This is a genomic window from Prauserella sp. PE36 (assembly GCF_003311655.1).
In the GTDB taxonomy this organism is placed as follows: Bacteria; Actinomycetota; Actinomycetes; order Mycobacteriales; family Pseudonocardiaceae; genus Prauserella_A; species Prauserella_A endophytica.
Map to the genome: position 1 here is coordinate 1 of NZ_QEQT01000061.1, position 49,346 is coordinate 49,346.

54 protein-coding genes are annotated in these 49,346 nt (G+C 71.4%); 26 read left to right on the forward strand and 28 right to left on the reverse strand.

Annotated elements, in window-relative coordinates; all coding sequences use genetic code 11:
• Window positions 1-59: 59 nt before the first annotated feature.
• The 3 genes from DI005_RS15135 to DI005_RS15145 all read right to left on the reverse strand — a co-directional run bounded on the left by DI005_RS15135 (window position 60) and on the right by DI005_RS15145 (window position 3,487).
• Window positions 60-2,474 carry an excinuclease ABC subunit UvrA gene (locus DI005_RS15135; protein WP_113642550.1) on the reverse strand — a complete coding sequence of 805 codons (2,415 nt, stop codon included), beginning with the start codon at window positions 2,472-2,474 and terminating at the stop codon, window positions 60-62.
• Window positions 2,475-2,545: 71 nt separating this feature from the next.
• Entirely contained in the window at window positions 2,546-2,956 is a 411-nt protein-coding gene (locus tag DI005_RS15140) for a VOC family protein (protein WP_112270436.1), read from the reverse strand.
• A gap of 150 nt (window positions 2,957-3,106) precedes the next feature.
• Complete coding sequence (locus DI005_RS15145; protein ID WP_199542812.1) at window positions 3,107-3,487, reverse strand: hypothetical protein; 381 nt, start codon at window positions 3,485-3,487, stop codon at window positions 3,107-3,109.
• Between the two features lie 66 nt (window positions 3,488-3,553).
• Between DI005_RS15145 and DI005_RS15150 the strand changes: the two genes are divergently transcribed.
• Window positions 3,554-4,354: a glycerophosphodiester phosphodiesterase gene (locus DI005_RS15150; RefSeq protein ID WP_113642551.1), complete on the forward strand. Its 801-nt coding sequence runs from the start codon at window positions 3,554-3,556 to the stop codon at window positions 4,352-4,354.
• On the opposite strand, the gene DI005_RS15155 is transcribed toward DI005_RS15150, so the two are convergent.
• Window positions 4,351-5,019: a transglycosylase family protein gene (locus tag DI005_RS15155; RefSeq protein ID WP_112270432.1), complete on the reverse strand. Its 669-nt coding sequence runs from the start codon at window positions 5,017-5,019 to the stop codon at window positions 4,351-4,353. The two genes, DI005_RS15150 and DI005_RS15155, sit on opposite strands and share 4 nt — an antisense overlap.
• A 176-nt stretch (window positions 5,020-5,195) precedes the next feature.
• Between DI005_RS15155 and DI005_RS15160 the strand changes: the two genes are divergently transcribed.
• From DI005_RS15160 to DI005_RS15170, 3 genes are all read left to right on the forward strand, one after another.
• Window positions 5,196-6,620 (forward strand): MFS transporter, encoded by a 1,425-nt coding sequence (locus DI005_RS15160; RefSeq protein ID WP_112270430.1) that lies wholly within the window; start codon window positions 5,196-5,198, stop codon window positions 6,618-6,620.
• Window positions 6,621-6,647: 27 nt separating this feature from the next.
• Window positions 6,648-7,418: a thymidine kinase gene (locus tag DI005_RS15165; RefSeq protein WP_112270428.1), complete on the forward strand. Its 771-nt coding sequence runs from the start codon at window positions 6,648-6,650 to the stop codon at window positions 7,416-7,418.
• 227 nt (window positions 7,419-7,645) lie between these two features.
• A complete protein-coding gene (locus DI005_RS15170) occupies window positions 7,646-7,990 on the forward strand; it encodes an RNA polymerase-binding protein RbpA (RefSeq protein ID WP_110336043.1) in 345 nt (114 codons plus the stop codon).
• Between the two features lie 87 nt (window positions 7,991-8,077).
• Here the strand turns inward: DI005_RS15170 and DI005_RS15175 are convergent, their stop codons facing one another.
• From DI005_RS15175 to DI005_RS15185, 3 genes are read right to left on the reverse strand one after another with little or no spacing between them, the layout of a single operon-like run.
• The gene (locus DI005_RS15175) at window positions 8,078-8,842 is read right to left on the reverse strand and encodes a polyprenol monophosphomannose synthase (protein ID WP_112270426.1); all 765 of its coding nucleotides are present in this window, start codon (window positions 8,840-8,842) and stop codon (window positions 8,078-8,080) included.
• A gap of 12 nt (window positions 8,843-8,854) precedes the next feature.
• Complete coding sequence (gene lnt / locus DI005_RS15180; RefSeq protein ID WP_113642553.1) at window positions 8,855-10,447, reverse strand: apolipoprotein N-acyltransferase; 1,593 nt, start codon at window positions 10,445-10,447, stop codon at window positions 8,855-8,857.
• Between the two features lie 30 nt (window positions 10,448-10,477).
• The gene (locus DI005_RS15185) at window positions 10,478-11,305 is read right to left on the reverse strand and encodes a helix-turn-helix transcriptional regulator (protein ID WP_113642555.1); all 828 of its coding nucleotides are present in this window, start codon (window positions 11,303-11,305) and stop codon (window positions 10,478-10,480) included.
• Window positions 11,306-11,553: 248 nt separating this feature from the next.
• Here DI005_RS15185 and DI005_RS15190 point away from each other — a divergent pair, with 248 nt between their 5' ends.
• Window positions 11,554-11,958: a hypothetical protein gene (locus DI005_RS15190; protein WP_228713778.1), complete on the forward strand. Its 405-nt coding sequence runs from the start codon at window positions 11,554-11,556 to the stop codon at window positions 11,956-11,958.
• Here DI005_RS15190 and DI005_RS15195 read toward each other — a convergent pair.
• On the reverse strand, window positions 11,943-13,541 hold the full coding sequence (locus DI005_RS15195) for an amidohydrolase (RefSeq protein WP_113642557.1): 1,599 nt from the start codon (window positions 13,539-13,541) through the stop codon (window positions 11,943-11,945). The two genes, DI005_RS15190 and DI005_RS15195, sit on opposite strands and share 16 nt — an antisense overlap.
• 99 nt (window positions 13,542-13,640) lie before the next feature.
• Between DI005_RS15195 and DI005_RS15200 the strand changes: the two genes are divergently transcribed.
• The gene (locus DI005_RS15200; RefSeq protein ID WP_112270419.1) at window positions 13,641-15,026 is read left to right on the forward strand and encodes a KamA family radical SAM protein; all 1,386 of its coding nucleotides are present in this window, start codon (window positions 13,641-13,643) and stop codon (window positions 15,024-15,026) included.
• A 6-nt stretch (window positions 15,027-15,032) separates the two neighbouring features.
• Here the strand turns inward: DI005_RS15200 and DI005_RS15205 are convergent, their stop codons facing one another.
• Window positions 15,033-15,731: an HAD family hydrolase gene (locus DI005_RS15205; RefSeq protein ID WP_113642559.1), complete on the reverse strand. Its 699-nt coding sequence runs from the start codon at window positions 15,729-15,731 to the stop codon at window positions 15,033-15,035.
• Window positions 15,732-15,793: 62 nt separating this feature from the next.
• Between DI005_RS15205 and DI005_RS15210 the strand changes: the two genes are divergently transcribed.
• Window positions 15,794-16,876, forward strand: a complete 1,083-nt coding sequence (locus DI005_RS15210; RefSeq protein ID WP_113642560.1) for a GDSL-type esterase/lipase family protein — start codon at window positions 15,794-15,796, stop codon at window positions 16,874-16,876.
• A 132-nt stretch (window positions 16,877-17,008) separates the two neighbouring features.
• On the opposite strand, the gene DI005_RS15215 is transcribed toward DI005_RS15210, so the two are convergent.
• From DI005_RS15215 to DI005_RS15235, 5 genes are read right to left on the reverse strand one after another with little or no spacing between them, the layout of a single operon-like run.
• The gene (locus tag DI005_RS15215) at window positions 17,009-17,308 is read right to left on the reverse strand and encodes a hypothetical protein (protein WP_112270413.1); all 300 of its coding nucleotides are present in this window, start codon (window positions 17,306-17,308) and stop codon (window positions 17,009-17,011) included.
• A complete protein-coding gene (locus DI005_RS15220) occupies window positions 17,295-17,525 on the reverse strand; it encodes a hypothetical protein (RefSeq protein WP_110336053.1) in 231 nt (76 codons plus the stop codon). The genes DI005_RS15215 and DI005_RS15220 overlap by 14 nt, the downstream gene beginning before the upstream one ends.
• A 50-nt stretch (window positions 17,526-17,575) precedes the next feature.
• Window positions 17,576-18,031 carry an Lrp/AsnC family transcriptional regulator gene (locus DI005_RS15225; protein WP_110336054.1) on the reverse strand — a complete coding sequence of 152 codons (456 nt, stop codon included), beginning with the start codon at window positions 18,029-18,031 and terminating at the stop codon, window positions 17,576-17,578.
• Entirely contained in the window at window positions 18,028-19,176 is a 1,149-nt protein-coding gene (locus DI005_RS15230; protein WP_113642562.1) for a Xaa-Pro peptidase family protein, read from the reverse strand. The genes DI005_RS15225 and DI005_RS15230 overlap by 4 nt, the downstream gene beginning before the upstream one ends.
• A gap of 38 nt (window positions 19,177-19,214) precedes the next feature.
• Window positions 19,215-19,847, reverse strand: coding sequence for a class I SAM-dependent methyltransferase (locus tag DI005_RS15235; RefSeq protein WP_113642564.1), 633 nt, complete (start codon window positions 19,845-19,847; stop codon window positions 19,215-19,217).
• 25 nt (window positions 19,848-19,872) lie between these two features.
• Between DI005_RS15235 and DI005_RS15240 the strand changes: the two genes are divergently transcribed.
• Window positions 19,873-20,820, forward strand: a complete 948-nt coding sequence (locus tag DI005_RS15240; protein WP_228713780.1) for a 5'-3' exonuclease — start codon at window positions 19,873-19,875, stop codon at window positions 20,818-20,820.
• Here DI005_RS15240 and DI005_RS15245 read toward each other — a convergent pair.
• The 7 genes from DI005_RS15245 to DI005_RS15275 form a co-directional block, all read right to left on the reverse strand.
• Window positions 20,817-21,824, reverse strand: a complete 1,008-nt coding sequence (locus DI005_RS15245) for a DUF5914 domain-containing protein (RefSeq protein WP_112270407.1) — start codon at window positions 21,822-21,824, stop codon at window positions 20,817-20,819. The genes DI005_RS15240 and DI005_RS15245 overlap by 4 nt on opposite strands.
• Before the next feature lie 38 nt (window positions 21,825-21,862).
• Window positions 21,863-22,378, reverse strand: a complete 516-nt coding sequence (locus DI005_RS15250; RefSeq protein WP_113642568.1) for a flavin reductase family protein — start codon at window positions 22,376-22,378, stop codon at window positions 21,863-21,865.
• Window positions 22,375-22,686, reverse strand: coding sequence for an EthD family reductase (locus tag DI005_RS15255; protein WP_112270403.1), 312 nt, complete (start codon window positions 22,684-22,686; stop codon window positions 22,375-22,377). Before DI005_RS15255 ends, DI005_RS15250 begins: the two co-directional genes overlap by 4 nt.
• A 24-nt stretch (window positions 22,687-22,710) precedes the next feature.
• Complete coding sequence (locus tag DI005_RS15260; protein WP_113642570.1) at window positions 22,711-23,934, reverse strand: styrene monooxygenase/indole monooxygenase family protein; 1,224 nt, start codon at window positions 23,932-23,934, stop codon at window positions 22,711-22,713.
• A 14-nt stretch (window positions 23,935-23,948) separates the two neighbouring features.
• Complete coding sequence (locus DI005_RS15265; RefSeq protein ID WP_113642571.1) at window positions 23,949-25,385, reverse strand: aldehyde dehydrogenase; 1,437 nt, start codon at window positions 25,383-25,385, stop codon at window positions 23,949-23,951.
• A gap of 63 nt (window positions 25,386-25,448) precedes the next feature.
• A complete protein-coding gene (locus tag DI005_RS15270; RefSeq protein WP_233520147.1) occupies window positions 25,449-26,387 on the reverse strand; it encodes a helix-turn-helix domain-containing protein in 939 nt (312 codons plus the stop codon).
• Between the two features lie 8 nt (window positions 26,388-26,395).
• Window positions 26,396-27,664 carry a styrene monooxygenase/indole monooxygenase family protein gene (locus tag DI005_RS15275; protein WP_113642575.1) on the reverse strand — a complete coding sequence of 423 codons (1,269 nt, stop codon included), beginning with the start codon at window positions 27,662-27,664 and terminating at the stop codon, window positions 26,396-26,398.
• Between the two features lie 134 nt (window positions 27,665-27,798).
• Here DI005_RS15275 and DI005_RS15280 point away from each other — a divergent pair, with 134 nt between their 5' ends.
• Entirely contained in the window at window positions 27,799-28,455 is a 657-nt protein-coding gene (locus DI005_RS15280; protein ID WP_233520148.1) for an IclR family transcriptional regulator, read from the forward strand.
• A 142-nt stretch (window positions 28,456-28,597) separates the two neighbouring features.
• Here DI005_RS15280 and DI005_RS15285 read toward each other — a convergent pair whose 3' ends face one another.
• A complete protein-coding gene (locus DI005_RS15285) occupies window positions 28,598-29,857 on the reverse strand; it encodes an MFS transporter (protein ID WP_228713785.1) in 1,260 nt (419 codons plus the stop codon).
• A gap of 380 nt (window positions 29,858-30,237) precedes the next feature.
• On the opposite strand from DI005_RS15285, the gene DI005_RS15290 reads away from it, so the two are divergent.
• From DI005_RS15290 to DI005_RS15300, 3 genes are all read left to right on the forward strand, one after another.
• A complete protein-coding gene (locus DI005_RS15290; RefSeq protein WP_113642579.1) occupies window positions 30,238-31,356 on the forward strand; it encodes an NDMA-dependent alcohol dehydrogenase in 1,119 nt (372 codons plus the stop codon).
• Window positions 31,357-31,457: 101 nt separating this feature from the next.
• Entirely contained in the window at window positions 31,458-31,820 is a 363-nt protein-coding gene (locus tag DI005_RS15295) for a YciI family protein (RefSeq protein ID WP_113642581.1), read from the forward strand.
• Window positions 31,817-33,034 carry an RNA polymerase sigma factor gene (locus tag DI005_RS15300; protein WP_113642582.1) on the forward strand — a complete coding sequence of 406 codons (1,218 nt, stop codon included), beginning with the start codon at window positions 31,817-31,819 and terminating at the stop codon, window positions 33,032-33,034. The genes DI005_RS15295 and DI005_RS15300 overlap by 4 nt, the downstream gene beginning before the upstream one ends.
• A 4-nt stretch (window positions 33,035-33,038) precedes the next feature.
• Here DI005_RS15300 and DI005_RS15305 read toward each other — a convergent pair whose 3' ends face one another.
• Window positions 33,039-33,887 (reverse strand): pentapeptide repeat-containing protein, encoded by an 849-nt coding sequence (locus DI005_RS15305; protein ID WP_113642584.1) that lies wholly within the window; start codon window positions 33,885-33,887, stop codon window positions 33,039-33,041.
• 26 nt (window positions 33,888-33,913) lie between these two features.
• Entirely contained in the window at window positions 33,914-34,189 is a 276-nt protein-coding gene (locus DI005_RS15310; protein WP_112270381.1) for a DUF2277 domain-containing protein, read from the reverse strand.
• Between the two features lie 74 nt (window positions 34,190-34,263).
• Between DI005_RS15310 and DI005_RS15315 the strand changes: the two genes are divergently transcribed.
• Window positions 34,264-35,004, forward strand: coding sequence for an ANTAR domain-containing response regulator (locus tag DI005_RS15315; protein WP_228713787.1), 741 nt, complete (start codon window positions 34,264-34,266; stop codon window positions 35,002-35,004).
• Window positions 35,005-35,022: 18 nt separating this feature from the next.
• Here the strand turns inward: DI005_RS15315 and DI005_RS15320 are convergent, their stop codons facing one another.
• Complete coding sequence (locus DI005_RS15320) at window positions 35,023-35,445, reverse strand: nucleoside deaminase (RefSeq protein WP_113642586.1); 423 nt, start codon at window positions 35,443-35,445, stop codon at window positions 35,023-35,025.
• Window positions 35,442-36,293, reverse strand: a complete 852-nt coding sequence (locus DI005_RS15325; protein ID WP_112270377.1) for an LLM class flavin-dependent oxidoreductase — start codon at window positions 36,291-36,293, stop codon at window positions 35,442-35,444. Before DI005_RS15325 ends, DI005_RS15320 begins: the two co-directional genes overlap by 4 nt.
• A gap of 92 nt (window positions 36,294-36,385) precedes the next feature.
• Here DI005_RS15325 and DI005_RS15330 point away from each other — a divergent pair, with 92 nt between their 5' ends.
• The 7 genes from DI005_RS15330 to DI005_RS15360 all read left to right on the forward strand — a co-directional run bounded on the left by DI005_RS15330 (window position 36,386) and on the right by DI005_RS15360 (window position 42,390).
• Window positions 36,386-36,844, forward strand: a complete 459-nt coding sequence (locus DI005_RS15330) for an Lrp/AsnC family transcriptional regulator (RefSeq protein ID WP_112270375.1) — start codon at window positions 36,386-36,388, stop codon at window positions 36,842-36,844.
• Between the two features lie 152 nt (window positions 36,845-36,996).
• The gene (locus DI005_RS15335; RefSeq protein ID WP_113642588.1) at window positions 36,997-37,542 is read left to right on the forward strand and encodes a hypothetical protein; all 546 of its coding nucleotides are present in this window, start codon (window positions 36,997-36,999) and stop codon (window positions 37,540-37,542) included.
• 12 nt (window positions 37,543-37,554) lie between these two features.
• On the forward strand, window positions 37,555-38,166 hold the full coding sequence (locus tag DI005_RS15340; RefSeq protein ID WP_112270371.1) for a class F sortase: 612 nt from the start codon (window positions 37,555-37,557) through the stop codon (window positions 38,164-38,166).
• A complete protein-coding gene (locus tag DI005_RS15345) occupies window positions 38,163-38,876 on the forward strand; it encodes a class I SAM-dependent methyltransferase (RefSeq protein WP_113642590.1) in 714 nt (237 codons plus the stop codon). Before DI005_RS15340 ends, DI005_RS15345 begins: the two co-directional genes overlap by 4 nt.
• A gap of 191 nt (window positions 38,877-39,067) precedes the next feature.
• Window positions 39,068-39,658 (forward strand): TetR/AcrR family transcriptional regulator, encoded by a 591-nt coding sequence (locus tag DI005_RS39585; protein WP_113642592.1) that lies wholly within the window; start codon window positions 39,068-39,070, stop codon window positions 39,656-39,658.
• Window positions 39,655-40,824, forward strand: coding sequence for an NADH:flavin oxidoreductase (locus DI005_RS15355; RefSeq protein ID WP_113642593.1), 1,170 nt, complete (start codon window positions 39,655-39,657; stop codon window positions 40,822-40,824). Before DI005_RS39585 ends, DI005_RS15355 begins: the two co-directional genes overlap by 4 nt.
• Before the next feature lie 15 nt (window positions 40,825-40,839).
• Complete coding sequence (locus tag DI005_RS15360) at window positions 40,840-42,390, forward strand: long-chain-fatty-acid--CoA ligase (protein ID WP_113642595.1); 1,551 nt, start codon at window positions 40,840-40,842, stop codon at window positions 42,388-42,390.
• An 88-nt stretch (window positions 42,391-42,478) separates the two neighbouring features.
• Here DI005_RS15360 and DI005_RS15365 read toward each other — a convergent pair whose 3' ends face one another.
• Complete coding sequence (locus DI005_RS15365; protein WP_112270365.1) at window positions 42,479-43,099, reverse strand: L-threonylcarbamoyladenylate synthase; 621 nt, start codon at window positions 43,097-43,099, stop codon at window positions 42,479-42,481.
• Between the two features lie 220 nt (window positions 43,100-43,319).
• Window positions 43,320-44,030: a GntR family transcriptional regulator gene (locus tag DI005_RS15370; RefSeq protein ID WP_112270674.1), complete on the reverse strand. Its 711-nt coding sequence runs from the start codon at window positions 44,028-44,030 to the stop codon at window positions 43,320-43,322.
• Window positions 44,031-44,167: 137 nt separating this feature from the next.
• Here DI005_RS15370 and DI005_RS38975 point away from each other — a divergent pair, with 137 nt between their 5' ends.
• The 6 genes from DI005_RS38975 to DI005_RS15395 all read left to right on the forward strand — a co-directional run.
• Window positions 44,168-44,446: a hypothetical protein gene (locus DI005_RS38975; RefSeq protein ID WP_233520149.1), complete on the forward strand. Its 279-nt coding sequence runs from the start codon at window positions 44,168-44,170 to the stop codon at window positions 44,444-44,446.
• Window positions 44,443-45,672, forward strand: a complete 1,230-nt coding sequence (locus DI005_RS15375) for a CoA transferase (protein ID WP_233520150.1) — start codon at window positions 44,443-44,445, stop codon at window positions 45,670-45,672. Before DI005_RS38975 ends, DI005_RS15375 begins: the two co-directional genes overlap by 4 nt.
• 33 nt (window positions 45,673-45,705) lie before the next feature.
• On the forward strand, window positions 45,706-46,446 hold the full coding sequence (gene fabG, locus DI005_RS15380; RefSeq protein ID WP_113642599.1) for a 3-oxoacyl-ACP reductase FabG: 741 nt from the start codon (window positions 45,706-45,708) through the stop codon (window positions 46,444-46,446).
• A gap of 35 nt (window positions 46,447-46,481) precedes the next feature.
• A complete protein-coding gene (locus DI005_RS15385) occupies window positions 46,482-47,696 on the forward strand; it encodes an acetyl-CoA C-acetyltransferase (protein ID WP_113642601.1) in 1,215 nt (404 codons plus the stop codon).
• Window positions 47,693-48,151, forward strand: a complete 459-nt coding sequence (locus DI005_RS15390; protein WP_112270361.1) for a MaoC family dehydratase — start codon at window positions 47,693-47,695, stop codon at window positions 48,149-48,151. The genes DI005_RS15385 and DI005_RS15390 overlap by 4 nt, the downstream gene beginning before the upstream one ends.
• Window positions 48,152-48,177: 26 nt before the next feature.
• The coding region (locus DI005_RS15395) for an acyl-CoA dehydrogenase family protein (protein WP_113641238.1) at window positions 48,178-49,346 on the forward strand (1,169 nt) is incomplete at its 3' end.

Genomic DNA, 49,346 nt, shown 5'->3' on the forward strand with positions numbered 1-49,346 from the left:
CCCCCAAGGCCACCTTTGTTGCGTTGAACGCAACAAAGGTGGCCTTGGGGGGCGATCGGTCAGGCGCCGACGTAGTCCGCGAGGTGTTCGCCGGTGAGCGTCGAACGCTTGGCGACGAGGTCGGCAGGCGTGCCTTCGAAGACGATCCGCCCGCCGTCGTGACCCGCGCCCGGACCCAGATCGATGATCCAGTCCGCGTGTGCCATCACGGCCTGGTGATGCTCGATCACGATCAACGACTTGCCCGAGTCCACGAGCCGGTCCAGCAGGCCCAGCAGCTGCTCGACATCGGCCAGGTGCAGGCCGCTCGTCGGCTCGTCCAGCACGTACACGCCGCCCTTCTCGCCCATGCGAGTCGCAAGCTTGATCCGCTGGCGCTCACCGCCGGACAGCGTGGTGAGCGGCTGGCCCAGCGTGAGGTAGCCGAGGCCGACGTCGGACAGGTGGGTCAGGATCTTGTGCGCCGCGGGCGTCTTGGCCTCGCCGTCGCCGAAGAACGCCTCGGCCTCGGCGACCGACATGCCGAGCACCTCGCTGATGTCGCGGCCACCGAACTTGTACTCCAACACCTCCGCCTGGAACCGCTTGCCCTCGCACACCTCACACGGCGCGGAGACGCTGGCCATGATCCCCAGGTCGGTGAAGACGACACCGGCGCCGTTGCAGTTGGGGCAGGCGCCCTCGGAGTTGGCGCTGAACAGCGCGGGCTTCACACCGTTGGCCTTGGCGAACGCCTTGCGGATCGGCTCCAGCAGCCCCGTGTACGTCGCCGGGTTGCTGCGCCGCGAGCCGCGGATGGCGGTCTGATCGACCGATACCACACCATCCCGCCCGGACACCGAGCCGTGGATCAGCGAGCTCTTGCCCGAGCCCGCGACGCCGGTGACGACCACCAGCACGCCGAGCGGGATGTCCACGTCGACGTTCTGCAGGTTGTGGGTGTCCGCCCCGCGCACCTCGAGCTTCCCCGACGGCGTCCGCACGGACGGCTTGAGCGAGGCGCGGTCGTCCAGGTGCCGCCCGGTGAGCGTGTCGCTGGCCCGCAGACCCTCGACGGTGCCCTCGAACACCACCTGACCACCGTTGGTGCCCGCGCCGGGGCCGAGGTCCACGACGTGGTCGGCGATCTCGATCGCCTCCGGCTTGTGCTCCACCACGAGCACGGTGTTGCCCTTGTCCCGCAGCTGCAGCAGCAGGTTGTTCATCCTCCGGATGTCGTGCGGGTGCAGCCCGATCGTCGGCTCGTCGAAGACGTAGGTCACATCGGTCAGCGACGACCCGAGGTGGCGGATCATCTTCGTGCGCTGCGCCTCGCCGCCCGACAGCGTGCCCGAAGGGCGGTTGAGCGAGAGGTAGCCCAGCCCGATCTCGACGAACGAGTCGAGCGTGTGGCGCAGCGCCGCCAGCAGTGGCGCGACGGACGGTTCGTCGAGACCACTCACCCACTCCGCGAGGTCGGTGATCTGCATGGCGCAGGCGTCGGCGATGCTGATCCCCTTGATCTTCGAGGATCGGGCTTCCGCGGACAGCCTGGTGCCGTCGCACTCCGGGCACGTCTGGAACGTCACCACGCGCTCCACGAACGCGCGGATGTGCGGTTGCATCGCGTCGACGTCCTTGGACAGGAACGACTTCTGGATCTGCGGGACGAGACCCATGTAGGTCAGGTTGATGCCCTCGACCTTGATCTTGGTCGCTTCCTTGTAGAGCAGGTCGTTGAGCTGTTTCTTGGTGTACTTCTTGATCGGCTTGTCAGGGTCGAAGAAGCCGCTGCCCCGGAAGATGCGGCCGTACCAGCCCTCCATGCTGTAGCCGGGAATGGTGACCGCGCCCTCGTTGAGCGACTTGTTCTCGTCGTAGATCTGGGTCAGGTCGATGTCGTTGACCTGACCCCGGCCCTCGCAGCGCGGGCACATGCCGCCGACGATGTTGAAGCTGCGCCGCTCCTTCGTGGTGCGGCCACCCTTCTCGAAGGTGACCGCACCCGCGCCGCTGATCGAGGCGACGTTGAAGGAGAACGCCTGTGGCGAGCCGATGTGCGGCTTCCCCAGCCGGCTGAAGAGGATGCGCAGCATCGCGTTGGCGTCGGTGGCGGTGCCGACCGTGGACCGGGGGTCGGCACCCATCCGCTCCTGGTCGACGATGATCGCCGTGGTGAGCCCGTCCAGGACGTCGACCTCGGGCCGCGCGAGCGTCGGCATGAAGCCCTGGATGAACGCGCTGTAGGTCTCGTTGATCAGGCGCTGCGACTCCGCGGCGATCGTGCTGAAGACCAGCGAGCTCTTGCCCGACCCGGAGACCCCGGTGAAGACCGTCAGCCGGCGCTTCGGCAGCTCGACGTTGACGTCCTTGAGGTTGTTCTCGCGCGCGCCGTGCACGCGGATCATCTCGTGACTGTCGGCGGCGTGCGGTTCGGCCTGCTGCGCCTTCGGTGCCTTCGATCTGGCCGCCTTGGCTCTCGTGGCCTTGGTCATCGGTGTCTCCATCGGGGTCGAGCGGTGTCGAGCAGTACGTCGAGCTGCGATTCTGGACTGTTACGTGAACGTCAGGGCAGCTGCTGGATGCGGATCATGTTGCCGGAGGGGTCGCGGAAGGCGCAGTCACGAACCCCGTACGGCTGGTCGATCGGCTCCTGGACCACCTCGGCGCCGGCGGCCTGCAGCCGGTCGAACGTGGCGTCGACATCCTTGGTCGCCAGATTGACGCCTCCGTAGGTGCCCTTGGCCATCATCTCGGCGATGGTGCGGCGCTCCTCGTCGGTGATGCCGGGGTCCACACCCGGTGGGTGCAGGACGATCGACGTGCCGGGCTGGCCGGGTGGGCCGACGGTGATCCAGCGCATGCCCTCGTACCCGACGTCGTTGCGGACCTCGAAGCCGAGGATGTCGCGGTAGAACTTCAGCGCGGCGTCCGGGTCGTCGTGTGGGAGGAAGCTCGAGTGAATGGTGATGTCCATGCCGGTCACGCTATCCGTGGCCGCTGAGCCCGCGCTTCTCGATTCCTGATCGGTCCGCTGCCCGTTCGGGTGTACTCCCCTGTCGCCTCTCCCCGGCGCGCCCCCAAAACGTCACCGTGACGTATTGGGAGCGGCAGGCTGGATGCCGGGTCAGCGGAGCTGTTCGAGTTCGTGGGCGGCGCTGGCCAGTTCCGCGGCCATCCGGCGGATCTCGTCGGTGGACGCGCCGTCCTCGGCGGCCGTGACGACGTCCTCGGCGGCGCACCGCAGCTGGAACAGCCGGTCCTGAAGTGTGGCGATCTCGGTGTCGGACAGCACGACGGCATCCTCGGGCAGGCCCGTGCGCTGGACGGCCGCCCGTCGTTCGTAGGCTCGCTGGCGGCACGACTGACCGCAGTAGCGCCTCCTGCGACCGACCGTCCCGCTCTGCTCGAGCCTGCGGCCGCACCAGCCACAGTGCTTCGGCACCGGGGCGCGCAACTCCCGCAATTCGTCACGTGACGCAACAGCGGGTCCAGCCAGATCGCTCACGTGTCAGACCCTAGCTCGCCACCAATTGCTCATGCCGAGGCCACGCCGGGGCGGCACACTTGAAGCGTGCCGACGCCACCGCATCCCTATCTCGCCGAGCCGCGCCCCCGCGCGTTCGCACATCGGGGCTGGCATCTGGACGAAATGTCCGAAATGGAAAACTCCCTGCCCGCGTTCCAGCGTGCCGTCGCGGAAGGCTTCCGGTACGTCGAAACCGACGTCCACGCCACCTCGGACGGCGTCGTCGTGGTGCATCACGACGCGCTGCTCGACCGCACCACCGACGGCACCGGCCCGATCGCACGGCAGAGCTGGCGCACCGTGAGCAGAGCGAAAGTCGGGGGCAGGGCACCGATCTCGCGCCTGGAGGACGTCCTTGAAGAGCTCCCCGGCGCGTTTTTCAACGTCGACGTCAAGGCGGCCGGCGCGGTGGAGCCGTTCGTCCGTGTGCTCGAACGACTCGACGCCTTCGACCGGGTCGCCGGGGCGTCCTTCTCCGACGCCCGACTCTCCCGGCTGCGCAAGCTCGCCGGGCCGCGGCTCATCACCTCGCTCGGCCCGCGTTCGGCCGCCATCCTCTGGGCCAACGGCTGGCTGCCGTTCCTGCGCCTCGGTTTCCTGAGCCGGGGCGCGCTCGCGCAGGTGCCGGTACGGCAGGGACGGATGACCATTGTGGACAAGGCTTTCCTGCGCTCGGCGCGGAAGGCGGGCGTCGAGGTGCACACGTGGACGATCAACGACAAGGAGCACATGCGCTCGCTACTGGATCTCGGCGTGGACGGCATCGTCACCGACCGCCCGGACCTCCTGCGGGAGCTGCTGATCGAGCGCGGCGCCTGGCCCTCGGTCAACGGCCACAGCCCCTAGCGCGGCGCCTTGCCGCTCCAGGCCGCCTTCCAGGTCTTCGGGCCGAGACGTCCCGAGTCGTTGATGCCGTTGGCGCGCTGCAGCTCGAGCACGGCCTTGCGGGTCTTCTCGTAGTAGCAGCCGGTGCCCTGGAAGCCGTAGCCGAACGCGTTCATCCGCAGCTGGAACGCGCGCAGTTCCGGTGCGCAGTCGCCGTACGCGTAGACGACGCCCGGCCAGGCCGGCTTCACCGGCTTCGCGGGCGCGGGCTTGCTGCCGCTGATGTAGGCGGAGTCGGAGTAGCTCGGCTTGACCTTGCTGCGCGCGTCGCGGTCGTTGACGAGGCCAAGCATGCCGGCGCACTCCCAGGGCTGCCAGCCACGCATCCGGTACAGGTACAGCGCGCGGTAGTCCTGCTCGGCGCGCGTGGCCTGGTCGGGCCTGCCCGTGCCGCCGACGCTGCGCCAGGTGGGCAGGTCGAACTGGTAGGCGCCGTAGTACCCGTTGCCGGTGTTGACGGTGTAGCGGTCCGTCGACTCGCACATGCGCAGCTTGGCCCACGTGTCCGGCGACGGGTCTCCCGCGGCCGGCACGCTCAGCGCCACCGGCAGGCCGAGTGCCACCCCCGCCACGAGCAGAAAGCGCACTACCAGTCGTTTCGCCGTACCTGCCCAGTGCCTGTCCATGACAGCACACTAAGCAAACCGGACAATGAGCCACAAGAGTCACACCAAAAACAACAGTATCTCATACCACAGACGGGGGATGCGATGACCGACACGCCGTCGCACCGGCTTCTGCCGTGCTATGGCCAGGCAGTACTCTCCGCTCACTCGCCGACTCGCACTGCAGGGAGCACCGCATGACCGTCACCCCGCAGGGCCCAGCGCCGGCCGCCGACGCCGGGGAACGCAAGCGGGAGCAGCGCGGCTGGTACTTCTACGACTGGGCGAACTCGACGTTCTACACGTCGGTCATCACGGTCTTCGGCGCGTTGTACATGAGCTCGGTGGCAGCCGACGACGCGAAGCGCGATCTCGCGCGCAACGGCCCCAACCCGTGCGTCGACGCGCAGGGCGACGAGAACAACCTTCAGAACTGCGACGTCTCGATGTTCGGCCTCGAGTTCCCGGCCGGCTCCCTGTGGGGCTACCTGCTCTCGGTGGCCACGATCATCCAGGTGCTGGTGCTGCCGATCACCGGAGCGATCGCCGACCGCAGCCAGTACAAGAAGCGCATCCTCGGCGGGTTCGCACTCCTCGGCGCGACGGCCTCGGCACTGCTGTTCTTCGTCGCGGACGGCCGCTGGCAGCTCGGCGTCGCCCTCTACATCCTCGGCAACATCGGATACGGCGCGTCGATCGTCACCTACTACTCGTTCCTGCCCGACATCGCCACGCCCGACGAGCGGGACGCGGTATCGGCGCGCGGCTGGGCGTTCGGCTACCTCGGTGGCGGCGTGGCGCTGGCCCTGCAGCTGGCGTTCTACCTGAGCCACGAGTCGTTCGGCATCACGCAGTCCACCGCGGTGCGGATCTGCTTCCTCAGCTCCGGCGTGTGGTGGGCGGTGTTCACGATCATCCCCCTGCGCAGGCTACGGGAGCGGCAGGCCCCGCATGGCACCGAGCGCGGCCTCGGCGTCGTACGGGCCGGCTTCAGGGAGCTGCGCGACACGATCCGGGCGGCGCGGGCGTTCCCGCTCACGCTCGCGTTCCTAGGCGCGTACCTGATCTACACCGACGGCATCTCGACCGTGGTGACGGTGTCCGCCCAGTACGGGACCGAGGAGCTGCGCTTCAGCGACGAGGTGCTCATCGCGACGATCCTGGTGATCCAGTTCGTCGCGTACTTCGGCGGTATGGCCCACGGGCTGGCCGCACGCCACTTCGGTGCCAAGAAGACGATCCTCGGCAGCCTCGTCGTCTGGATCGCCGTGATCGCGTCCGCGTACTTCGTGCAGGAGGGCCAGGCGCTGCAGTTCTACGCCGTGGCGGTGGGCATCGGGCTCGTGCTCGGCGGCACCAACGCGCTGTCGCGCTCGCTGTACAGCCAGATGATCCCCGCGGGCAAGGAGGCCCAGTACTACTCGCTCTACGAGATCGGCGAGCGCGGCACGTCGTGGCTGGGTCCGCTGCTGTTCGCCGGTGTCGGGCACGCCACGGGCTCGTTCCGGTACGCGATCATCGCGCTGGTGGTCTTCTTCGTGGTCGGGTTCGTGCTCGTGGCGCTGGTTCCTGTGAGAAGGGCCATCGCGGCGGCGGGTAACCGGGAGCCTGCCGTACTGTAGCCGCCGGGCCGGATAGGGTCGCTCGACGTGACCGCCGTGGAGAACGAGAATTCCGACCCGACCGACGCGCTCTCGTCCGCCCCGGCGTGGGGTGCCCGCAGGGAGCTGCCGATCGCGGGCAAAGTGAAGTTCTGCTACGGCCCGATGGACTGCGGGAAGTCGACGCTCGCTCTTCAGATCGACCACAACCTCGCCCGGCAGGGGCGGCAGGGCCTGTTGCTGGTGCGGCACGACCGCTCCGGCGCGCCGCGGATCACCAGCCGGATCGGGATCACGCGCACTGCGGTCGAGGTCGAGTCGGACACCGACCTGCGCGCGCTGGTGCGGGAGGCGTGGGCGAGCGGGCGGCACGTGGACTACCTCATCGTGGACGAGGCGCAGTTCCTCTCCCCCGCCCAGGTCGAGCAGCTCGGTGAGCTGGCAGACGACGCTCACGTGGACGTCTACTGCTTCGGGATCGCGACGGACTTCCGCAGCGAGCTGTTCCCCGGCGCGCGGCGGCTGTTCGAGCTGGCCGACGAGTTGCAGCCCGTGCAGGTGGAGGTGCTGTGCTGGTGCGGGCTGCCCGGCCGGTTCAACGCGCGCGTGCGGGACGGCCGGGTGGTGCGCGAGGGTGACACGGTGGTCGTGGCCGACACCGGCGGTACGGCGAGGTCCACCGCTGAGGTGAATTCGGTAACGACACGCGCGCAGGCCGAAACGGCTACAGTCCGTTACCAGGTACTTTGTCGTCGCCACTTTCGCCGAGGCGATTTGGGGCCAACGGTGTCCCACCAGGGGCAGCTGCGGTTGACCTGAGTGGCTGCTACCTAGCCCAAGTGGGGGATATCCCCAAGAAGAGAGGCATTTGCGCGTCACGCGGAGACGGTGAACGTCTCCCACTAGAGAAAGCTGTTCCCGAGGGTGATGCAGCTCATCATGAGTAACGACATGGTCGGTTGGGAATTCAACGACCCGTAACCTCGTTGCACAGGGTGAGCACCGCCCTGGCTCCCTGGCTGGGAGCCGACTGAAAGGACCCACTCATGGCCGACCGTGTTCTCCGTGGAAGCCGGTTGGGAGCGGTCAGTTACGAAACCGACCGCAATCACGACCTCGCCCCCCGGCGCACCGTGCGTTACTCGTGCCCGAAGAACCACGAGTTCGAAGTGCCGTTCTCGGACGACGCCGAGATCCCATCCGTGTGGGAGTGCCGCCTGCACGGCACCGAGTCGGAGATCGTGGACGGCGGGCAGCCCGAGCCCAAGGAAACCAAGCCGCCGCGCACGCACTGGGACATGCTGCTCGAGCGACGCTCCATCCCCGAGCTCGAGGAGCTGCTCAACGAGCGGCTCGCCGAGCTGAAGGGTCGAAGGGGCACGCGCGCCTGACGGCCACCGGCCACGCACCGCTCCCACCAACAGCAGAGCCCCCGCGACCTCTCGCCGCGGGGGCTCTGCCCTGTGCTGGACCCGTCGTCAGCGGCCGAGGAGCCTGCGCAGCTGGCCCAGCCTGCGCTGGAGGCCCCACTGGGCGACCTTGAGCGCGGCCTCCCCCATGATCGCGCCGCTCATCTTCGACTCGCCGACCTCGCGGTCGGTGAACGTGATAGGCACCTCGACCACCTCGAAGCCCTGTTGCACGGTGCGCCACGTGAGGTCGATCTGGAAGCAGTAGCCCGTCGAGGCGACCTCGTCGAGCGCGAGCTTCTCGAGCACCTCACGGCGGTACGCGCGGAAGCCGGCGGTGTTGTCATTGACGCCCATGCCGAGGGCGAGCCGGGAGTAGAGGTTGGCGCCGCGCGAGATGAACTGCCTGGACAGCGGCCAGTTGACGACCGCTCCGCCCGGCACGTACCGGGAGCCGATCACGAGGTCCGCGCCCGCGAGCGCGTCGAGGATGCGAGGCAGGTCCTCCGGCGCGTGGGACCCGTCGGCGTCCATCTCCACGAGCGTGCGGTAGTCGCGGGCGAGTCCCCAGCGGAACCCGGCGATGTAGGCGGCACCGAGGCCGGCCTTCTCGGTGCGGTGCAGGACGTGGACGCGGTCGTCGGCGGCCGCGAGCTTGTCGGCCAGCTCGCCGGTGCCGTCGGGGCTGCCGTCGTCGACCACGAGCGCGTGCACCTGCGGCAGCGTCGCGTGCAGCCGCTGCAGGAGTGGCGTGAGGTTCTCCCGCTCGTTGTAGGTCGGGATGATCACCAGCACGGGGTCGATCTCCTCCCTGTGCTGCGTGCCCTCCGCCATGCTTCTCCCCTTCTATCGCGTGTGGTCCGCGCTGGCGCGGCGCGTGCGCGACCGGAGCACGAACCCGGCGACCACCGCGATGAGCGCGGCCCCGACCAGCACGTACTCGGTCGACGCACCGAGTCGATCCGACAGCGTAGTCTGCTGCCGTAATGGCACGTCGGCCACCAGTGACCCCGCGGTGAACAGACCGGTCTGCTGCGTCACGCTACCGTCCGGCTGGACGATGGCGCTGACCCCGCTGGTCGCCGCCACCACCGCGGCGCGGCCGTGCTCGACGGCACGCACACGCGACATCGCCAGCTGCTGGTAGCTCATCTCCCCCGGGCCGTACCAGGCGTTGTTGGTGGGCACGACGAGCAACTGCGCCCCCGCCGTCGTCGCCTCCCGGGAAACGTAGTCGTAGGCCACCTCGTAGCAGATGACGGGCCCGGCCCGGGTGCCCGCGACGTCGAGTGCGCCGGGTTCGGTGCCCCAGCGCATGTCCACCGTGTCGTCGAGGAATGGGGTGAACCAGCTCGCTATGGGGCGTAGCGGGATGTACTCGGCGAAGGGCACGAGCTCCTGCTTGACGTAGCGCTCCCCCTCGCCCTCGCCGGGCCGCCACGCGATGACGGCGTTCTCGGTCCTGCCGTCGGGCGCGCGATAGGCGCCGCCGATGAGCGCGGGCACGCCGAATTCGTCGACCATGGCGTCGAGCGCCGGATCGGGGCCGTCGACCTCGGTTGCGGTCTCTGGCCACACCACGAGGTCCGGGCGCGGCAGCTCGCCCGTCCTGATGCGCTCGGCGAGCCGCTCGCTCTCGGCCAGGTGGTTGGCGCGGATGACGTCGCGGCGGCCGAGCAGGTCGAGGCCGATGTCGGGGGCGTTGCCCTGCACGATGGCGACGGTGCGGGTTCCCGCCTCGGGGCCGGTGCCGACGGTCGGCCACACCGCCAGGCCAACGGTCACGGGCAGGATCGCGGCGAGGCCGGGAACGAGCAGGCGGCCGGGGCGCGCGCCGTGCTCGCGGATCCCCATGATGAGCCACGCGAGCCCGAATCCGGTGACCACCACGGCGAAGCCGACGAGCGGAACCCCGCCGATCGAGGCCAGGGAGAGGTAGGCGCCTTCGGGCTGGCTGAAGCCGACGCGGCCCCAGGGGAAGCCGTTGGCGGGCCAGCGGGAGCGGGCGAACTCCTGGAGCAGGAACACCATCGCGAGCCACACCGGAGCGCCGGGCAGCCGGGCGGCGAACGGCATGAGCGCGCAGGCGAGGCCGATGTAGACGGCCAGCACGGTGGAGAGGCCGAGCCACGGGGCGGAGCCGAAGTCGTCGCCGAGGAAGTCCTGGATCCACAGCAGGTGCGGCAGGAAGAACGCGAGCCCGAACACGGTGCCGTAGCCGGCGCTGCCCCACATCCTCCTGCCATGGAGCACGAGCCCGAAACCCGTGAATGCGAGCGGAGCGAGCCACCACAACGGGCGCGGCGCGAAGCTGGCGAAGAGGATCAGTCCGGAAGCGACGGTCAGCGCGAGCCGGGCGAGCACCGGCAGGAGCCGACGGCTCCTCGGGACTGGCTCGTGACGCTCGGTGGAGAGGGGCGCTTCGGCCGCGGCAGTCACCTCGACAGCGTAACGCGCGGGCAGATCACGTCACTGTGAGTGGGTGAATCGTTGAAGGCCGGTGACCCGGAGGAGTTCCAGCGCCGACGCCGTGCGCGTGCCGGGCGCGGCGGAGTAGACGAGCAAGAACTGGTCGTCCTCCGGGACCGAGAGGATGTCGCAGTCGAGGGTGAGCGTGCCGAGTTCGTGGTGCTGGACGGTCACGCTGCCGGAGCGCAGGCGTCCGGAGCGGGCGGCCCGCCAGAGCCGGTCGAACGTGGCGCTGCCGGTGCGCAGCTCGGTGACGAGGCGGGCGAGGTCGGGGTCGCCGGGATAACGGGCGTGGGCGGTGCGCAGGCAGCCGACGCAGTCGGCGGCCGACTCGGCGTCCGGGTCCGGTGCCGGGCCGAGGAACCGCTGCCAGATGAGGTTGCGCCGGGCGGGCGGCCATTCGGAGAGGTCCCCGAGCAGCGCGGCGGCGAGCGGGTTCCAGGCGAGCACGTCGGACTTGGCCGACAGCACGAGGGCGGGCAGGTCCGACATGCGGTCGAGCAGCCGCAGCACGCTGGGCCGGACCAGCATCGGAACGCGGCCGTCCTGCGGCGGAGCGGCGCCGCCGAGCCGGAACAGCGTGTCGCGGTCGTCGTCGGACAGCCGCAGGGCCCTGGCGAGCGCGGTGAGCACCTGCACCGAGGGCCGGGGGCCTCTGCCCTGTTCGAGCCGGGTCACGTAGTCGACGCCGAGTCCGGCGAGCTGGGCGACCTCCTCGCGGCGCAGCCCGGGCACCTGCCTGCGGGTGCCCGCCGGCAGGCCGACATCGGCGGGCTTGACCCGCGCCCGCGCGGTCCGCAGCACGGCGGCCAATTCGGCTCTGTCCACGACCCCATCATGCCGGGCGGCACAGGGTTCGGGGTGGTACTCGCAGACCCATGCCGGAGAGGTCCTGGTGCGCGGCGGCGAGCTCGGCGACGCTGGGGCACGAAGCATTCCGACCGACCGCAGTGAAGGCCACCATCACTGCGTTGAACGCAGTGATGGTGGCCTTCACTGCAGTTGCTGTACGGGCTGCCCGGCGTCGCTGGCGGCGGTGGACATGAGCACTGTTTCGACAGAGGGGACCTTTCGTGGTGACCAGCAAGGGAGACACCGTCCTGTCGCTCGGGATGCATCCGAGCGCGATCGACTTCAGCCGCTACCCGGAGATCACCGAGGAGATGCTGATGGCCCGCATCGAGGCCGGTGAGGCGGCTCTGCGCGAGGCCGGGTTCGACATCGTGCCGTGCCGCCTCACCTCCGACGACGCGGACGACGCGGAGAAGAAGATCCGCGAGGCCGTCGCCGCGCGGCCGGTGCAGGTGGTGGTGATCGGCGCCGGGCTGCGGATGGCCGAGGAGTACACCCTGCTGTTCGAGCGCGTCGTGAATCTGCTGGTGCAGCTCGTGCCCGGGATCAGGTTCTGCTTCAACACCTCACCGGAGACGACCATCGACGCGTTGCGCCGGTGGGCTCGGCCCGCCTACGGGCGCTCGTAGATCACCTCACCGGCGCGGACGGTGCGCAGGCAGCGGGGCAACGGCGCGCCCGGTTCGAGCGGCGGCAGCCCGGGCACCTGTGCCCTGGGGTCGGTGGACCAGCGCTGCACGCGAGAGTCGGGCGTGGCGACGACGAGGGCGTCGGACTCCCAGACGGCGTAGTGCGCGGGCGCGCCGGGCACGAGGCTGCCGGTGACGCCGTCGTTGACCCCGGCGGCGCGGTGCCCGCCCCGGGTGTGCGCGTTGAAGGCGGCGCGGGCGGATACCCCGGCGCCCGGCGTGTGGTGGTGCACGGCCGCGCGGACGCTCGCCCACGGTTCGAGCGGCGTCACGGGGGCGTCGGAGCCGAACGCGAGCAGCACACCCTCGCTCGCGAGCGTCGCGAAGGGGTTGAGCGCGGCGGCGCGCTCGGCGCCGAGCCGGGTGGCGTACATGCCGTCGTGACCGCCCCAGGCGGCGTCGAACTGCGGCTGCACGGACGCGGTGACGCCCCAGCCCGCCAGCGCCCGGGCCTGTTCGGCATCGATCATCTCGACGTGTTCGAGACGATGGCGCCTCCCGGCGAGGGCGCGCTGGCCGACGGTCTTCTCCGCCAGCCGGAAGCCCTCGACGACCTCGGCCACGGCTGCGTCGCCGATGACGTGGAAACCGGCCTGCAGCCCCGCTTCGGTGCAGGCGGCGAGATGCCCGGCGATGGTCTCGGCGTCGAGGTAGCGGGCACCGCGGTTGTCCGGCTGGTCGGCGTACGGCTCGTGCAGTGCGGCGGTGTGCGAGCCGAGCGCGCCGTCGACGAAGAGGTCACCGGCGAGGCCGCGGGCGCCGAGCCGCGCCGCGGTGTCGGCCGCGCCGAGCTCGCCCCAGTAGGCGACGACCTCGGGGAGGCCGGACTCTTCCGCCAGGCGCAGGAGGTCGGAGAGGTCCGCCTCGCCGGAGATGTCGGGGCCCGCGCATTCGTGGACGCTGACGATCCCGGCTGCCGCCGCGGCGTGCAGGAAGGCCCGCTGGGCGCGGTGGCGCTGGCCGGGGGTGATCGCGGCGCGCATGGCGGCGCGGACGACGTGGTGGGCGTCGCGCGTGAGGGGTCCGTCGGGTGACCAGCCGTCGGCGTCGCGGGCAGTCGGTGCCAGTTCGATCAGCGCGCTCGACACGAGCGCGGAGTGCACGTCGACCCGGCTCAGGTACACCGGCGCGCCGCCGGCCGCCTCGTCGAGCTCGGCGCGGCTCGGTAACCGGGGGCTGGTCCACGCGGACTCGTCCCAGCCGTGGGCGCAGAGGACCTCGCCGGGGGTGACGGCGGCGCGCACCGCGGCGAGCAGCTCGCCCGCGTCGCGGACCTCGGTCAGATCGACTCCGGTCAGGTGCAGGCCGGTCGCGGTGGCGTGGACATGCGCGTCGACGAATGCGGGCGCCACGAACGCGCCATCGAGTGGCACCTCCTCGGCGCCGGGGTGCAGGGCGCGACCGGGTCCGTCCTGGCCCACCCAGACGACCGTGCCGTCGGTGACCGCCATGGCCGTGGCGTCGGTCGAGCCGGGTGTGTGGATCCGCCCGCCGAGCAGGAGCGTGGTCTTGCTGGTACTCACGGCGAGCAGTCTGCCAGGCCACCTCGTGACGAGAAGATTTGCATCATATTGATTGTATGGCAGGATATTTTAACGCGTGAACCGACATGAGGAGCAGATGTGACTGCGATCCAGGAACCTGCCATCGATGCCGGCGACCAGCCGTACACCTACCGGCGTGCCGAGCTGGCCGAACCCGACTGGCGTCGCTTTCCGGGCTGGCGGGACGTCACCGAGGCCGAATGGCGCGACGCCCAGTGGCAGCGGGTGCATTGCGTCCGCAATCTCCGGCAGCTGCGCGGCGTGCTGGGCGATCTGGTGGCGGACCGGTTCTACGACGACCTCGCCGCCGACCAGCGCGAGCTGGCGACGATGTCGATGCTGCTGCCGCCGCAGATGCTCAACACCATGGCGCCGCAGGCGGGCACGGACCCGGAGACGGTCACCGACGCCTTCTACGCGGATCCGGTCCGGCGTTACATGCTGCCCGTGCGCAGCGACCGCGACGACGTCTGGCCGAGCCACCCGCACTCCGAGCGCGATTCGCTGCACGAGGCCGAGATGTGGGTGGTGGAGGGCCTCACGCACCGCTACCCCACCAAGGTGCTCGCGGAGCTGCTCTCCACCTGCCCGCAGTACTGCGGGCACTGCACGCGGATGGACCTCGTCGGCAACTCCACCGAGCTCATCGACAAGCACAAGCTGACCCTCAAGCCCGTCGACCGGCAGGACGCCATCATCGGCTATCTCCAGCGCACTCCTGGCGTGCGGGATGTCGTGGTGTCGGGCGGCGACGTGGCCAACGTGCCGTGGCACCAGCTCGAGGCGTTTCTCATGCGGCTGCTCGACGTCGAGACCGTGCGCGACATCCGCCTGGCAACCAAGGCGCTCGCGGGCCTGCCGCAGCACTGGCTGCAGCCGAAGGTCGTGGAGGGCCTCGCGCGGGTCGCGGGCACGGCGCGGCGGCGGGGGGTGAACCTCGCCATCCACACCCACGTCAACCACGCGCAGTCGGTGACCCCGCTCGTCGCGGAGGCGGCGCGCACGGCGCTCGAGGTCGGGGTGCGGGACGTGCGCAACCAGGGCGTGCTGCTGCGCGGCGTCAACGACACTCCGGCACAACTGCTGGACCTGTGCTTCGCGTTGCAGGGCGAGGCGAACATCCTGCCCTACTACTTCTACCTGTGCGACATGATCCCGAACGCCGAGCACTGGCGGCTCGCCGTGTGGGAGGCGCAGGAGCTGCAGCACGCGATCATGGGCTACCTGCCCGGGTACGCGACGCCGCGGATCGTGTGCGACGTCCCGTACGTCGGCAAGCGCTGGGTGCACCAGCTCGCCGAGTACGACCGCGAGCGCGGGATCTCCTACTGGACCAAGAACTACCGCACCGGCATCGAGCACCACGACCCCGAGGCGCTGCGCCGCCGCTACCCGTACTACGACCCGATCTCGACCCTGCCCGAGTCCGGGCGCGCGTGGTGGGCCGACAACGCGGGGCGGTGACGCGCCTCAGAAGTGCCGCAGCAGCTCGGGAAACGCGCTCAGGCGCAGCACGCCGGGATCGTTGGGGTCCAGCTCGCTGTGCTCCAGCACCCACGTGTTCTCGTTGGGGATGAACACGGCGCCGAGCCCGGCCTGCCTCGCGGGCAGGATGTCGGACTTCGGTGAGTTGCCGATCATCCACGTCGCCTCGGGCGCGAGCGCGTACTCGCGGGCGAGTTCGTGGTAGGTGCCGGCGTGCTTCTCGGCGACGATGTGGATGCCGCCGAAATGCCGCTCCAGCCCGGAGACGGCCAGCTTCCGTTGCTGCTCCTCCGTGTCGCCCTTGGTGAGCAGCAACAGGTCGTGGCGCTCGCCCAGCGCGTCCAGGGTGTCCGTGACTCCCGGGATCAGCTCGATCCGGCCTTCGACGAGCGCGACGGCCAGCTCGTCGATCCGCCGCAGCTCCTCGCGCGTGGCCGGCCGCTCCCGCAGCCGCGACACGCAGTCGCCGAGGCTGCGCAGGAACACCTTGCTGCCGTAGCCGTGCGCGGCGGAGTTCGCGCGCTCGATGTCGTCGAGGATCTCGCGCAGCTCGGCGCGGTCGAGGGTGGGGTGCGCGAGCCAGTCGAGGAAGTCGTCGATGACCCGCTCGAAGAGGACGTTGTTCTCCCAGAGCGTGTCGTCGGCGTCGAAGATCAGTACCTGCTTCTCGTGTCGTGCGCGCACGGCGCGAGTATCGGCGGCGGGCCCCGACGGCCGCCACTCGTTTTCTTCTAGACTCGACCGCGATGGCCAGATCTCGCTGGTGGCTCGCCGCGTTCGCACTCGTCGGGGTCGCCCTCCTCGTTGGAGTCTTCGTTCTCATCGGCAAGGACGAGCAGCAGCCCACCGAGAGGCCTGGCCCGCCCGGCCGTGGTCCGTTGACCGTGGTGGGGCTCGGCGACAGCACGATGTCCGGCGAGGGCGCCGGCGACTACACCGCCGACACCAACGGCCGCGACGGCAACTGGTGTCACCGCTCCCCCAACGCCTCGGTGCACCACGTGGATGTGACGAGCATCGTGAAGTCGGTGAACCTCGCGTGCTCCGGTGCTCCCTCGGGCCACGTGGCGCTGGGCGACGTGCGGCAGTGGACGGAGCCCTCGCAGGCGCAGCAGCTGGCGGAGCTGGTGAAGAGCCATCGCGTGTCGGCCGTGGTCGTGGCCGTCGGCGCCAACGACGACCCTCGGTTCTCGCGGCTGATCTCCGAGTGCTTCACCTCGTGGTTCATGGACGACGGCGATCCGTGCAGCGAGCGGATCAAGAACGACTGGCAGTCGCGGATCGACAAGATGGTGCCGAAGGTCGTCGGCGCGCTGGAGGACATCAAGAAGGTGCTCCGCACCGCGGGCTACGACCACGACGACTACCAGCTGGTGCTGCAGTCCTATGCGGCGCCGATCGGGCCGGACATCCCGGAGAACCTGCGCAACCTCAACGGCTGCCCGTTCCGCACCGAGGATCTGCGCTGGGTCAAGGAAACCGGCGCGACTTCGCTGTCGGCGGGCCTGCGGCAGGCGGCGTCGGAGGCCGGCGCGCGGTTCCTCGACCTCTCCCGCGCCGGGGACGGCCACGAGGCGTGCTCCGGTGGTCGCGACGCGAGCAGCGAGTGGTTCACGCGGTTCACGGTCCAATGGGACGACCTCTCCGACGCCGAACGCGCGACCCACGCCATCCAGGAGTCGTTCCACCCCAACGCCGCGGGGCACGAGCAGTTCGGCCGGTGCCTGAGCGAGTTCCTGACCACCAATGACGAGTCGGCGGCCTGTCTGGAGGGCGAGGACGGGAACCTGCACGCCGCGCCGTCGGTGCTCGCACAGAGCCGAGGCTGACCGCCAGGAGCGTCCTGAACGACCCCGCCCGTAGCGAGCGGCGATCCAGACGGTGACCTCGCAAGGCGGAGGATCGCCCTCGCACTGGGCCGCACGTGGGTGACCCGACAACGCAGCGAGTTCAGCGCGCTCCTAGAGATCGAGGGCGGCGCGCAGCGCGCTGTCGATCTGCTCCTGCACGTCGGTGCCGATCGCGGCGATGCGGCGGTCGAGCCAAGGCCGGTAGATCCGGGTGAGCTGCAGGGTCGAGATCCAGAACCGGCCGTCGATCGCGACACCGAGGATGTCCTGCGGGTCCTTCTCCAGCAGTTCGGTGCCCAGCAGCCAGGGCCTCTCGGACTCGTTCACGCCGTCCGAGGAGAGCAGCAGGATCGCGCGGGGGCGGGCAGGTCGCGTGGGTGGGTGGTAGGTCCAGACTTCACCCCTCCGCACGCAGGTCCTCCAGCGCGGCCGCGATCTCCGCTTCGTCCGTCTTCGCCGCGGATTCGGCCGACTGGGCTGCGTGCGGGTGGTAACCGGTGCGGACGGCCTCCCTGCGGGCGGCCTTGGACAGCCAGGACGACACCGAGATGCCGTGCGCCTTGGCGGCCCGTTCGGCGAACTCGAGCGCACCCGCGTCCAGCGACAAGGTGACCTTACGTGTTGCCATACCTTTTACCGTACTCCCGTGCGCCCGCGACGGACAGGGCCGCGTGCGGGCTAGAGGTTCGGCGAGCGGCCCTCGAACGGCGTGGAAAGCACCACGGTGGTGCGCGTGGACACCTTCGCGGCCTCCCGGATCTTGCGCAGCAGGTCCTCCAGCGCCAGCGGCGAGGCCACCCGCACGAGCAGGATGTAGGACTCGTCGCCCGCCACGGAGTAGCAGGACTCGATCTCGGTGATGTGCTCCAGCCGCTGCGGGTAGTCGTCGGGAGCGGCTGGATCGTTCGGTGTCAGGGAGATCAGCGCCGTGAGCGGCAGGCCGATCTGCTCGCCGTCGAGCCGGGCCGTGTAGCCGCGGATCACCCCGCGCTGCTCCAGCCTGCGCACCCGCTGGTGCACGGCCGACACCGACAGTCCGACCCGCTCGGCGAGGTCGGTGAAGCTGCGCCTGCCGTCGGCGGCCAGCTCCCGCACGATCGCCTGGTCCAGCGGTTCGAGCCCGGCGCCGGTCATGAGTCGAGCACGACCAGCTCGTGCGGCCGCTTGTTGAGCGACTCGGCGCCCTCGGAGGTGACCACGACGATGTCCTCGATCCGCGCGCCCCAGCGGCCGGCCTGGTAGATACCGGGCTCGACGCTGAACGCCATGCCTGGTTCGAGCGGGAGGTCGTTGCCGCCGACGATGTAGGGCTCCTCGTGCACGTCGAGACCGATGCCGTGCCCGGTGCGGTGGATGAAGTACTCGCCGTACCCGGCGTCGGTGATGATGTCGCGCGCTGCCGCGTCCACCTCCTGCGCCGTGGCACCGGGGCACACTGCCTCGACGGCGGCCTGCTGCGCGCGCCGCAGCACGGCGTAGGTCTCGGCCACGTCGGCGTCGCGCGGCTCACCGACCGCGTAGGTACGGGTGGAGTCGGAGTTGTAGCCCTCGGCGATCGGGCCGCCGATGTCCACCACCACCACGTCGCCCCTCTCGATGACGCGGTCCGACACGTCGTGGTGCGGGCTCGCGCCGTTCGGCCCCGAGCCGACGATCACGAAATCGGCCGCGGTGTGGCCCTCCTCGACGATCGCGACGGTGATGTCGGCGCCCACCTCGGCCTCGGTGCGGCCCGGACGCAGCCACTCGCCCATGCGCGCGTGCACGCGGTCGATGGCCTCCCCTGCCTTGCGCAGTGCGGCGATCTCGGTGGCGTCCTTGCGCATGCGCAGTTCCCGCAGCACCGGCCCGGCCAGGCACTGCTCGGCGTCGCCGACGGCGGCCCGCAGCGCCAGCACGTGCAGCGCGGCCATCATGTCGCTCACGGCCACGCGACCGGGCTTGCCGAGGCGGCCGGCCACGAGCTGGTACGGGTCGTCGCCGTCGACCCACGTCACCAGCTCCACGCCCAGCTCGTCGAGCGGGACGTCGGAGTAGCCGGGGGCCTCCAGCTTCGGCACCACCAGCGCGGGTGGCCCGTCCCCGGCCGCGGGGATCACGAGCGTGGTGAGCCGCTCGAACGACCCGCCCGCCTGGCCGATCAGGTAGCGCAGGTCGGAGCCGGGCGCGATGAGCAGCGCGTCGGTGTTCGCGTCGGCGGCGGCGCCGCGAGCCCTGTCGAGGCGGGCGCGGAGGCTGGCGGCGTCGGGGGCGGGGTTGTGCAGCGATCGGCGCGACATGGCGCTGAGCCTAGTCGGCCCTCCGGTCGTCGTCCTGGCTACCTTGGCCGCGCCACGCCGAGCACGCGCGTGGCCACCACCGACACCTTCGCGCCGGGCGGGAAGGTCAACTCGCGAAGGCGGACCAGGTCGAAGCCCGCACGTCGCACAGCCGACACGGTGTCGCGGTTGGGGTGGCAGCCGCCCATCAGGTGGGGCCACACCAGGTTCGCGAAGTCCTGCCAGCGGCCCCGCCCGGCACCGCTCGAGCGGACGTGCTCGAAGAAGCGCAGCTCGCCGCCGGGCCGCAGCACCCGCCGGAACTCGATGAGCGCGGCGGGCGGGTCGGCGACCGAGCACAGCACGCCCGACACGACCACCGCATCGGCTGAACCGTCGCCGGACGGCAGCGCGTCGGCGAGGCCGTCGACGACGTCGATGGGCACCGGTGCGCGACGGGCCGCCTCGGCCGCCCGCGCCCGCAGTGTCGGCTCCGGCTCCACGGCGGCGATCCGCTCGACCGTCGGCGGGTAGTGCGGGAAGTTCAGGCCGGTGCCCGCGCCCACCTCGATCACGTGGCCGGCGAGCCCGGCGAGCAGCTCCCGGCGCAGCTGCGCCTGCCCTCGCGCCTCGTTGCGGGCGCCGATGCGGATGAACAGCCTCGCGAAGAACGGGTTCTCGACGAGTCCCATCCCCCGAGCATGGCACGCTGTGCGGGTGACGACCGCTCCTTTGGCGCTGCTCGACGCGGCAAGCCTGTACTTCCGTTCGTTCTACGCGCTGCCGGACACGATGACCGCGCCCGACGGCACTCCCGTCAACGCCGTCCGCGGCTTCGCGGACACGATCGCGCGGATCATCGTCGACCGGCGCCCCTCGCGGCTGGTCGCCTGCCTCGACGCCGACTGGCGGCCGCAGTTCCGGGTCGACGCGCTGCCGAGCTACAAGGCGCACCGCGTGGCCGAGGTCGCCGAGGCGGGGGTGGACGTGGAGGAGGTGCCGGACACGCTGACCCCTCAGGTGCCGATCATCCTGGACCTGCTGGAGGCGGTGGGGCTGGCGACCGCCGAAGCCGAGGGCTTCGAGGCCGACGACGTGATCGGCACGCTCGCCACACGTGAGGCCACCGACCCGGTCGAGGTGATCACCGGCGACCGCGACCTGTTCCAGCTCGTGCGCACCGAGCCGACCCCGACGTCGGTGATCTACGTCGGCAAGGGCTGGGCCAAGGCCGAGGTGCTGGGTCCCGCCGAGGTCGGCGCGCGCTACGGCGTGCCCGCCGAGCACGCCGGCCCCGCGTACGCGGACATGTCGATGCTGCGGGGCGACCCCTCGGACGGGCTGCCGGGCGTCGCCGGCATCGGGGAGAAGACCGCGGCCAAGCTGATCACCCAGTTCGGCTCGCTCGACGCGCTGGTGGAGGCCGCGCGAAGGGAAAGCCCGGAGCTGCCGCTGAAGACGCGGACCCGGCTGAACGAGGCGGCGGACTACCTGGCTGTGGCGCCGACCGTCGTGCGGGTGGCCCAGGACGCGCCGGTGGTGCAGTCGCGCGACGACCGGGTCCCCGACGGGCCGGCCGATCCCGGCCGGGTGGCCGAGCTCGCCGAGCGCTGGAACCTCGGCAACTCCGTCAAGCGCCTGCTGGACGCGCTCGCCGCTCGTTAGACCGAGCCGGTGCGCAGGGCGTAGCGGCGCTCGGCGTAGGCGAGATCGTCTCGCCACAGCCGGGTCGCGACCCGGCGCATCATCGGCCGCACCAGTGGGGCCAGCGAGCGCGCCACCGCGAACCCGGTGCGCGGCGACGTCGCCACCGTCGCCTCCAACACCGCCGTGCGCGGCCTGCCGTCGGCGCCGGGGCCCAGCGGGGTCGCATGGGTCTCGACCACGCTGCCCTCGCCCTCTCCCGAGACGATCCGCATCACGACGGTCCTCGGTTCCGGCGCGGTGAACTCCGCACGCACCGGAACGCCGAACCGCCCGCCCACGCGGAACGTCACGTCCACCAGGAATCGGTCGGCACCGTCGACCGCGTCGGGCTCCGGGGCGCGCACCACCGCCAGACGGGTGAACGAGTACGGGTGGAACCACGCGCCATGCCACGGATCGAGGCGGTTGGCCACGACGTCGCACGGCTCGCACACGCCCTCCAGCCGGGCCACCGCGGAGAGCGCACCCGACAGTTCCGGCCGCGCGGGCAGCACTGGCCGGGGGGTCGGCGGTTCCCCGCCCTCCGCGTCGAGCCGCACCCACGCGAGCACACCGTCGTCGTGCGCGGGCAGGGGCTGCCAGCCCCGCCCGCCGCCGGACGGCACCGCGAGGCCGTGCCAGCGGCACACGACCTCGCCGCACACCACCCGGCCCTGCGCCAGCGGCGCGCCGAGATGCGGGCAGGCACCGGGGCCGACCACGAGCCGCCCGGTCCCGTCCCGCCACGCGACCAGCTCCCGGCCCGCGACGCGCGTGCCGAACGGACGGTCGGACCTGACCGCGTCGGCGGCCGCGAACGGGAACCAGTTGCCCGACGGGCGGGCCTGTGCCCGGTCGGCGGCCGCCTGGATGATGGCGGGGTCGGCCTGCCCGACCGTCGGCCGCTGCCGGGCCCAGCGCGTGCGGGAGATCGGCTGCACCGGCCAGTGGGCAGGCCACCGCCCCTGAGGGTTGTCGCTCACGCGTCCTTGTTAACCCAAGCGCGCCCATCGATAAACGCTCAGTAGAAGAACACGTCCTCCGTGAGCCCGGCGTGCAGCGCCCGGTAGCCGCCCGTGTAGAACAGCAGCGGGCTGCCGTCCCGGTACTCCAGGTGCTCCACCTCGCCGATGAACAGCACGTGGTCGCCCGCCGGATGGCGATCGACGATCCGGCAGCCGATCTCCGCGAGCCCGCCGGGCACGAACGCGTGCTCCCCGCGCCACTGGAAGTCCACCACCAGGCCGGGTCGCGGCCTGCCGCCGAAGTGGCGGGACACCTCCTCCTGCTCCGCGGAGAGCACCGTGACGCCGTAGCGGTCGCCCCGGTGCAGGTGCTCGGCCATCGTGCACCTGCCGAGCGACACGAGCACGAGCGGCGGGTCGAGCGAGACAGACAGGAACCCGTTGGCGGTCATCCCGTGCACGCCGCCATCCGGCGGCACGGTGGTGATCACGGTGACGCCGGTGGCGAAGCGGCCCAGCGCGCCGCGGAAGTGACGCGGGTCGGTGAGCGCGGGGCGCGGCTCCGCGATCACGTGCCCGCCACGGGCGCGTAGTGGATCACCTGCGCCCCGCCGGTGGCGTAGTTGGGGACGTCGGCGTTGACGGCCCGGCCCTCCTCGGAGGACAGCGCGGCCGCCATGGCCTCCGCGGAATCGAAGTCGGCCTCGAAGACGGCGAAGTACGGGCTTTCCCCGCCACCGGCGGCCTGCACGTCGAGGCTGTAGCGCATCGCGCGCAGACCGGGCAGCTTCGCGGCCAGCGGGAGGTGGGTGTTGACGTAGTACTCCCGGAAGTGGTCCGGGTCGGCGGGCGGCGGGTACAGCACGGTGAGGCGGTACATGCTGGTGTTCTCCTCTCGGGCCGGTCAGGCCTTGGCGTGGCGGGCGAGGAACTCGCGGGTGCGCTCCGGGGTGGCGAGGATGCGCCACTGCCGGTCGGGGTAGTCGAAGTTGTCGGTGAACTCGTCGGCGACCGCCTGGTCCTGGCTCATCGCGCCGAAAAGCTGCAGCAGGTGCTCCGGTGGCGGCGCGAGCATGAGGTTGGTCCACTGCGCCGCGCCCAGCACGACGTCGGCCCTGCGCGCGGCGACCCGCCTGCAGAACTCCTCGTCGAGCGCGTAGTCGGCCAGGATCTCCTCACCGGTCACCCACGCCGAGTGCGACGCCGAGTTGGCGCCCTGGCCCACCACGGGGTCCACGACGGTGTGCACGTCGCCGATCGCGAGCGCGTACTTGCCGTTCGGCAGCGCCGCGTAGTCCTGCCGCACGGTCGGGACCAGCGCGCCCTGCAGGATGTCGAGCGGGCCGGTCAGCCCGAAGCTCGCCGGGTCGACGCGCTCGAAGGTCTGCGGGTGGTGCTTGGCCAGCAGGTCGAGCACGAGGCGCTCGTAGCCGGCCGGGTCCTCGTCGTAGGACTGCCGGCCGAGGATCTCCAGCTCGCCGCCCGGCACGTTCTCGAACAGCAGCGCCGTGGTGAACCCGGCCGCGCTGTACATCGGGATCTCCAGCAGCTCGCCGTGACCGGGCGAGACGCTGATCGTGACGCCCTTGGGCTCGGAGTAGCTGATGCCGTTGTAGCAGCCGACCGACAGCACGCGCTGCGGCTTGTCGTACGGGCTGTACTCCGGCCTGCGGGGAAACAGCGCCGAGAACGCGCCCCGGCCCGCCGCCACGACGAGCAGGTCGTGTCGATCGGCGATGGGCTCGATGTCCTCCGCCTGCAGCATGCGCACCTCGAGCCTGCCGCCGCGTTCCTCGAACGCCTCGGTGAGCTTGGGCAGGTAGAGGCGGTAGTCGATGGCGCTGGACCACCGCTCGAAGTCGCCTCGCCAGGACAGCGGGGTCTCGCCGCCGACGTAGTGGTGGTGGCAGGAGTAGCCGTACTCCTCGACCGGCCAGAAGTGGACGTCGAGCTCCCGCTCGCGCTGGATCGTCGGGCCGTGGTGGGCCACGCTGTTGAGCAGCCTGCCGCTCGCGAGCTGGGCCGCGGTCTTGTCGGTGTAGATGGTGACCGGGACGTCGTGCTGCCGGAGCTTCAGGCCAAGCTGCAGGCCGGCGATCCCGGCACCGACGATACCGATGTTCGGCATGGTGCGTGCTCTCCTCACAGTCGCGTCCAGACGCTCTTGATCTCGGTGTACAGGTCGATGGCGTGCTTTCCCATCTCGCGGCCCCAGCCGCTGGCCTTGAACCCGCCCCACGGCGCGGCGGCGTCGACGGGGTTGGGCATGTTGACGAACACGGTCCCGGCGCGGATGGCCGCGGCCAGCGAGTGCGCGGCGCCGACATCCCGCGTCCACACCGACGCGGCCAGGCCGTACTCGGTGTCGTTGGCTCTGGCCACCACCTCGTCGGGGTCGTCGAACGGTAGTACGGCCAGCACGGGGCCGAACACCTCCTTCCGCGCGATGATCATGTCGTCGGTGACGCCGGTGAGCACCGTGGGCCGGTAGAAGTGCCCGTCACAGCCGACGAGCTCGCCGCCCGCCGCGAGCCGCGCGCCCTCGGCGGCGGCTCCCCGGACCAGGGCGTCCACCGAGGACAGGTGCTCCGCCGAGACGAGCGGGCCGACCTGGGTAGCCGGGTCGAGGCCGGGGCCGACGACCAGCGCGTCGGCGGCCTTGCCGAGCCGCTGGGAGAACTCGTCGACCACGGACGCGTGAACGTAGAAGCGGGTGTAGGCGGCGCACACCTGGCCGGCGTTGAGGAACCCGCCCTGCAGGCAGCCCTCCACGGCGGCGTCGAGGTCGGCGTCGGGCAGCACCACCACGGGCGCCTTGCCGCCCAGCTCGAGTGAGACGCGCTTGAGGTTGCCGGCCGACGCGCGCACGATCTCGCGGCCGACGTCGGTGGAGCCGGTGAAGGAGACCTTGTCGACGCCCGGGTGGGCCACCAGCGCCTTGCCGGTCGCGGGGCCGCCGGTGAGCACGTTGAGCACCCCGGCGGGCACACCGGCCTCGACCATCAGCTCGGCCAGCCGCAGCGTGGTCAGCGGTGTCTGCTCGGCGGGCTTGAGCACGACGGTGTTGCCGCACGCGAGCGCGGGCGCGAGCTTCCACGACGCGATCATCAGCGGGAAGTTCCACGGCGTGATCAGCGCGCACACGCCGATCGGCTCGCGGCGCGTGTACTGGAGCACGCCGGGAATCGAGACCGGCGAGGTCTCGCCCTCGATCTTGGTGACCCAGCCCGCGTAGTAGCGGAAGTGCTCCGCCGCGGCGGCCACCGACACGTTCCTCGCGATGCCGATGGGCTGGCCCTGGTCGCGGCACTCCAGCTCGGCCAGCTCGGCGGCGTGCTGGTCGATCAGGTCGCCGACGCGCCACAGGATCCTGGCCCGCGCGGCCGGGGTCAGCTCAGGCCACGGACCCGAGGCGAACGCCGTTCTCGCCGCCGCGACGGCACTGTCCACATCGGCCTGGCCGGCGTCGGCGACGGTGCCGAGCGGGCGAGCGGTCGCCGGGTCGGTGGTCTCGAACCGCCCGCCGCCGGCCGCGTCGACCCACTGGCCGCCGATCAGCAGTTGCCCTGTCACGTTCATGTGCCCAGCCTGGCAACCGTCCCCGTGCCCGGTCTTTGCCTGAGGCGAACGGCTCTTGACGATTCACGTACCGGCGAGCGCCCTGGCCCGGAACTCGCGCGGGCTCAGCCCGTACGCGGCCTTGAACGCGCGGCTGAAGTGCGCGGCGTCGGGCAGGCCCCACGCGGCACCGACCGCGCTCACCGGTTTGGCGAGCGTGCCGGGCAGTGCGAGGTCGCGGCGGCACTGTTCGAGCCTGCGGGTGCGAATCCAGCTCGCCACGCCCTCGCCCTCCTCGGCGAAGAGCTTCTGCAGGTACCGCGTGGACACGTGCACCGCGGCCGCCACCGCGTCCGGGCAAAGGGCCGGGTCGCCGAGGTGCTCGTCGACGAACGCCTTCGCCCGTGCCACGAGCGCGGCGTGCGGCACCTCGGGCCGCGCCTCGAACCGTTCGGACAGCAGCGCCGACAGCAGGTCCAGCACCGCGTCGGCCAGTGACAGCGTGGCGCCCGGTGCGGTGCCGCCGAGCCTGCCGAGCAGCCGCAGGAACAGCGGGGCGAGCAGCGAGCCGGTCTCGTCGTCGCGGGCGATGCGGCGAGCGAGCACGTGCCGCTCTCCCCCGCCGGTAAGGCGCAGCCGCTCGCGCGGGAACATGAACACCGCCATCGTGGTGGCCTCGGGAAAGGCGAGCGTGTAGGGCCGGTCGGTGTCGTAGAGCGCGAAGTCCCCCGGTGATAGCAGCGCCTCCTGCCCGTCCTGCACGAGCAGGCAGCTGCCGGTCAGCTGTAGCCCGAGCTTGTAGTAGCCGCGCTCGCTGCGCGCGATCATGGGCCTGGTGCGCCGGACCCGATGCGGCTCGGCATCCACTTTGGACACCAGCAGTGCGCCGAGCCGGTCGATGCGCACCTCACCGTGGAACGCGGGCGCCTGCGCGACGGCGTCGAGTGGCACGAACGCGTCGGAGATGACGTGGCGCCAGTAGTCGACGCTCTCGTCGCCCGCCACCTCGTCGGTGCTCAACACCGTGCTGTTCAGTAGGGCTCTGCCGATCGCTGGATGGACCACGTCGTCCTCCGATCTCCTTGTGCTCGGTCCCGGGTGAGGAACTCCTCTTGCCGGCGTGACGTCGCGAGCAGTCGCCATTGCCGGTCCGGGTGGTCGAAGTTGGTGGTGAACTCGTCGGCGCGGCGCTGGTCGTCCGCGAGCGCGCGGAGCAGCTCTGGAATGCGGGCCGGCGGGTCGAGCATGAGGTTGGTCCACGCCGAGCCGGCGAGCAGGACCTCCTCTCTCGCGCGCGCTACCCGGCGGCAGAACTGCTCGTCGTAGACGGTGTCGGCGGCGATCTCGGCGGCGACGACGGCCGCGCTGTAGGCGGCGAGGTTGGCGCCCTGTCCCATCACCGGGTCCACCACCACGTGGGCGTCGCCGAGGGCGAGGGCGAACGTGTCGTCGCCGAGCGGCAGGTAGTCCTCGCGCACGGCCGGAATGACGCCGCCCTGCAGCAGGTCCAGCGGATGGGTCAGGGAGAACGCGCGCTCGTCGACGCGTTCGCGGGTCGCCGGGTGGTGCGTGGCGAGTGCGTCGAGCACGGCGCGGTGGAACCGGGCGGGATCGTCGTCGTAGGGCAGGCTCGCGAGGCCCGCGAGGTCGCCGTCCGGCACGTTCTCCAGCAGCAGTGCCGTCACTGGGCCGTGTCTGCTGAGGATGGGGATCTCCAGCAGTTCGCCGTGGCCGGGCGCGATGCTCATGCCGACCCCGGCGGGCTCGGGCGCGCGTACGCCGGTGTAGAGCCCCGCGCACAGCAATCTGCGCGGGGCGTCGTGCGGGCAGTGCTCGGGCCTGCGGGCGAACAGGCCGCTCAGCGCGCCACGGCCCGAGGCCACCACGACCAGGTCGTGCTGCCTGCCGAGCGCGGCGAGGTCACGCGGACCGATGTCGGCGACCTCCGGCTTCGCTCCGCGCTCGGCCAGGTCGGCGGCGAGCCGGGGCAGGTAGAGGCGATGGTCGACGGCGCAGGACGGGTTCGTGAAGTGGCCGGTGAAGCGCACCGGCGCGGCCCCGCCGAGGTAGTGGTGGTGGGCCCCGTAGCCGTACCGGTCGGCAGGCCAGTGGTGCACGCCGAGTGCCCGCTCACGTTCCAGCATCGGGTGGTGGTGGGCGACGGTGTTGAGCAGCCTTGCGTCGGCGAGGTCCTCAATGGGGCGCTCGGCGTAGAGCGTCACGTCGACGTCGGCGGCACGCAGCGCGAGGCCGAGATGGAGCCCCGCGACCCCCGCACCGACGATGCCGACCGTTGCCACCGCACGTTTCCCATCAGTTGCTCTATTATCGAGCAAGTCGTTCTCTGAGCGAGCACACCGTACGACGCGCCCGGCGGGCGCACAACCCCGGGCGGGAGGCGAGCGCGGCTGTGGCGGAGGGCAAGAAGACCGCGGTGTCCGGACTGCAGACACTGGAGCGTGGCCTGTCGGTGCTGGAGGCCGTCGCCGCGCACGCGCCGTGCACGGCGGCCCAGGTCGGCGAGGCGACGGGCCTGCACCGCTCCATCGCCTACCGCGTGCTGTGCACGCTGGAGGCACGCGGCTACCTGCGCCGGGACCAGGCAGGCCGGTACGAGGTGGGGCTCGCGGTCCTCACCGTCGCCTCCGCGGTGCACTCCGACCTGCAGGCCATGGCGCACGCGGAGCTGAGCACGGTCGCGGACGCGACCGGCACCACGGCGTTCCTCGCGGTGCCGCACGGCGACGACGCGCTGACGCTGGTGACAGTGGAGCCGCCCGCGGCCGCGGCCCCGGTGTCCTACCGGCCCGGGGTGCGGCACCCGCTCACGCGCGGTGCGCCCGGCCTGGCGATCCTCGCCGCACAGCCACCGCGACCCACCGAACGACCCGAGGTGACGCTCGCCCGCGACCTCGGCCACGTGCGCACCAGCGGGGAGGTGGTGCCCGGTATCAGCTCGCTCGCCGTTCCCGTCCGGCTGCGCGCGGGCCGCGTCGCGAGCGCGTGCGTGCTGTTCGTCGCGGGCCGCCTCGACGAGCCCGCCGCGCTGGACCGGCTGCACGCGGCCGCCGACCGCCTGCGGGGCACCTGAGCCGAGTCGCCGCCGCAGCCGGGATGGCGAAGGCCGTGCTCGGCCGGGAACGCACCCGGGCACGCGCGAGCCTGCCGGGAAGATCGTCACCGCGCGGGAGGCCGAGCTCCCGTCGAGCCACCCGCGCCCGGCCGGGTGGGCGTCAGCTGCCCGCCGTCGCGAACGCGGGCGCCACCTGGGCGGCGTGCCCTGTCGGCACGCGCGTGGCCGAGCGCCACGCCACGGCCGCTGCGGCGGTGGCGGCGAGGGTCGCCAGCCCGGCCACGAGCAGCGCCTCGGCGGGGCCGAGCCGCTCGCACAGCCAGCCGAGCAGCGGCGCGCCGACCGCCCCGGCCCCCGCGGCGACCGTGCCCTGGATCGCGAGCACGCGGCCCCGCATGCCGTCGGCGGAGTCCAGCTGGAGGCGCGTGCTCTTCGCGGTGTCGATCAGCACCGCGCCCGCGGCGATGGGCAGGATCATCGCCGCGAAGCCAGCGATCCCGGGCAGGTAGCCGCTGAGCGCCTGGAGCACGCTGGTGGCCGCCGCGGCAGCGAGCAGCACCGGGATCGTCAGCTCGCGGATGCGTGCCGTGACCACACCGCCGAGCACCGTGCCCACCGCGAAGACCGACGAGAGCATGCCGTAGCCGGCGGCGCCTGCCCCGAGCGGCCCCTCGGCCATCGCGGCCATGGTGACCTGGTAGTTGCGGCCGAGTCCGGAGAGCACGAAGCCGAGCGCGAACAGGATGATCAGCACCCGGTGCCCGCGCACGTAAGCGAGCCCGGCCCGCACCCCGGCGTGCTCGGGCGCGCTGACCTCCAGCGGGTGGAACTCCCCCGTCCGCATGACGGCGATCGTGGCGATGACGGCGACGAAGCTCGCGGCGTTGACGAGGAAGAGCACCGGCTCACCGACCGTGGCCACGAGCAGCCCGGCGAGGCTCATGCCCAGCACGCGGCCGATGGAGTTGACGATCGAGTTCCACGCGAGCGCGTTGCCGAGGTCGTCTCTCGGCACCACCTGGCTCGCGAAGCGCCCGAGCGCGGGACCGCCGAACGTGCCGATGAGTCCGGACATCGCGGTCAGTGCGTAGACGGCGGCGATCGGCAGGCCCTGCCACACGACGTAGGCCAGCACGAGCGCCAGCAGGAGGTGGGTGGACTCGGCGATGAGCACGATCCGCCGAGGCGAGAACCGGTCGGCCAGCGCACCGGCCCACGGGCCGAGCAGCAGCGCTGGCAGGGTGCTCAGCAGGATCGACGCGCCCACCGACGTCGCCGACCCGGTCATCTCCAGCACGACCCAGTTGAGGCCGAGCACCTGCATCCACGTGCCGGTCACCGAGATGAGGTCGGCGGTGGCCCACAGCCGGTAGTTGTGGTTGCCGAGGGCGCGCAGCATCGGCGGCAGCTCTCGCCGCAACTTCTTTCCCCTTTGGACAGTGGTGCGCCGGAAAAGCACCGTCGCGCACCGGAAGACGGACAGGTTCGCGATCGACGGTGACCGAGCGGCCGCTCACGCTACCCCGAGAAGACCGCGCTAATCCTTTCCGGACATGTGGCGATGCCAACAGCCGCAGCCGGAAACGCCTGTGCTGAGCGGAATCCGCATGTCGGCGCGCGGGAACTCGGGCTGTTCGTCACGGACCAGAGTCAGTCGTTGTGCGCGAAGCGATGAGATTGGTGGCACAGCGACGACACGCAACCCGGACGTCGCTCACGCGTCGGCGGCCGGTTGACAGGGCGCAGATCTAGTATAACCATTATCAGGCCAACACCGGCGTTGGAGCGACGGGAGACGAGATGAAGACCAAGGGTGCGCTGCTGTGGGAGCCGGGGACCAACTCCGGATGGAGCGTGGAGGAGATCGAGATCGACCCGCCCAGGGAACGCGAGGTCCTGGTCAAGCTCGCCGCCTCGGGCATCTGCCACAGCGATCACCACCTCGACGACGGCGTGATCCCGCTGCCGTGGGCCCCCATCCTCGGCGGCCACGAGGGCGCGGGCGTCATCACCGAGGTCGGGCCCGGCGTCACCGACGTCGAGGTGGGCGACCACGTGGTCCTGTCGTTCCTCCCCTCGTGCGGCAAGTGCAAGATGTGCGTCGGTGGCCGCAGCAACATGTGCGCACTCGGCTCCGGCGTGCTCGCCGGGACGGCCCCGGACGGCAGCCACCGCGTGCACGCCAGGGGCAAGGGCGTCGGCTGCATGTCCTACCTCGGCACGTTCAGCCCGTATGTGTGCGCGCCCCTCGACGCCACGATCAGGATCGACCGCGACATCCCGCTCGACAAGGCCGCCCTCATCGGCTGCGGCGTCCCCACGGGCTGGGGCTCCTCCGTGTACGCCGCCGACATGCAGCTGAACGACACCGTCGTGGTGGTCGGCACGGGCGGCGTCGGCATCAACGCGGTGCAGGGCGCCCGGCACAAGGGAGCGCGCAACATCATCGCCATCGACCCGGTCGAGTACAAGCGCGAGTCCGCTCTGCGCTTCGGCGCCACCCACGCCGTCAGCGACTACGCCGAGGCCGCCCAGCTGGTCGAGCGCATGACCGACGGCCAGGGCGCCGACCGCGTGATCGTCACCGTCGGGGTCGCCTACGGAAACCTGATGAACCAGGCGCAGGAGCTGACCCGCCGGGGCGGTGTCATGGTGCTCACCGCGGCCGCCCCGGTCACCCAGCGCGACGTGGACTTCGACCTGTTCACCTTCGCCATGTCCGGCAAGCGCCTCCAGGGCTGCCTCTACGGCAGCACCAACTCACGCAACGACGTGCCGGCGCTGCTCGACCTGTACCGCGACGGCAAGCTCATGCTCGACGAGCTGGTGACGAAGACCTACGACCTGGAGGACATCAACCAGGCGTTCACGGATCTGCAGGAGGGCAAGAACCTGCGCGGCGTGATCAGGTACGACTGAGATACTGCTCTCCCCGGCCACGCTGTCGATCCGGCCTCGGGCCGTTCGTACAGAGGGTGAGAGGCCGGCAGCCCGCCGGCCGTCGTCCGAGGAGACGCGGCATGAAGCAGTACCTGCTCAGCATCTACCAGCCCACCGGCGACATGCCTGATCCAGGCTTCCTGGCCGGAGTGATGCGCGACGTCGAGCAACTCAACCAGGAGCTGCGGGCCGCCGGAGCGTGGATCTTCGCCGGTGGCCTGCACGCTCCCGAGTCGGCGACCGTCCTGCGCGCCGACGGCGACGACGTGCTCACCACCGACGGTCCGTTCGCCGAAGGCAAGGAGCACCTCGGCGGCTTCACGATCATCAGTGCCGACAACCTGGACTCGGCGCTGGACTGGGGCCGCAGGCTCGCGAAGGCGACCACACTGCCCGTCGAGGTGCGACCGTTCCAGGACGAGTCCGGGAACCGAACGGGATGACGGAGCCGTCCACCGCGGACATCGAGAGGATCTTCCGCGAGGAGTACGGCCGGGCCGTGTCGGTCCTGGTCCGCGTCTTCGGCGACCTCGACCTCGCCGAGGAGGCGGTCCAGGACGCGTTCGCCGCGGCGCTGCGGGCCTGGCCGGAGTCGGGACTGCCGCCCAGCCCGGCAGGCTGGCTCATCACCACCGCCCGCAACCGCACGATCGACCGCCTGCGCCGGGAGTCCTCCCGCGAGGACCGGCATGCGCAGGCCGCGCTGCTGTACTCCCGGGACGAGCCAGCCGAGGAGGGGCCCGTGCGCGACGAACGGCTCCGCCTGCTCTTCACCTGCTGCCACCCCGCGCTCGCGATGACCGCACGGGTGGCGCTGACGCTACGGCTGCTCGGCGGGCTCACCACCGCCGAGATCGCCCGCGCGTTCCTGGTGCCCGAACCCACCATGGCCCAGCGGATCGTGCGCGCGAAGGCGAAGATCCGCGACGCGGGCATCCCCTACCGCGTGCCGCACGAGGCCGACCTGCCCGAGCGGCTAGCCGGCGTGCTCGCCGTGGTGTATCTGATCTACAACGAGGGGCACACCGCCAGCGAGGGCGACGTGCTCGCCCGTGAGGACCTGTGCCTGGAGGCGGTGCGCCTCGCCAGGCTGCTCGCGGAGCTCATGCCCGACGAGCCCGAGACACTGGGCCTGCTCGCGCTGCTGCTGCTCAGCGAGTCCCGCCGCGGGGCGCGAACCGGCCCGAACGGCGAGCTGGTGCTGCTGGCCGAGCAGGACCGGAGTCGCTGGGACCGGGCGCTCGTCGCCGAAGGCCAGGCTCTGGTCCGGCAGTGCCTGCGCCGCAACCGGCCCGGCCCCTACCAGATCCAGGCCGCCATCAACGCCGTCCACAGCGACGCCCCGAGCGCCGCCGCGACCGACTGGCGCCAGATCATGCGGCTGTACGACAAGCTGCTGGCGATCGTGCCGACCCCGGTGGTAGCGCTGAACCGCGCGGTCGCGGTGGCCGAGGTGGAAGGACCCGGCGCCGCGCTCGCCCTCGTCGACGACCTGAAGCTCCACCGCTACCACCTGTTCCACGCCATCCGGGCCGACCTGCTCAGGAGGCTCGGCCGGACCGGCGAGGCGGCCCGGGCGTACGAGACCGCCCTCGACCGCACCGCGAACGAGGCCGAGCGGGCGCTGCTGCGGCGAAGGCTCGCCGAGCTGGGCTGAACCGTCAGGACGCCCAGTGCGCCGGGCGCGCCAGCGCCGGGGGCAGCTTCGTGGTGCCGTCTCCCCTCGCCGCGTCGAGCTGGGACTGGATCAGGAACAGGCTCGTGCTCAGGTCGGCGCCCCGCAGATCCGCGCCGCGCGTGTCGGCGCCCACGACGTCGGCCAGGCGCAGGTCGGCGCGGCGGAGATCGGCACCGATCAGGAACGCGCCCCGCAGGTTCGCGCCCCGCAGGTCGGCCTTGTGGAAGTCACGGCCGATCAGGTCGGCACCGCGCAGCTCGGCCGGCCGCCGCACCCCGCGTCGCACCAGCTCGCTCACGCGCGACAGCACGGCGTTCACCGACTGCCAGTGCGGGCGCACGTCGAGCTCGGCGAGCGCGTCCGGCCCCAGCAGGGTGAGCCGCTCGGTCTCCTCGCGCGCGGCCGTGAGCTCGGGGTGTGCCGGGCGCGCCGCCCGCAGGGTCAGCGCCTCGTTGACGTACCACAGCAGCTCGTGCAGCTCGCGCATCACGGGGAAGACGGTGAACATCCCCTCCGCGGTCTCTGGCGCGCCGCGCCAGTCCGTGCCGGCGAAGGTGACCTGGCAGACCTGCTGGCCCGCGCCGAAGCAGTCGTACACCGTGCAGCCGGGAAAGCCCTTGTCCCGCAATCGGTCGTGGATCCCGCAGCCGAAGTCGGCGAGCAGGTTCCGGCACGGTGTGCGCGCGGGCTTGTCGACGGCGAAGTCGGCCGACGCCGAGAAGGCGGGCACGACACAACACAGCCCGAAGCAGCTCGCGCAGTCGGCCCGCAGCCGGGTACGGAAGTCGCCCTCGGTGGTGGCCGCGCCAGCCGGCGCGGAAGGATCCGGCATGGGGAGATCTCCTGCGGGGCTGGCGCTCAACCCTGGGACTTCGCGGCGATCCTCGCGCGCACCTCGGGCCTGCGCAGCGGCGGCACCGTCGGCGGCGGGTTGCGCCGGGCGGGCAGCTCGGCGAGCAACCGCGTGGTGATCTCGGCGATCTCGGTGACGGCCCGCTCGAACGGCTCGCGCGTCGCGTCCGAAACGGACTGCACGCCACTGACCTTCCGAACGTACTGCCGGGCGGCGGCCTCGATCTCCTCAGGCGTCGCCGACGGCTCGAGCCCGCGAAGTACGGTGATGTTGCGGCACATGCCGTTCAGCCTACGCGCCGACGCCGGGGGACGAGAGTCTTCCCGCCGGGCACGCGACGGTGTACACCTAGCGGGTGGGCACCACACACCAGGGCCCCGAGCAGCTGGTCCAGCTCGACGAAGTCGCCACCGCCCTCCGTCTGTTGCACGACGAGATGAGCGCGGCCGAGCCGTTGGAGCGCGGGCTGTGCCGGGTCACCGCGGGGGCGGTGGCCGCCGTTCCCGACGCCCAGCACGCGAGCGTCACACTGCTCGACGGCGGGCACCTCAGCACGGCCGCGTCCACGGCCGACGACATCACCGAGATCGAGCACGTCCAGTACGTGGCCGGCCGGGGCCCGTGCGTTCAGGCAGCGACCACCCGCTCCGCGGTCCGCGCCGTCGCAGGGCCGAGGCCCGAGCCGTGGCCCGAGTTCGCCGAGGCCGCGTGGTGTGCCGGACTGCGGGCGGCGCTGTCGGTGCCGCTCGTGGTGGCCGCCGACGACGAGCCGATGCGGGGCTCGCTGAACCTCTACAGCGGCGACGAGACCGCGTTCGACCCCTTCGACGAGACCCTCATGCGGGTGTTCACCGTGGCGGCCTCGGCGGCGATCTGCGACGCCCGCCGCTGGCAGCGCTCCCGCCGCCAGGTCGAGCAGCTCGAGTTCGGACTCGTCTCGCGCGCCGACATCGAGCAGGCCAAGGGTGTGCTGATGGCCCTGCACGGCTGCTCCGCCGACGAGGCGTTCCTCCTGCTGGCCCACGAGTCGCAGGTCCGCAACACGAAGCTGCGCGAGGTCGCGCGCGAGCTGCTGGCGTCGTTGCGGCACCGCTGAGCACATCGTCAGCGATTGTCAGTAGTAGCCCTCCACGGGAACCCGCGCCTCGTCGAACAGCGCGGGCCCGTCCTGCGGCACGGCGGGGAACCCGGTGCCGGGCGGCTGCAGGCTCGCCAGCTGCTCCCCCGACAGCGCGAACACGACACGGCCAACGCCGGAACGGGCGAGCGCACCCGCGCACATGCCGCACGGCTGGCAGCTGGTGTAGAGGGTCGTGCCCGCCGCGGTGTCCCGGTCCAGCTCCCGCGCCGCCCATCTCGCCAGCTTCAGCTCCGGGTGGGCGCTGATGTCGCGGTCGCCGAGCACGGTGTTCCACGCCTCGGCGAGGATGTCGCCACCGGGGCCGACGAGCAGGGAGCCGAACGGCGCCTCGCCCGACGCGCGCGCCTTCGCGGCGAGCGCGATCGCCCTGCGCAGGAAGTGGTCATCGTGGGTCACGGCGTCCCCCTCGGGTTCCAGTGGGCGGCCACGGCCGCCAGCGCCTGCCAGGCGCGCTCGGGGTGGTGCGTCTCGGCGGGGTCGCCGCCGAACGGGTCGAGCACGACGGTGTCGGAGCCGAGCAGCCGCAGTTCCTCCAGGTCGCCGGTGATCTGCTCGATGCTGCCCTCACCGGCGAGCCGGCCCGGCGCGGTCAGCGGCGCGTCGGTGAGGCGCAGCACGATCCGGGGCGCGAGCGCGGGCACCGGGCGTCCCATTGCGTCGGCATCGGCCTTGAGCCGGTCCACGGACCCGTGCAGCCAGCCCGACTCGAACCGCAACGGATGCCACGCGTCGCCGAACCGGACCGCGCGGCGGCGGCCCGCGGCGCTGTTGCCGCCCACCCACACCGGGATGTCGCGCGCGCGGTAGTCGGACTCGTTCGCCCACGCGTCCCGCACCACGCGCAGCATGTCGTCGGTGAGCGCGCCGCGCCGCTCGAAGGGCACGCCGAGCGCCTGGTACTCCTGCCGGGCCCAGCCGACCCCGACGCCGAGCACGAACCGGCCGCCGCTGAGGTCGTTGAGGTTCGCCGCCATGCGCGCTGTCAGCAGCGGGTGCCGGTACGGGGCGACCAGCACGGTCGTCCCGAGTCGCACGCGGTCGGTGACGCCGGCCAGCCAGGACAGGGTGGTGAACGGCTCGAAGAACGGCGCCGGGTACTGCGCGGCCACATCGGGAGTGACCGCGACGTGGTCGGAGACCATCAGCAGGTCGAAGCCGAGCCCCTCGACCGTGCGCGCCCATTGACGGAGCACGCCCGGATCGGTGCCAGGACCGAAGTTGAGGACGTTGACGCCGAGTCGCATGACCTCAGGCTAGGCACACGGCGGCAAACCGGGAACCGAGTTCTCCCGGCATTACCCACTTGCCGCCGTGGATCTGCCGGTAGATTGACCCGATGGCCGAGAGTCTCGACGCGACGGACTGGTCGATCCTGACCGAACTCCAGCGCGACGGCCGGCTGCCGCTCACCGAGCTGGCCCGGCGGGTCAGCCTGAGCGCGTCGGCCACCACCGAACGCGTCAAGCGGCTGGAGCACGCCGGGGTGATCACGGGCTACCGCGCCGAGGTGGACCTGGCGAGCGTCGGCTACGCGGTGCTCGCCGTGGTGCGGCTCAAGTACCCGGGCCGCAAACACGAGCCGCTGCACCGGTTGCTGCGGCAGCGTACGGAGATCCTGGAGTGCCTGCGCACCACCGGCGACGACTGCTACACCCTCAAGGTCGCGGCGTCCTCCATGCCGCATCTGGAGCAGCTGGTCGACGAGCTGGCGGCGTTCGGCAGCACCACCACCAACGTGGTCTACAGCCAGACGCTCTCCTACCGGGGACCGCAAGCGCCGCCGCGCGTTACGTGAAGAGTCTTTCACGTCGGTTTCATCGAAGGACCATGGCACCGCCACGAGACTTCGGGCCGACCGGTTGAACCGGTCCGCGATGCCTCGACCCGGGACATCGCGCCTCCCCCGCGGTTCCCGCCGGGAATCGCGTTCCCCGAAAGGTTCTCGACATGTCCAGCTCTGTGCGGAGACTCCTGCTGGCCGTGGTGCTCGGCGGTGGTGTGGTACTCGGAGCCGCTGCTCCCGCCCTCGCCGCCCCGGCGACGCCGGATGGCGCGCCCGCCGCCTACCAGTCGGATGATGACGGCCCCGGTGGCGACGACAACGGCGACGACGGCCGCGACGACGACGGCCGCGGCGACGACGGCCGCGATGACGACGCGGACGACCGCTCGGGCAGCGGCGCGCCTGGCGATGACGACGCCGATGACGGTGCGGCCGGCGGCGTTCGCGGTGGTGACGACGGCGTCGGCGGCGTCGGCGGCGTCGGCGGCGCGGACGACGACGCCGCGCCCAGCGGCGGCGTGGAAACCGGCTTCGGCGGCGCGGCGGACGACGATGACGCCCCGGCGCCCAGCGGCGGCGTCGAGGCCGGGAACGGCGGCACCGTCGCCGACGACCCGATCCTGCCGATCGCCCTCGTCGGAGGCACGGCGCTGGCCACCGCGGGCGGTGTGCTGTTCGTCCGCAGGCTCGCGACCGGCGGCCGCGGCTGACCCGCCTCCGCCATGCCTGCTGACCTCCAGCCGAGAGGTGGTGGTCGCGCCCGGCGCGCGGCCACCACCGTGGCACTGTTCGCACTGCTCACCGCGTGCGGCCCGGCCCTCCCGCCCCGGGGCGAGGTCACCACGGCCGAGAGCGCCCCGTCCGCGGCGAGTGCGCAACCAGACGTCCAGGCCGCCGCGCCGGTGCGGCTGCGCATCCCCGACATCGGCGTCGACGCGCCGGTCGCGCCACTCGACGTCGGTGAGGACAACGTCCTGCCGGCCCCTGACACCAACGAGGGCACGGGATGGTGGCGGGGCGGCCCAGAACCGGGTGAACGCGGACCCGCCGTGATCGCCGGCCACGTCGACTCCTACCAGGGCCCCGCGGTGTTCTTCCGGATCGCCGAACTCGAACCGGGACAACGCATCCACGTCGACCGGTCCGACGGGACCACGGCCGTGTTCGTCACGACCCGCCTGGAGCGCCACGCCAAGGACGCCTTCCCCACCGAGGTCGTGTATGGAGACACGCCCGGCGCGGAGCTGCGGCTCATCACCTGCGGCGGCGAGTTCGACACCGCCGACCGGCGCTATCTCGACAACATCATCGTCTACGCCATGCTGGAGCGGTGACCGACGCCGTAGGCCGCGAGCCGCAGTACGAACTCTTCGCCGACGACTTCGCCGACCACGCCGGTGACAGCTTCCACAACGCGTGGTACGACCGCCCCGCGTGCCTGCGGTTGCTCGGCGACGTGGCGGGGAAAGCGGTGCTCGACGCGGCGTGCGGGCCGGGGTTCTACGCCGAGGAGCTCGTGCGCCGCGGTGCCACGGTCAACGGTTGTGACCAGAGCGCCCGCATGGTCGAGCTGGCCCGCGCGCGGGTGCCAGGCGCCGACTTCAGGGTGCACGACCTCGCCGAGCCGCTGCGCTGGCTGGCCGACGACTCGATGGACTTGGTGTTGTTCGCGCTCGCCGTGGAGTACCTCGACGACCGGGTCGCGGCGCTGCGGGAGTTCCGCCGGGTGCTGCGACCCGGCGGTGCGCTGGTGCTCTCGCGAATGCACCCGACGGGCGATTGGCTTCGCCACGGTGGGAGCTACTTCGCCGACCGCGTGGTGGAAGAGGTGTGGAGCCGGGGCTGGCGGGTGCGGTACTGGCTCAGCCCACTGGAGCGCACGTGCGAGGAACTGCACGAGGCGGGCTTCCTCATCGAACGGCTCCGGGAGCCGAGGCCGGAACCGGCCGCCGCCGAGCTCGACCGGGAACGCTACGAACGCCTGCAACGGGAACCCACCGGTTTTCTGGCCATCAGGGCGATCCCCGACCGCCGCGGTGGTTGAGGTCCGGCATCGCGTCGATCGCCCGCCTCGTCCGGCAAGCGGAGTCGAGCGAGACGGTGTCCACGCAGGACCCGGAAGCCGCACGCGGGCACTCGACAGGGCCCGCGCGGCGTTCCGGCCGGTTTCTCGTGTCAATCAGTGATTGAACCGGTGCTTGAATTCGCGCGGCCGCATGCGGTTCACTGAGTGCCATGGCCACCACCGCGACGCCCGGCACGCGCGAGCGCCTGCTCGACGTCGCCGAGAACCTGTTCGCCGAACACGGCTACGACGCCGTATCCGTGCGGGCCATCAACAGTGCCGCCGGCATGAACCCCGCCGCCGTGCACTACCACTTCGGCTCCAAGGAGGCGCTCGTCGCCGCGTTGCTGGAGAGCAGACTGGCCCCGCTCTGGCAGGACGGCCTCGCCGAGCTCACCGCCCGAAGGAGAACCGGTGCGCCGCCCGGTGTCGGCGAGCTGGTGGAGGTGGTGCTGGCGCCGCTGGCCGAGCTGGCGGGCGATCCCACGGGCCGCCTGCGGCTGTCCCTGCTGGCCCGCGTGGTGCTCGGCCGCTGGGACGTCACGTGGACATCGGACTGGTTCGGCCTCCGGCCCTGGGTGAGCCTCCTGCGCGCCGCCCGGCCCGACCTCAGCGCCTCGGTCGCGGGCAGGCGCTGGCTGCTGGCCTTCGACCTCGTGCTGCACACCTTCGCCGACCCCGCGGCCGACCCGCCGCGGCCCGGCCGCGCCGCCTACAAGGCGCTGCACTCGTTCGTCGCCGCTGGTCTGGACGCGCCATGACCGGCGTCTTCGCTCCCGCCTTGCTGGGCCCCGTACGGCTGCGTAACCGGATCATCAAGGCCGCGACGTTCGAGGGCGCCACACCGCACGGCGAGGTCACCGACCGGCTGGTCGACTTCCACGTCCGTGTCGCCCGAGGCGGAACGGCGCTCACCACCCTCGCGTACTGCGCGGTGGCTCCCGAGGGCGGCACCGACCGGCATCAGCTCCGGATGCGTGCCGACGCGGTGCCGGGGCTGCGCAGGCTCACCGACGCCGTGCACCGGGAGGGCGCGGCGATCAGCGCACAGCTCGGGCACGCCGGCCCGGTCGCCAACGCGGCGTCCAACGGCGTGCCCGCGCTCGGCCCCAGCAGGCTGCCGAGCCCGCTGAGCCTGCGCATGGTCCGCGCCGCCACCGCAGAGGACCTCGACCGCATCACCGCGGCGCACGCCGACGCCGCGCTGGTGGCGATCGACGCCGGATTCGACGCCGTCGAACTCCACCTAGGACACAACTACCTCGCGAGCGCCTTCCTCAGCCCGAAGCTCAACCGGCGTGGCGACCGCTACGGTGGCAACCTGCGCAACCGCGCACGGCTCGCCCTCGGCATAGCGCGGGCCGTGCGTGAGGCCGTCGGCGACCGCATCGCCGTCACCGCCAAGCTCAACATGGACGACGGCGTGGCAGGCGGCTTCTGGCTCGACGAGAGCGTGCAGGTGGCACAGTGGCTCGCCGCCGAGGGCACCGTGGACGCGCTCGAGCTGACGGCGGGCAGCTCACTGCTCAACCCCATGTACCTGTTCACCGGCGACGTGCCGCTTCGCGAGTTCGCCGCGCGGTTCCCTCCCCCGCTGCGCTGGGCGATCCGCCTCTCCGGTGACACCTTCCTGCGTGCCTATCCCTACCGCGAGGCGTACCTGCTCGACCGGGCGCTCCAGTTCCGCGCGGCCGTGGACCTGCCGCTGATCCTGCTCGGGGGCATCACGCGGGTCGAGACGATGGAACTGGCCATGCGGCATGGCTTCGCGTTCGTCGCGATGGCCAGGGCGCTGCTGCGGGAACCGGACCTGCCGCGGCGGCTCGAAGCCGACCCCTCGGCGCGCTCGTTGTGCATACACTGCAACAAGTGCATGCCCACGATCTACCGGGGCACGCACTGCGTGCTCACCACCGACGCGAGCTGAGCCGGGAGGTCGCCGATGACCGACAGCGGTCACGTCTTCGACATGGTGCGCCACTGGGAGCGGGAGGACCCAGGTCGGACCGCGCTCCGGTTCGGCGAACGGGCCTGGACCTGGGGTGAGCTCGCCACCCGCGTCCGGCGCAACGCGACGGCGCAGGCCGCGGCCGGGCTGGCCCCCGGCGACCGGGTCGCGTTCGTGGACAAGAACCACGCAGCGTGCCTGGAGACGACGCTCGCCTGCGGGCTGGCCGGCTCGGTCAACGCGGTGGTGAACTTCCGGCTCGCCCCGGCGGAGCTCGCCTACGTGCTCAACGACTCCGGCGCCCGCGTGGTGTTCGCCGGTGCCGAACTGCTGCCCGTGCTCGAGCAGATCCGTGACGACCTCGACGCCGTCGAGCGCGTGATCACCGTGGGCGGCGAGGACGACGACTACGAGGCGTTTCTGAGCTCGGGCACCGACTCCGAGCCCGGCCACCACGCCGAGCCGGACGACTGCTTCCTTCAGCTCTACACCTCCGGCACCACGGGCCACCCCAAGGGTGCGATGCTGACCCATCGCTCGCTGGCCGCACACTCAGCGGCCGCCGCGGACGCGTTCGGCTTCACCCGCGACTCGGTCAACATGGTGGCGATGCCGCTGTTCCATGTCGGCGGCACCAGCTGGGCGCTCGCGGGCATGTCGATGGGCTGCGAGACGATCGTGGTGCGCGAGGTCGTCCCCGCCGAGATCCTGGCGACGTTCGGGCCCGAGCGCGTGACCCACGCGTTCTTCGTGCCCGCCGTGTTCGGCTTCTTCCTCCAGGTGCCCGGCGTCGCCGATTTCGACTACTCGTCCCTGCGCTGCCTCGGCTACGGCGGCTCACCCATGCCGACGCCCCTGCTGCGCAAGGCGATGGAGGTCTTCCCGGTCGGCTTCTACCAGGTCTACGGGATGACGGAGGCCTCCGGTGTCTTCGCCGTGCTGGGCCCCGACGACCATCGCGACACCGCGCACCCCGAGCGGCTCGCCTCGGCGGGGCTACCCGTCGGCGGCGTGGAGGTGCGCGTGGTGGACCCCGCGACCGGCGATCCGGTGGCAGACGGCGAGCTGGGCGAGTTCCAGGTCCGGTCAGAGCAGGTCATGGGCGGCTACTGGCGGCGGCCGAAGGAGACCGACGCGACCATCGTGGCGGGGTGGTTGCGCACCGGCGACGCGGGCCGCCGCGACGAGCACGGTTACCTCTACATCGAGGACCGGGTGAAGGACCTGATCATCTCGGGTGGGGAGAACGTGTACCCCGCCGAGGTGGAGCGGGTGCTGGCCGAGCACCCGGGCGTGGCAGAGTGCGCCGTCATCGGCGTCCCCGACGACAAGTGGGGAGAGACCGTGAAGGCCGTGCTCGTCCCTGTCGAGGGGGCGACGATCGACCAGGACGAGGTGATCGAGTTCTGCCGGGAGCGCCTGGCCCGCTACAAGTGCCCGGCCACTGTGGACGTCGCGGAATCGTTACCCCGCAACGCCACCGGCAAGATCCTCAAGCGGACCCTGCGCGCACCGTACTGGGCGGGCAGGCAGCGCGCACTCTGACACCGTCCAGCTCGCCGGCTGCAGTGAAGGCCACCATGCCTGCGTTGAACGCAGGCTAGGTGGCCTTCACTGCGGCTGGGCACCGGCGTCAGGCGAACCGGGCCACGTCGCCGGCGCCGGCGCGCACGATCTCGGGCTCGTCGCCCGAGAAGTCCACCACCGTGGTGGGCTCGGTGCCGCACTCGCCGGAGTCGATCACCGCGTCCAGCACGTGGTCGAGCCGGTCCTTGATCTCCCAGCCCTGCGTCAGCGGCTCCTCCTCGCCGGGCAGCAGCAGGGTGCTGGACAGCATCGGCTCGCCGAGCTCGGCCAGCAGCGCCAGCGCGACGGTGTGCTCGGGGATGCGGACGCCGACGGTCTTCTTCTTGGGATGCAGCAGCCGGCGCGGCACCTCCTTGGTGGCGGGGAGGATGAATGTGTAGCTGCCGGGCGTGGCCGCCTTGATCGCCCGGAACACGGCGTTGTTGATGTGCACGAACTGGCCGAGCTGCGCGAAGTCCTGGCACACGAGAGTGAAGTGGTGCCGATCGTCGAGCTGCCGGATCGAGCGGATCCGGTCGATGCCGTCGCGGTTGCCGAGCTGGCTGCCCAGCGCGAAGCACGAGTCGGTGGGGTACGCGATCAACCCGTCGCCGCGGAGGATCTCCACCACCTTGCCGATCGAACGTGTCTGCGGGTTGTCGGGGTGGACGTCGAAGTACCTCGCCATGCACCGAGCCTAGGCGCCGCCCCTGGCGGGAACCACGACCGGCGCGCCGCTGCTCCCCTCGGAGTGCACGCAGCACACTTCCCGGCGACGCCGCCCCGCGGGCCACGCCGCGCAGCGGCCACGCCCGGAGGTGTTCAACCAGGTCCGCAGCCCTGCGAGCCGGACGCGCTGCCCGCCGGGGCCGCCGGCGCGATCCGCCGACCGGTGGCGAAGCGCCCGGTCAGTCCGCCTGTCCGCCGGTGAGCCGGTTGTCGACGTGGCGGCTGAGCAGCTCGCCCGCATTGTGGATGTGGGCGAGCATCGCCGCGCGTGCCGCCTCGGCGTCGCGCGCGTGCAGTGCCTCCAGGATCGGGTAGTGGTCGTTCACCGACGCCTGCACCCAGCCGCCGATCGTCTCGTAGAAGCGCGAAGGCGTGTGCTTGACCGACTGGGCGAGAAACCACGTCAGCTTCGGTGACCTGCCCGCTCGCGCCAGCAGGTTGTGGAACTCGTGGTTGAGGCTTTCGATCTCCTCCACCCGGTTGTCGGCGAGCGCGGCGGCGAGGCTCGCCTGGATCTCGTCGAGCGCCGCGAGGTCCTGTTCGGTCAGTCTGGGCGTGGCCCGCGCGACGAGCTCGCCCTCCAGCTGAGCCTGCACCCAGAACAGGTCGCGGATGTCGTCGCCGGAGAGTGGGGCGACCATGAACCCGCGGCGGGGCTCCAGTTGCAGCAGCCCCTCTGCCCGCAGGGTGAGCAGGCCCTCCCGCACCGGGGTGACGCTCACGCCGAGCTCGTCGGCGATCCGCTCCAGCCGCACGAACTCGGGGAACCGCAGCTGCCCCGACATGATCAGCTCGCGCACGTAGGTGGCCACCTCGTCGGGCAGGCCCCGCTTCGGTACGCGGGCAGGCCGGGAGCGGGTGCGCCGGGGCGGGCTGGACGCCTGACTCATGTCGTCGACCCTCACTGCTGCCAGGGGAGCGCCGAGGCGCTCCGGTTCCGTTCGAGCAACTGTAACCTGCGCCTCTCACCAGGGACTATGCAGGATCATATATCTAGGTTATAAAACATACGAGCAGCGAGACCGCGATGACGGAGGTTGGGATGCCCGACGGGCAGGCAGTGCACTGTTCCGTCCAGGCGGGCATCACCGCGGTGACTCTGAACCGGCCGCACGGCCGCCACGCCCTCGCGGGCCAGAGCGAGAGCAACGCACTCACCAAGTCATTGGTCCGGCTGGGCGGAGGCGTCCTTCGCGGGGCGTTCCTGGAAGCGGAGCGCGTCGTGGTCGCACTGGCCGGGCACGGCAGGGACTCCGCGGAAGGGCGCGCGGCGTTCCTCGAGGACAGGGAGCCGACCTTTTCGTGAGCACACCGGACACTCCCCTCGCCGGACTGCGCATCGTGGAATGCGCGACGTTCGTGGCGGGCCCCTCCGGCGGGATGGCGCTGGCGCAACTGGGCGCCGAGGTCATCCGCGTCGACCTGCCGCAGGGCGGTGGCGACCACGGACGCTGGCCGGTCGCGCCCAACGGCACGAGCCTCTACTGGAACAACCTCAACAAGGGCAAGCGCTCCGTCGCGCTCGACTTCCGCGCCCCCGAGGGCCGCGAACTGCTCGCCGCGCTCGCCACGGCCGACGGGCCGGCCAACGGCATCTACCTCGACAACGTCGCCGGGCGCACCCGGTTGCGCTACGAGGAGCTGGCCGAGCGACGGCGCGACGTGATCCACGTGCATGTCCAGGGCAAACCGGACGGCAAGCCCGCGGTGGACTATACGGCGAACGCCGAGGTCGGCGTTCCGGACATGACCGGGCCGCAGGACCATGCCGCGCCCGTCAACCATGTGCTGCCGGCGTGGGACTTCCTCACCGGCATGACCGCCGCGACCGGTGTGCTCGCGGCGCTGCACCGGCGTGCCGCGACCGGTGAGGGCTCGGGCATCACCGTGGCGCTGTGCGACGTCGCGCTCGCGGCGGTGGGCAACCTCGGCTGGCTGGCCGAGGCGCGCCTCGCGGGCCGGGGCAGGCCCCGCCACGGCAACCACACGTTCGGCAGCTTCGGCGTGGACTTCCCGACCGCCGACGGGCGGCGGGTGATGGTGCTGGCGCTGACGCCCGGCCAGTGGGACGCGCTGTGCGCGGCGACCGGCACCACGGAGGTGTTCACGGCCCTCGAGCCGGTTTTCGACGCCGACCTCAGCACCGAGTCCGACCGCTACCGGCTCCGCGACACGATCGAGGCGATCCTGCGGCCGTGGTTCGAGGGCCGTGGCCTCACCGAGATCGGTGAGCGGCTCGACCGCGCCAGGGTGCTGTGGGGCCCGTACCGGGACACGCACGAGGCGGCGACGCTCGCGCTGGCCGATCCCGGCTCGATCGTCACCGAGATCGACCAGCCGGGCGTCGGCGCGATGGTCGCCGCCGCCGGGCCGCTGCGCTGGTCGGGCAGCACGCAGCCCCCTCGGCCCGCTCCCCTGCTCGGCGCCGACACCGACGAGGTGCTCAGCCGGTACCTCGGGCTGTCCGCCGCGGAGCTGGGCAGGCTGCACGACGCCGGACTGGTGTCCGGCCCCACCGAGAGCCAACACTGAGACGAGAGACGACGGAAGGGAAACGCTACGACCATGGCGCTACTGGCCGGCAGGACCGCGGTGATCACCGGCGCGGCACAGGGCATCGGCTTCGCCATCGCCGAGCAGTTCGCGCGAGAGGGAGCCAGGCTCGTCCTCGGCGACCTCGACCTTGACGCCGCACGGGCCGCCGCGGACAAGCTCGGCGGGCCCGAGGTGGCCGTCGCCGTCCGCTGCGACGTCACCGACGCGTCCGAAGTGGACACCCTGCTGAACACGGCGCTGGCGACGTTCGGCTCGCTGGACGTGCTGGTGAACAACGCGGGCATCACCCGCGACGCCACGATGCGCACCATGACCGAGGAGCAGTTCGACCAGGTCATCGACGTGCACCTGAAGGGCACGTGGAACGGCACCCGCAAGGCCGCCGCGATCATGCGGGAGCGCAAGGGGGGCGCGATCGTCAACATCTCCTCGCTGTCAGGCAAGGTCGGCATGGTCGGCCAGACCAACTACTCCGCGGCCAAGGCGGGCATCGTGGGCTTGAGCAAGGCGGCGGCCAAGGAGATAGCCCACCACGGCGTGCGCGTCAACGCCATCCAGCCCGGCCTCATCCGGTCGGCGATGACGGAGGCCATGCCGCAGAAAGCGTGGGACCAGAAAATGGCCGAAATCCCCATGCAGCGCCCTGGCGAGGTGTCGGAGGTCGCGAGCGTCGCACTCTTCCTCGCCAGCGACCTCTCCTCGTACATGACCGGCACGGTGCTGGAGGTCACCGGCGGCCGCTTCATGTGAGCGGGCCTCGACACGACAGCGAAAGGTGAGAAACCATGCGTGACGCGGTGATCTGCGAACCGGTGCGGACCCCGATCGGCCGCTTCGGCGGCTCGCTGAAGAGCGTGACCGCGGCGGAGCTCGGCGAGGCCGTGCTCCGCGGCCTGCTCGACCGGACCGGCCTCGACCCGGCCGCCGTCGACGAGGTGATCCTCGGCCACTGCTACCCCAACAGCGAGGCACCGGCGATCGGCCGGGTCGTGGCCCTCAACGCGGGCCTGCCCATCACGGTGTCGGGCCTCCAGGTGGACCGGCGGTGCGGCTCCGGCCTGCAGTCGGTGGTGCAGGCGGCGATGCAGGTGCAGGCCGGGGCGAGCGATGTGATCATCGCCGGTGGCGCCGAGAGCATGAGCAACGTGCCCTTCTACTCCACGGACATGCGCTGGGGAGTCAAGGGCCCCGGCGTGACGCTGCACGACGGGCTGGCCCGTGGTCGCGTCACCGCGGGCGGGCGGCACCACCCCGTGCCCGGCGGGATGCTGGAGACAGCGGAGAACCTGCGCCGCGAGTACGGCATTCCCCGCGAGGAGCAGGACCGGCTCGCGCTCAGCTCGCACCAGCGGGCCGTGGCTGCGCAGCGGTCCGGCGTGTTCGCCGAGGAGATCGTCCCCGTGACCGTCAGCTCCCGCAGGGGCGACGTCGTGGTGGACACCGACGAGCACCCGCGCGCCGACGCGTCACTGGAGACCCTCTCCGGCCTGCGCCCGGTGCTGGGCAAACAGGACCCGGACGCGACGGTCACCGCAGGCAACGCCAGCGGGCAGAACGACGCGGCCGCGGTTTGCGTGGTGACCCACCCCGATCGGGCGGCCGAGCTGGGCCTGCGGCCGCTGGCCCGCCTGGTGTCGTGGGGTGTGGCGGGGGTCGGCCCAGAGGTCATGGGGATCGGGCCGGTTCCCGCGACCGAGGCCGCGCTCGCCCGCGCCGGGCTCAGCCTGTCCGATATGGACCTCATCGAGCTGAACGAGGCGTTCGCGGCGCAGGTGCTCGCCTGCACCCGCGAGTGGAAGTTCGGCGAGAGCGACTTCGAGCGGCTCAACGTCCACGGCTCGGGTATCTCGCTCGGCCACCCCGTCGGCGCCACCGGCGCCCGGATCCTGGCGACGCTCACCAGGGAGCTGCAGCGCCGCGAGGCCCGCTACGGGCTGGAGACCATGTGCATCGGCGGGGGCCAGGGCCTCGCCGCGATCTTCGAAAGGGTGGTCGCGTGAGCCCCACCGTCCTGACCTCGCTCGACGACGTGCGTGCCCGGCTCGGCACCGAGCTGGGACCCACGGAGTGGGAACCGGTGTCCCAGGAGCGGATCAACGCGTTCGCCGAGCTGACCGGCGACCACCAGTGGATCCACGTCGACGTCGAGCGCGCCGCCACCGGGCCGTTCGGCGGCACGATCGCCCACGGCTACCTGACACTGTCGCTGCTGCCGCTGTTCAACAAGCGGCTGTTCCGGCTCGACGCCGGATCGGCGAGGGTGAACTACGGCCTCAACAAGGTCCGGTTCCCCTCCCCCGTGCCCGCGGGCTCACGGGTCCGCGCCACGGCCTCGTTCGTGGAACTGCGCGACCTCGACACCGGCTCGCAGCTGCGGACGCAATACGTCCTCGAGCTCGAGGACGCCGCCAAACCGGCCTGCGTGGCCGAATCCGTCACCCTCATCCTGCCCTGACCCGTCCCATTCGAAGGAGCTTTCCCATGGCCCGCCTTGCGCAGACCGCTGGTTTGACCGATGTGCAGCAGGAGATCTTGTCGACGGTGCGGGGGTTCGTGGACAAGGAGATCGTTCCGTATGCGCAGGAGCTGGAGCATGGGGATGTGTATCCGGCGGACATCGTGGCGGGGATGCGGGAGATGGGCCTGTTCGGGTTGATGATCCCGGAGGAGTTCGGTGGGCTGGGTGAGTCGCTGCTGACGTATGCGTTGGTGGTGGAGGAGATCGCCCGTGGGTGGATGAGTGTGTCGGGGGTGATCAACACGCATTTCATCGTGGCCTACATGCTGCGTCAGCATGGCACTCGGGCGCAGCAGGAGCGTTATCTGCCGCGGATGGCCACCGGGGAGGTGCGTGGGGCGTTCTCGATGTCGGAGCCGGATCTGGGCTCGGATGTGGCGGCGATCAAGACTCGTGCCAGGCGGGACGGTGATGACTATGTCATCGACGGTTCGAAGATGTGGTTGACCAACGGGGGCACGTCGAATCTGATCGCGGTGCTGGCCAGGACCGACGAGGGTGGGGAGAAGCCGCATCAGAATCTGACGGCTTTTCTGGTGGAGAAGCCGGAGGGCTATGGCGAGGTGGCGCCCGGCCTGTCGATTCCGGGCAAGATCGAGAAGATGGGGTACAAGGGGGTGGACACCACCGAGGCGGTGTTCGACGGGTTCCGGGTGCCCGCTTCCCGGGTGCTGGGTGAGGCGCCGGGGCGGGGGTTCGCGTTCATGATGGACGGCATCGAGGTTGGCCGGGTGAACGTGGCGGCGCGGGCGTGTGGGATCGCGATCCGGGCGTTCGAGCTGGCGGTGGAGTACGCCCAGCAGCGCCGCACGTTCGGCAGGCCGATCGCCGAGCATCAGGCGATCGCGTTCAAGCTGGCGGAGATGGCCACCAAGGTGGAGGCCGCTCATCTGATGATGGTGAACGCGGCGAGGTTGAAGGACGCCGGCGTGCGTAACGACGTGGAGGCGGGGATGGCCAAGCTGCTCGCCTCCGAGTACTGCGCCGAGGTCACTCAGGAGGCGTTTCGCATCCACGGCGGTTACGGCTACTCCAAGGAGTACGAGATCGAACGCCTGATGCGGGAGGCCCCGTTCCTGCTCATCGGCGAGGGCACCAGCGAGATCCAGAAGACCATCATCAGCCGCGGCCT

What these genes read in the sequence shown, in the direction of transcription:
- DI005_RS15135 (WP_113642550.1), bottom strand. Translation starts at nt 2,474, where the DNA reads ATGACCAAGGCCACGAGAGCCAAGGCGGCCAGATCGAAGGCACCGAAG.
- DI005_RS15140 (WP_112270436.1), bottom strand. Translation starts at nt 2,956, where the DNA reads ATGGACATCACCATTCACTCGAGCTTCCTCCCACACGACGACCCGGAC.
- DI005_RS15155 (WP_112270432.1), bottom strand. Translation starts at nt 5,019, where the DNA reads ATGGACAGGCACTGGGCAGGTACGGCGAAACGACTGGTAGTGCGCTTT.
- DI005_RS15160 (WP_112270430.1), top strand. Translation starts at nt 5,196, where the DNA reads ATGACCGTCACCCCGCAGGGCCCAGCGCCGGCCGCCGACGCCGGGGAA.
- DI005_RS15170 (WP_110336043.1), top strand. Translation starts at nt 7,646, where the DNA reads ATGGCCGACCGTGTTCTCCGTGGAAGCCGGTTGGGAGCGGTCAGTTAC.
- DI005_RS15175 (WP_112270426.1), bottom strand. Translation starts at nt 8,842, where the DNA reads ATGGCGGAGGGCACGCAGCACAGGGAGGAGATCGACCCCGTGCTGGTG.
- DI005_RS15210 (WP_113642560.1), top strand. Translation starts at nt 15,794, where the DNA reads ATGGCCAGATCTCGCTGGTGGCTCGCCGCGTTCGCACTCGTCGGGGTC.
- DI005_RS15220 (WP_110336053.1), bottom strand. Translation starts at nt 17,525, where the DNA reads ATGGCAACACGTAAGGTCACCTTGTCGCTGGACGCGGGTGCGCTCGAG.
- DI005_RS15225 (WP_110336054.1), bottom strand. Translation starts at nt 18,031, where the DNA reads ATGACCGGCGCCGGGCTCGAACCGCTGGACCAGGCGATCGTGCGGGAG.
- DI005_RS15230 (WP_113642562.1), bottom strand. Translation starts at nt 19,176, where the DNA reads ATGTCGCGCCGATCGCTGCACAACCCCGCCCCCGACGCCGCCAGCCTC.
- DI005_RS15235 (WP_113642564.1), bottom strand. Translation starts at nt 19,847, where the DNA reads ATGGGACTCGTCGAGAACCCGTTCTTCGCGAGGCTGTTCATCCGCATC.
- DI005_RS15255 (WP_112270403.1), bottom strand. Translation starts at nt 22,686, where the DNA reads ATGTACCGCCTCACCGTGCTGTACCCGCCGCCCGCCGACCCGGACCAC.
- DI005_RS15260 (WP_113642570.1), bottom strand. Translation starts at nt 23,934, where the DNA reads ATGCCGAACATCGGTATCGTCGGTGCCGGGATCGCCGGCCTGCAGCTT.
- DI005_RS15265 (WP_113642571.1), bottom strand. Translation starts at nt 25,385, where the DNA reads ATGAACGTGACAGGGCAACTGCTGATCGGCGGCCAGTGGGTCGACGCG.
- DI005_RS15290 (WP_113642579.1), top strand. Translation starts at nt 30,238, where the DNA reads ATGAAGACCAAGGGTGCGCTGCTGTGGGAGCCGGGGACCAACTCCGGA.
- DI005_RS15295 (WP_113642581.1), top strand. Translation starts at nt 31,458, where the DNA reads ATGAAGCAGTACCTGCTCAGCATCTACCAGCCCACCGGCGACATGCCT.
- DI005_RS15300 (WP_113642582.1), top strand. Translation starts at nt 31,817, where the DNA reads ATGACGGAGCCGTCCACCGCGGACATCGAGAGGATCTTCCGCGAGGAG.
- DI005_RS15305 (WP_113642584.1), bottom strand. Translation starts at nt 33,887, where the DNA reads ATGCCGGATCCTTCCGCGCCGGCTGGCGCGGCCACCACCGAGGGCGAC.
- DI005_RS15310 (WP_112270381.1), bottom strand. Translation starts at nt 34,189, where the DNA reads ATGTGCCGCAACATCACCGTACTTCGCGGGCTCGAGCCGTCGGCGACG.
- DI005_RS15325 (WP_112270377.1), bottom strand. Translation starts at nt 36,293, where the DNA reads ATGCGACTCGGCGTCAACGTCCTCAACTTCGGTCCTGGCACCGATCCG.
- DI005_RS15330 (WP_112270375.1), top strand. Translation starts at nt 36,386, where the DNA reads ATGGCCGAGAGTCTCGACGCGACGGACTGGTCGATCCTGACCGAACTC.
- DI005_RS15335 (WP_113642588.1), top strand. Translation starts at nt 36,997, where the DNA reads ATGTCCAGCTCTGTGCGGAGACTCCTGCTGGCCGTGGTGCTCGGCGGT.
- DI005_RS15340 (WP_112270371.1), top strand. Translation starts at nt 37,555, where the DNA reads ATGCCTGCTGACCTCCAGCCGAGAGGTGGTGGTCGCGCCCGGCGCGCG.
- DI005_RS39585 (WP_113642592.1), top strand. Translation starts at nt 39,068, where the DNA reads ATGGCCACCACCGCGACGCCCGGCACGCGCGAGCGCCTGCTCGACGTC.
- DI005_RS15355 (WP_113642593.1), top strand. Translation starts at nt 39,655, where the DNA reads ATGACCGGCGTCTTCGCTCCCGCCTTGCTGGGCCCCGTACGGCTGCGT.
- DI005_RS15360 (WP_113642595.1), top strand. Translation starts at nt 40,840, where the DNA reads ATGACCGACAGCGGTCACGTCTTCGACATGGTGCGCCACTGGGAGCGG.
- DI005_RS15365 (WP_112270365.1), bottom strand. Translation starts at nt 43,099, where the DNA reads ATGGCGAGGTACTTCGACGTCCACCCCGACAACCCGCAGACACGTTCG.
- DI005_RS15370 (WP_112270674.1), bottom strand. Translation starts at nt 44,030, where the DNA reads ATGAGTCAGGCGTCCAGCCCGCCCCGGCGCACCCGCTCCCGGCCTGCC.
- DI005_RS38975 (WP_233520149.1), top strand. Translation starts at nt 44,168, where the DNA reads ATGACGGAGGTTGGGATGCCCGACGGGCAGGCAGTGCACTGTTCCGTC.
- fabG (WP_113642599.1), top strand. Translation starts at nt 45,706, where the DNA reads ATGGCGCTACTGGCCGGCAGGACCGCGGTGATCACCGGCGCGGCACAG.
- DI005_RS15385 (WP_113642601.1), top strand. Translation starts at nt 46,482, where the DNA reads ATGCGTGACGCGGTGATCTGCGAACCGGTGCGGACCCCGATCGGCCGC.